This is a genomic window from Stenotrophomonas sp. PS02300, assembly GCF_029959395.1.
Taxonomy (GTDB): Bacteria; Pseudomonadota; Gammaproteobacteria; order Xanthomonadales; family Xanthomonadaceae; genus Stenotrophomonas; species Stenotrophomonas maltophilia_AD.
Genome location: NZ_JASCOP010000010.1, coordinates 1 through 57,671 on the forward strand (window position 1 = coordinate 1; position 57,671 = coordinate 57,671).

Genomic DNA, 57,671 nt, shown 5'->3' on the forward strand with positions numbered 1-57,671 from the left:
GGTGGCTCTCCCGGGCCCCCATCCACCCCCGGCCCGGCGCTCTGGCGCGCGCCCGGCGGTCGGAGACTGCGCTGGATCCTGATTGCCCGGAGAGAGGGGGGCGCGCAGGATCCTGCGCTACTACCCTCGCTTACGGAACATCGAAATGATCGCCAGGATCAGGAACACCACAAACAGGATCCAGGCAATGTTGCTGGCAGCGCCGGCGATGCCGGAGAAGCCGAGCACCGCCGCAATGATGGCGATGACAAAAAAGATTACGGCGTAGTGCAGCATGTCGATCCTCGCGTCGTGCGTGCCGGATTGGCGTGCTGCCATCTTCACCAACCCCCGGTGTTCAGGAAGTGATGGATTCCTCGCCGCGCGATGAAGCCTTCAGCCTCGTGAGTCCTTCGTCAATGCTGACCTGCGGTACATAGCCGAAGTCGCGCCGCGCCGGTTCCATGCTGTACCAGTGCGGCGTGCACAGCTGCTCGGCGAGGAAGCGGGTCATCGGCGGTTCGCCGCGCAGGCGCAGCAGCGGCCACAGCCGTTCGGCCACCGCGCCGATGCGGTAGGCGGTCTTGAAGCTGATCGACTTCTCCACCGGCGGCGCGCCGACGGCGGCCATCAGCTTGTTGAGCAGCTCGCGCATCGGCAGCGGTTCGCCGTTGGAAATGAAGTAGGCCTTGCCGGCGCACGCCGCGCCCGGGGCCAGGTGTTCGAAGGCCAGGAAGTGGGCCAGCGCGGCGTTGTCGATGTAGGTGGTATCGACCAGGTTGGTGCCATCGCCGACGAAGCGCAGGCGGCCGGCGCGCGCGCGTTCGGCCAGGCGCGGCACCAGCTGCTGGTCGCCCGGGCCCCAGATCAGGCGCGGGCGCAGTGCGACGGTGGCCAGGGTGGCGTCGTTGGCGGCCAGCACGTGCTGCTCGGCGAGGGTCTTGGTGGCCGCGTACGGGGCCTGGAAGTTCTCGCCATACGGCACTTCATCGGCACCCAGCCCTTCCACCGGGTGGGTGGCGCGGTGGGTGACGCTGGGCGTGGAGGTGTACACCAGCGTGCGCACGCCGTGGGTGCGGCAGGCGGCGATGACGTTGTCGGTGCCGACCACGTTGGCCAGGTGGTAGCTCTCGTAGCTGCCCCACGCGCCGGCCTTGGCGCCGTTGTGGAACACCGCATCCACCCCGGCCACCGCGTGGCGCACGGCGTCGGCGTCGGCGAGGTCGCCGCGGATCTGGCCCACGCCCAGCGCGGCCAGCGGCGGGTAATCGCCGCGGTTGAAACTGAGCACCTCATGGCCGCGCGCGACCAGGCCACGGCACAGCGCCTGGCCGAGGAAACCACCACCACCGGTGACAAGGATCTTCATGCGGGTTGTTCCATTCGGGTTGCGGCCCAGACCGCGAGCTTCTCGCGGCCGATCTTGGCGTTGTGGCGGATGTCGACCGGGAAGCCGGGGTGCAGCAGGAAGCGTTCGATGCGCAGCGTGCCGGCATGCGCGGCCGCTTCATCACGCAGCCGCCTCTGCAGCGCCGGCGAATCGGCGGTGCCCGGCTGCAGTTCATAGCAGAGCACCGGCAGCTGCCTGCCAGCGTGGCCCACGCCGACCAGCGCGGTGCGCGCGACGCCGTCCAGCGCGTTGAACACCGGCTCCACCTGCTCGGTGTACAGCGGGCCGTGCGCGGTTTCCAGGCGCTGGGTCTTGCGCCCGCAGAACCACAAGCGTCCGTCGGCATCGAAGTAGCCGACATCGCCCATGCGGTGCACCACGCGGGTGCTGCCGTCGGCGCGCGTTTCGCTGATCTTGGCGGCGGCGGTGGCCTGCGGGCGGTTGAAGTAGCTGTCGGTGGCGGTCGGGCCGGCCACGGTGATTTCACCCACCACGCCCTGGGCGACTTCGCGCGCCTGCGACCACTGCGGCAGCGGGGCGTCGTCGATGGCGATGATGCGCACTTCGTTGGGCGCCACCACGCGGCCCACGCAGGTACCGGCGCCGGCTTCGGTGGCCTGGCGGGTGCTTTCCAGCTCGCGGCCTTCGATGACCGCCACCGGCAGGCATTCGGTGGCGCCATAGGGGGTCCAGAACTGGGCATCGTCGGGCAGCAGGCGGCGGATGCGGGCCACCACGTCCGGCGGCACCGGCGCGCCGGCCGAGGTTACCCGGCGCACGCCGGGCAGCGGCTGGCCGTGGTCGGCCAGCACCCGCATCAGCGCGGGCGAGCCGAACAGCTGGGTCACGCCGAAGCGGGCGATGGCGTCGTGCAGCTTGCGGGGGTCAGCCTTGGCCGGGCGGGTCGGGTCCATGTCCGGAATGACCGAGGTCAGCCCCAGCGCCGGGTCGAACAACGCGAACGGCGGGAAGGTGGGCAGGTCGACCCCGCCGGCCTCCATGCCGAAGGCCGAGCGCAGCAGGTCCACCTGGCCGACGAAATGGCGGTGGCGGTAGACCACGCCCTTGGGCACGCCTGTGGAGCCGCTGGTGAACAGGATGGCGGCAACATCCTCGCCATCGGTGGCGGCCATCGGCTGCGGTTGGCGCGCGCCCTGTGCTTCGAGCTGGTCCAAGGTGGTGCCACCCCAGCCCCAGCGGCGGCCGACCGTGACCAGCCGGGTGGCGGACGGGCACCAGCGCAGCACCAGCCGCGCTACGTGGGCCAGGCCGATGCCGATGAAGGCGTCCGGCTGGGCCTCGTCCAGGCACTGCTTCAGCGCGCGCTTGTCGATGCCGGGGTCGACCAGCACCGGCACCGCGCCGTTCTTGAACAGCGCGAACATCAGCAGGAAGAACTCCGGGGAGGGCCGCACCATCACCACCGCGCGCACGCCGCGACCGATGCCGTAGGCGGCCAGGCCAGCGGCCATGGCGTCGCTGCGCGCGTCCAGGGTGCGGTAATCCAGGGTCACGTCATAGCGCGCCATGCCCCCGGGGCCGGGCCGGCCGGGGCAGCGGATGGCGATCTGGTCGGGGCGTTCGCGGGCCAGTTCGGGCAGGCGCGCGGCGATGTTGATCGGGCTGTTCATCCGTTCATTGTCGCTGCTGCAGAAAATTCTTGCGCGGCGGCCGCAGGCGTGGAAAATTCGCCCCCTTCGTCTATCCACGCAAGGCGTGGATCTACCCTCTTTCGGCCGGTACCCCCATGTCCCATCCCTGCATGACGTGCGGCGCCTGCTGCACCCAGTACCGCGTGGCCTTTCACTGGATGGAATCGGACGAGGTCACCCCCGGCGGCGTGCCGCACCAGCTGACCGAACCGCTCGACCCGCACCGCCTGTGCATGCGCGGCACCCATTCCAAGCCGGTGCGCTGCGTGGCGCTGGATGCGGAGATCGGGGTGTATTCACGCTGCAGCATCCACCCCAACCGGCCCAGCGTGTGCCGGGAGGTGGATGCGTCGTGGGAGTTCGGCAAGGCCAGCCCGCAGTGCGACAAGGCGCGGGCGATCCATGGGCTGCCGGCGCTGAGCCTTGAGAGCTGGGCCTGGCGGGATGGCGCGGACCACCCCGACGCGGCGTGACCGGTGCGCGTGACGACCAACGGTATGCCCGCCTGCGGCGGGCACCCTTCGGGCCGTCGACGAGCGACGTTGGCAACGGCGTTGCCGCTGCCTGCGTCACCTACCGCCGCACCCGAGGTAGGTACCGACCGTTGGTCGGTACTCCGTTAAATCGGGTTCTGGTCCAGGAAAGCTCGGATTTCAGGCACCAGCACTTCGTGCTTGTCTTCCAGCACGTAGTGCCCGGCATCCTCGAACGCGTGCACCTGCGCCTGCGGCAGCGCGGCCTGGAAGCCCTTCAGGAAGTGGTGGTCGAACACGAAGTCGCGCAGGCCCCAGCCGATGAAGGCCGGGCGGTCAGCGAACGACGGCAGCGCCTTGCCGGCGCGTTCCAGCAGCGACCAGGCCTTGTCGGCCGGGCTCAGCGGAATGTCCTGCATGAAGCGGATGGTGCTGATCCGGTTGGCGTAGCTGTTGTACGGCGACACGTAGGCACGGCGCACATCGGCCGGCATCTTCCGCTCCACGCCCAGCCACGAGGCACCGGACGAGAACGCGTTGAAGGTGCGGATGATCCACTCGCCGATCTTCCAGTGCCGGCCCAGCGCGATCTGCCACGGCATCTGCTTGGCCGCCGGCATCGGGAACGCGGCGGTGTTGAGCACCACTAGGCGCTTGACCTGCGCATGGTGCGACAGCGCCCAGCCAAAGCCGATCATGCCGCCCCAGTCGTGCACGGCCAGGGTGACCGGGCCGGTGATGCCCAGGTGCGCCAGCAGCGCGTCCAGGTCGTCCACGCGCGACTGCAGGGTGTATTCGTAGTGCGCGTCATCGGGCTTGTCCGACAGGCCCATGCCGATGTGGTCGGGCACGATGCAGCGGTAGCGGTCCGACAGCCCGGCCACCAGCGTGCGCCAGTAGTAGCTCCACGACGGGTTGCCGTGGACCATCACCACCACCTCGCCATCGCGCGGGCCCTCGTCGAGGTAGCCCATGGTCAGGCCGGGGCGGACTTCGAAGCGCTGGGGATGGGCGGGGTAACCGGGAAGCTTGGGCATTGATCTGGGTCGCGTGGGGGCTGCGTGTTGCCCGCGTGGATGTCCCGGGCGCTGGTGCGCATTGTCGGACACAACCGCCATGGGGGATAGGGGGAACGCTTTTCTACCTGCTGGGCGGCAGTACATAACGCTGCGTGGCATGGCTGTCGTCTGAAAGCAGCTTCAGGTACGCCGGGTGCAGGAACAGTTTCTCCTTGCCCATCCGTTGTTCCTCAAGCACACCAATTTCCACGAGATCCCGTAGGTAGCGCGCGGCGGTTTCGCGCTTGGCGATGCCGGCGTCCACCACATTCTGGATACGCGAGTAGGGCTGGCTGAAAAGCACGTCAACCAGTTCGCGGCTGTACGTCTTGGGTCGCTGCGCACGGATCCACTCGCACGCCTGCTCGTGCAATCCACGGATCGCGTCGATCTTGGCCCCGGTCCATTCCGCTGTATCAGCGACAGCGTTCAGCATGTAGGCAATCCAATCTGCCCACGCGCCATCCACGGTGACGCCCTGCAGCAGTCGGTAGTACTCGGCCTTGCGCTCGATGATGTATCGCGAGAGGTACAAAACCGGGCGATCCAGCAGATCCTGTTCCACCAGCATCAGTAGATTCAGCACGCGGCCGGTGCGCCCATTGCCGTCGGTGAATGGGTGGATCGCTTCGAACTGATAGTGCGCAACTGCCATTCTGATCAGCGGATCGATGTCTCGCTCTTCGTGGATGAACCGTTCCCAGTTGGTCAGCTTTTCGCGGAGCAGCGCCTCACCCACCGGAGGCGTGTAGATGACCTGCCCGGTCTGTTGATTGGCCAAGGCAGTGCCTGGCACCCGCCGGACCTGCATCTGTGCGTTCTTGATGCGGCTGCAGACAACTTCAGCCGTCGCCGTCGACAGCGGTCGATCGCGCAATGACTGATATCCCTCCTGCAAAGCGCTGCGGTAGCGCAATGCTTCTCGCGTTGCAGGATTGGCAGCAGCCTCGTGGTCAGCGAAGCGGAACAATTCGTCGGCCGTAGTGACGATGTTCTCGATCTCGGAACTTGCTTGCGCTTCCAGCAGTGGAATGGTGTTGATCAACACCGCCGGATTGGGCAGATGCCCCGTGGCCTGCCGCAGGGACGCCAACGCCTTGTGCGCCTGAATGCATGCCTTGAGCAGCGCCTTCGTTTCCAGCTCCCCAGCAGGCGGCAACAAAGGCAGATCGTTGTAAGGAGATTGGACGTCCATGGGAGCGTTCATGTCGATGTGATCGTCATGATGCCTCCTACATGTCGAAAAATGCATTCAATTAATACATGAATGCGCAGTTTTGAGGGCAACTACGACCCTTTTTGTCTCATCCGGACATCGATCCGGACCGCCAAACCGCGACATGGACCAGCCTCAGACATGTGAGGCTGGTCCGCGGTACCGCTTACCAGACCACTTCAGCCATCGAGCAGTTCAGGCCCGAACCGATGCCGAGCAGCGCGATGCGGTCGCCCTTCTTCAGGCGGCCCAGTTCCTTGAGCTTGCTCAGCACGATCGGCACCGAGGCCGGGCCGATGTTGCCGTGCTCACCGAAGATGGTCATCACCTTCTTCGGGTCGATGCCGAAGTTCTTGATGAAGGCAGCGGTGTGCGGCTGGCTGACCTGGTGGATGACGAACTGGTCCAGTTCCTCCACCGCCCAGCCCAGTGCTTCGCGGGCGGCCAGGAAGGTCTTCTGGGCCAGCTTGATGCCTTCGATCAGCAGCATGCGGGTGTCGGTGACCATGCGGTCCAGGTTGCCGCGGCACAGCTGGTTCCACTCGGTGGCCGAGCGGGTCACGCCACCGCGGTAACGCGGCGCGTCGGGCACCAGTTCGGTGCGCGCCATGACCATGGCGGCCGCGCCACAGCCCAGGGTCAGGGCGGCCATCTCGTTGCGGAAGTCGTCGGCGGTCACGCCCGGCAGGGCCATGCGCTCGAGGGTCTTCTCGTAGACGAGGTTGGCGGTTTCGCCATCGACGATCAGCGCATAGTCGATCTCGCCGCGTTCCAGCATGCGGGCGGCGATGTCCATGCCGTTGATGAAGGCCAGGCAGGCATTGGCGACGTCGAAGGTCATGCACTGGTCGCTGACGCCCAGGTTGCCCGAGACGATGCTGGCCGTGGACGGCTCCAGGTAGTCGCGGCTGACCGAGGTGTTGACCAGCAGGCCGATCTTGTCGGCGCCGATGCCGGCGTCGTCCAGCGCCTTGCGGGCAGCCAGGGTCGCGGCGTCGGAGGCGAGCATGTCCGCGTCCCACAGGCGGCGGGCGTGGATGCCGGCGATATCGCCCAGCACGTCGGTACGGATGCCCAGGCGATCCAGCGTCGGCTGCAGACGTTCGTTGATTTCCTTGGACGTCAGCGTGTGCGGCGCGTCGATGTGCGCCAGGCCGGCGATCGATACATTCTTGAAGAGCATCAGTTAGCGCCAAGGCTCAGGCAAAGGGGGCGCTATTGTAAGCCCCCTGCGCCTTCACCGCACCTTTACGAATTCACGTCCGGGCGTATGGTACCGGCCCGGACCTGACGGGTTCAGCGTGGCGGGCACTGGAAGGCAGCAAAGCGCTGGCTGCCATCGGCCGGCAGGCCCGACGCCTGGACCGCATTCGCGCCGGCACTGGGGGCCTCGTTGCGGGCCAGGGTTTCCAGTTCTTCCTGCACCCGCAACGGGTTGCGGTTGTAGAAGCCGACCTTGTCCTTCACGGTGACCACCACCTCGCCCTTGGTCACGCAGCCGGTGGGAACCGGGCCGGACGGCAGCACGCGGACGGTCTTGCCCACCGGTTCGATCGGCACCCAGGTGCAGGCAGTGGCGCTGAGGGTCAGAACGGAAAGCAGCAGAAGGCGCATGGCGGGGATGCTCGTGAAGGTCATTGGGGCGATTCTGCCTGAACAGGCTGAATCGCGGGTGCACAGGCAACCCGGGGGCGGGCCAGGGGCCCACCCCCTTGGCGGTTATTTCACCGGCTTGCCGTCGGCATCGATGATGGTCACCTCGCCCAGATTCAGCGCGCGCACCGGGGCCTCGGTCTGCTTCAGGTCGCCCACCACCACCCAGGTCAGGGTCTTCGGGTCCAGCGTGGCGGCCGCCTGCTGCACCTGGGCCGGGGTCATCGCTTCGATCTCGGCCTTGCGCTTGAACACGTAGTCGTCCGGGCGCTCGTAGCGGACGATGCCGCTGATGGTGCCCAGCACGGCGCTGGCGGTCTCGTAGGCGCCCGGCAGGCTCAGGTTCTGGATGTTGCGGATGCGGGTGACCTCGGCCGGGGTGATGGTTTCGGCACCGGAGGCGAAGTCGGCGATCTCCTTCTGCATCTCCTTCATCGCCTCGGCGGTCTTGTCGATCTGGACCGGGGCCACGGCCATCCACGGGCGCTGGCCCAGGGTGCTGCTGGCCATGGTGCGGGCACCGTAGGACCAGTGCTTCTCCTCGCGCAGGTTCATGTTCAGGCGCGAGGTGAAGTCGCCGCCGAGCACGCCATTGGCGATGTCGAAGCGGGTGGCACCCGCGTCCATGGTGGAGGGCACCACCTGGCCGGCGAACAGGTTGGCCTGCACCGCGCCGGGCTGGTCGATCAGGTACACGCGGGCCTTGGCCGGGCGCGCGACATCCACCGGCGGCTTGGCCTGCGGGGCCGGGGTGCTGCTCTTCCAGTCGCCGAGCTGGCGCTCCAGCAGCGGCACGATTTCCTTCAGGGTGGTGTCACCGACCACGATCAGGGTGCCCTGCTCCGGGCGCAGCCAGTCGCGGTGGAAGTCGACCAGGTCCTCGCGGGTCAGCGACTGGATGTCGGCTTCGTTGCCGCTGCCGGTGAACGGAATGGCGTACGGGTGGCCGGCCCCGTACAGCAGGGTGGGCAGCACGCGCATGGCCGAGGCGTTCGGGTTGACCTTCTCCTGCTGGATGCCGGCGATCCAGGTGGCCTTGACCCGGTCGATCTCGGCCTGGTCGAAGCGCGGCTGGCGCAGCATGTCCGCGTACAGGGCCAGCGACGGCGCCAGGTTTTCCTTCAGCGCCGACAGGTAGACGGCGGCGCTGTCCAGCGAGGCCGAGGCGCCCAGGCTGGCGCCCAGCGCGTCGGCGGCATCGGCGAACGGCAGTGCGCCCAGCTTGCCGGCGCCCTCGCCCATCAGGTCCATGGTGAAGTTGGCGGTGCCGGACTTGCGACCCTGGTCGGCGGTGAAACCACCGGGGAATTCATAGCTGAACTGCACCACCGGAATGTCATGGCGTTCGGCCAGGATCACCTGGGTGCCGTTCTTCAGGGTGGCGCGGTGCAGCTGCGGGAAATTCAGTTCCGGGAAGGTCTTGGTCTGCGGCACGCCGGTGCTGCGGTCCACCACGGTCGGGCCGGCGCTGAACTTGGGATCCACGCCCGGCACAGTGAAGGGCTTGGGGGTGGCCGACGGCAGCTCCGGCAACGCTACGCGCGCGCCCGGTTCCACCACCAGGGTGTGGTCGCCCACGCCCAGCCACTTGGCGCCGGCGGCGCGCACGTCGGCGGCGCTGGCGGCGTCGATGTTGGCCAGCGAACGGCGGAAGCAGCCCGGGTCGCCTTCGAACACGGCGCACTCGGCCAGCGCGTCGGCCTTGCCGCCGAACCCGCCGATGCGCTCGATGCCCCGGATGAAGCCGGCGCGGAACGCGGTCTTGCCACGGCTCAGCTCATCGGCGGTGGGGCCGTCCTTGACCAGGCGACGCACTTCCTCGTCGATGATCGCTTCAACCTTGGCCGGGTCCACGCCCTGCTTCACGGTCGCCATGATCACGAAGTTGGAACCCAGCTGCGAGGTGTAGGCACCGGCGCTGATGTTGTCCACCAGCTGGTCCTTGTGCAGCAGGCGCTGGTCCAGGCGCGAGGACTTGGCCCCGCCCAGCACCTGCGCGAACAGCTGCAGCTGGTCGATGTCGGTGGTGCCGGTCTGGGCGACGTTCCAGACGCGGTAGATGCGTGCCTGCGGCACCTTGTCGGTCATGGTTTCGCGGGTGGATTTCTCGCGCTTGGCCACGTTGACCGCCGGCTGGGCCATGCTCGGGCCGGCCGGGATGTCGCCGAAGTAACGGGCGACCTTTTCCTTGGCGGTGGCCACGTCGATGTCGCCGGCCAGCACCAGCACCGCGTTGTTGGGGCCGTACCAGGTGCGGAACCAGTTCTTGACGTCGTCCAGCGAGGCCGCGTTGAGGTCGTTCATCGACCCGATCACGCCGTGGTGGTACGGGTGGCCTTCGGGGTACATGGAGCGGGTGAGCTTGTCCCACACCTGCCCATAGGGCTGGTTCTCGCCTTGGCGCTTTTCGTTCTGCACCACGCCGCGCTGTTCGTCGAGCGCGGCCTGGTCGATCGCGCCGAGCAGGTGGCCCATGCGGTCCGATTCCATCCACAGCGCCATGTCCAGCGCGGTGGTGGGCACGTTCTCGAAGTAGTTGGTGCGGTCGGTGTTGGTGGTGCCGTTCTGGCCGGTCACGCCGACCTGCTTGAACGGTTCGAAGTATTCGCCGGCGTGGTTTTCGCTGCCCTGGAACATCAGGTGTTCGAACAGGTGCGCAAAGCCGGTGCGGCCGGCCGGTTCGTCCTTGCTGCCCACGTGGTACCAGATGTTCACCGCCACGATCGGCGCCTTGCGGTCGGTGTGCACCACCACGCGCAGGCCGTTGGGCAGGGTGAACTCTTCAAACGGAATGTCGACCTTGGCGACCTGGGCCGGCCTTGCCATCACCGGGGCCGGGGCGAAGCTGCCCAGGGCGGCGGAAAGCGCTACAGCCAGCAGCGCGGCACGCGGTCGAAGTTGGGAGGTCATTCCGTTTCCTTGGTCATGAAAGTGAAGGGGGATGCTAGCCCGGGACTACGGGTAAAGGCATCGGCCAACAGTCACTCCCTTTGTCAGGGAACTTTCCCGGCGCGTCGCTGACCGCCGCGGCGCCTTCTGCCGCCACCTGAACCCCTGTCCGGACAGTCGCGCAGCCCGGGATCGGACAGGTGTCCGGACAGCGGACACTTTTCGGACCGCATAAAACCCTTTCAAATCAACAACTAAAAGTTGGCACGGGGCCTGCTTATACCCAAGTGCGGAAAGGACACGATCAAACCAAAGCTGACTGATCGCTGAACACAACGCGGAATCTGAAAATTTCTCTTGCACTCCCAGATTCGGTGTACTACATTACTACCACACCACTGCTCACCAACACTAAACAGGCCCCGTCATGAACACCAAGACCATCGCATTTGCCATCGCCCTCGCTGCCGGCTCCGCGTTTGTTTCGAACGTGCATGCCGCTTCCGCCATCACCACCCTGCCGACCGTGCAGGTCCGCCCCTCCGCCGACCAGCTGGCCCAGGCCGAAGTCGAACGCACCAGCAGCATCCCGACCCTGGCGCTGGTGGAAGTCCGCCCGACCGCCGGCCAGATCGCCGAATACCGTGCCGAACTGGCCAACAGCCAGCGCGTCACCACCTTGGCCGCCGTTGAAGTCCGCCCGACCGCCGAACAGCGCGAAGCCTTGGCTGCCGAGCAGAACGACCGCAGCACCGATTACATGGGTGCCCTGGCCACGGCCGCCGGCACGATCGCCCGCGACGTGATCATCAACCTGCCGACCCTGCAGGTGCGCCCGTCGCCGAACGACCTGCAGGCCTTCGCGGTTGAAACCGCTTCGGTGCTGGTCCGTCCGTAACCCGGGTATCGACCCACGGTCGATACCTGTCGGAGGGTCGCGGCGTAACATGTACGCATGACCGCCACCCCTACGTTCCATGTTGTGTTGTTCCAGCCGGAGATTCCCCCGAATACCGGCAATGTGATCCGGCTCTGCGCCAATACCGGCGCGCGACTGCACCTGATCGAGCCGCTCGGTTTCGACCTGAGCGACAAGCAGCTCAAGCGCGCCGGCCTGGATTACCACGAATACGCTCGACTGCAGGTGCATCCGGACCTGGATACCGCCCTGCAGGCCATAGCCCCCAAGCGCCTGTTCGCCCTGAGTACCCGCGGCAGCGTGCGTTATGACACCCAGCAGTTCGAAGACGGCGATGCGTTCCTGTTCGGCCCGGAAACCCGTGGCCTGCCGCAGGACGTGCTGGATGCGTTGCCGCACGGCCGCCGCCTGCGCCTGCCGATGCAACCGGACAACCGCAGCCTGAACCTCTCGAACACGGTCGCCGTGGTGATGTACGAAGCGTGGCGGCAATCGGGTTTCGCGGGCGGGGCGTAACGCGTATCGACCAACGGTCGATACCTACCGAACGCGTATCGACCAACGGTCGATACCTACCGAACGCGTATCGACCAACGGTCGATACCTACCGGTAGCGCACGACCGTTGGTCGTGCGGCCCGTCAGAACGCGTTGATGCCGGTCAGTTCCCGGCCGATCACCAGCTGGTGCACGGTCTCGGTGCCCTCGTAGGTGATCACCGATTCCAGGTTCAACGCATGCCGGATCGCCACGTGTTCGGTGGTGATGCCGGCGCCGCCGAGCAGGTCGCGGCACTCACGCGCGATATCAATCGCCATGCGGCAGTTGTTCCACTTGGCCAGGCTGACCTGCTGCGGCTGCAGCTGGCCGGCATCCTTCAAGCGCCCCAACTGCAGTGACAGCAGCTGCGCGGTGGTGATGCGCCGGGCCATGTCGGCCAGCTTGATCTGCGCGCTCTGGGTGGCCGCCACCGGGCGCCCGAACAGCACGCGTTCCTTGGTGTAGTTCAGCGCCTCGTCCAGGCAGGCCACCGCCGCGCCGATCGGGCCCCAGCTGATGCCGTAGCGGGCCTGGTTGAGGCAGCCCAGCGGGCCCTTCAGACCCTGCACGTTGGGCAGCCGGTTGCGTTCGGGCACGCGCACGTTGTCGAAGAACAGCGCGCCGGTGAGCGAGGCGCGCAGGCTCATCTTGTGCTTGATTTCCTGGGTGGTGAACCCGGCCATGCCCTTTTCCAGCACGAAGCCCTGGATGCCGTCTTCGGTGTGTGCCCAGACGATGGCGATATCGGCCACCGGGCCGCTGGTGATCCACATCTTGCTGCCGTTGATCACCCAGTCGCCGCCGTCGCGCACCGCGCGGGTCTTCATCGCGGCCGGGTCCGAACCGCCGTGGGCTTCGGTCAGGCCGAAGCAGCCGATCACCCGGCCGGCCGCCATGTCCGGCAGCCAGCGCAGGCGCTGTTCTTCGCTGCCGTAGGCGAAGATAGGGTACATGCACAGCGAGCTCTGCACCGACACGAAACTGCGCAGGCCCGAATCGCCCCGCTCCAGTTCCTGGCAGATCAAGCCGTAGCTGACGGCGTTCAGGCCGCCGCCGCCGTACTGTTCGGGCAGGCTGGAGCCAAGCAGGCCGAGCGAGGCGATTTCCGGGATCAGTTCATCGGGGAAGCGGCCCTGGTCGAAGGCGTCGCCGATGATCGGCAGCACGCGCTCGTCGGTGAAGCGCGCCACCGTGGCCTGCACCGCGCGTTCCTCTTCGGTAAGCAGCGAGCGGACATCGAACAGATCGTACGGATTGAGGGCCATGGGCGGCGACGTCGCGGGGCAGTAGCAGGACCCCCATTGTGATGCCTGGCCCGGGACCGGCCAAGGCACGCCGCAGCACGCCGCTACAATGGCGACCTTCTGTCGCAGAGGCCTTCGCCCATGCAGATCCGCAGCGAGCGTCCCGCTGACGCCGGCGCCATCCATGCCCTGACCCGTGCCGCATTCGCGGAGGCGCCGCACAGCAGCCACACCGAGCAGTACATCGTGGATGCGCTGCGCGCTGCCGGTGCGTTGGCGGTGTCGCTGGTGGCCGAGGATGCCGATGGCATCGTGGGGCATGTGGCGGTGTCGCCGGTGCAGCTCAGTGATGGCAGCCCGGGCTGGTATGGGTTGGGGCCGATTTCGGTGGCGCCGGGGCGGCAGGGGCAGGGGATCGGCGGCGCGTTGATGCGGGCGGCTGTCGAGGCGCTGCGGGCACATGGCGCCAATGGCTGTGTGTTGTTGGGGGATCCGGGGTATTACGGCCGGTTCGGGTTCCGCGCCGAGCCGCGGCTGCGGTTGGCCGGCGTGCCTGCGGAGTATTTCCAGGCGCTGCTGCTGCAGGGCGGGTGGCCGGATGCGGAGGTGGAATACCACTCGGCGTTTGGGGCTGCGGGCTGACGGATGGGGTCCAGCCACGCAGGGCGTGGCTCTACGCGGTTTTTTGCGATCCGTACGGTGGGTTGATGCATCGCACCATAAGGTGGGCAACGTCGGCGATCTAGGCGGAAACGGCGTGTGCCGGTACCCTGATGCATTGATCCAGCAGTTGCGCAGTGACCCGTCGCGCGCGATTCCCAGGCAACCGCCGCCGGCTCCGGCCGGGACGGCACTACCCACGAGTTACGCACCCCCATGAGCGAAGAGACCACCGCCCTGCCCCCGCGTGAAGCCATGGAATTCGACGTGGTGATCGTCGGCGCCGGCCCTGCCGGCCTGGCCACCGCGATCCGCCTGCGCCAGCGCGCCATCGAGGCCGGCCGCGAGCTGTCGGTGTGCGTGCTGGAAAAGGGCTCCGAACCCGGCGCCCACATCCTGTCCGGCGCGATCATGGATACCCGCGCGCTGACCGAACTGTTCCCGGACTGGGCCGAACGCGGCGCGCCGCTGAAGCAGAAGGTCACCCGCGACGAATTCCTGTTCCTCAGCCCGGACGGCGCGCGCAGCACGCCGCATGCGCTGCTGCCGGAATGCTTCCACAACGAAGGCAACTACATCATCAGCCTGGGCGAGGTCACCCGCTGGCTGGCGCAGCAGGCCGAAGCGCTGGAAGTGGCGATCTTCCCCGGCTTTGCCGCCGCCGAAGTGTTGTACGACGAGAACGGCGCGGTGATGGGCGTGGCCACCGGCGACATGGGCATCCGCAAGGATGGCTCGCACGGCCCCAACTTCGAACGCGGCATGGAGCTGCATGCCAAGTACACGATCTTCGCCGAAGGCTCGCGCGGCCACCTGGGCCGCCAGCTGATCGCGCGCTACCAGCTCGATGCCGGCAAGGACCCGCAGGCCTACGGAATCGGCATCAAGGAGCTGTGGCAGATCGACCCGGCCAAGCATGAGCCGGGCCTGGTGGTGCACACCGCCGGCTGGCCGCTGGACAGCGATACCTACGGCGGTTCCTTCCTGTACCACGCCGACGGCGGCAAGGTCGCAGTGGGCTTCGTGGTCGGGTTGGATTACCGCAACCCGTGGATGAGCCCGTTCGAGGAGTTCCAGCGCTTCAAGACCCACCCGTCGATCCGCAAGCACCTGGAAGGCGGCAAGCGCATCGCTTATGGCGCGCGTGCGATCACCGCCGGTGGCCTGCTGTCGCTGCCCAAGACCGTGTTCCCCGGTGGTGCGCTGGTCGGCTGCGAGGCCGGCTACCTCAACGCCAGCCGGATCAAGGGCAGCCACGCGGCAATCAAGACCGGCATGCTGGCCGCCGATGCCGCCTTCGATGCGCTGGCAGCGGACCGCCAGCGCGATGAGCTCAGCGCCTACCCGGCCGCGTTCGACAGCAGCTGGCTGCACGATGAGCTGAAGCAGTCCAAGAATTTCAAGCAGTGGTTCAAGAAGGGCCGCAGCGTGGCCACGCTGATGACCGGTATCGAGCAGTGGCTGCTGCCGAAGCTGGGCATCCGCAACCCGCCGTGGACGCTGCGCCACAGCAAGGCCGACCACGAGTGCCTGGAACCGGCATCGCAGCACACCCGGATCGTGTACCCCAAGCCGGACAACGTGCTCACCTTCGACCGGCTCAGCTCGGTGTTCCTGAGCAGCACCAACCACGAAGAAGACCAGCCTTCGCACCTGACCCTGAAGGACGCGAGCGTGCCGGTGCGGGTCAACCTGGCCGAATACGCCGGGCCGGAAGCGCGCTACTGCCCGGCCGGGGTGTACGAATTCGTCGGCAGCGAAGGCCACGAACAGCTGCAGATCAACGCGCAGAACTGCGTGCACTGCAAGACCTGCGACATCAAGGACCCCACCCAGAACATCGTGTGGGTCACCCCGCAGGGTGGCGGCGGGCCGAACTACCCGGCGATGTAATGCCGTTGCCGCGCCGGTTGCTGGTGCTGGTGTGCTGCCTGCTGCTGGGCGCCTGCGCGCGTGCGCCGCAGACGCCCGAGCAGGCGCGGCAGCAGGAACGCCAGCGTGCGTTCGCGATCTGCGGCGGCTGCCACACGGTCAATGCGGGCGGCGTGCACCGCTTCGGTCCCAACCTGCACGGCGTGCTGGGGCGCCGCGCGGGCAGCGTGGCCAACTATCCCTACTCGCCTGCGATGCAGCGCGCGGACCTGGTCTGGACCGAGCAGACGCTGGATGCGTTCCTGCGTTCGCCGGCCGCGGTGGTGCCGGGGTCCAGGATGGTCAATGCGACCGCTGACCCAAAGCGAAGGGCGCTGGTGATTGAATACCTGAAGGAACAGCCACGTTGATCATTCATCCAGGCTGATCAGGTACTGCTGCAACGCGTCTTCGAACGCGCGGATGTCGTCGGCGCTGGCCGCCAGACCCTGTTCCGGAATCCGCTGCATCAGCGCGCGTGCCTGGGTGGCCAGTGCTTCGGCGCCCAGCGTGCCCAGCCCACCGACGATGCGATGCAGCACCTCCACCGCAGTGTTGCTGTCGCCCATGTCGCGCGCTTCCCAGCCGCGCTGCAGGTCGTCGGCGGTGGCCTGGCGCATGCTGTCGATCAACACCGTGGCCACGTGTTCGGAACCGAAGCGGCGCACGATCGCCGCCCGCGTGGGCGCGGCCGCAGGCACAGCTTCCACCGGCGGCGTGGCTTCGCGCGCAGCGTCATCCGCATCGTCCGAGGGCAGCCACCGCCGCAGTGCCTGGCGCAGCGTGGCCAGCGCCACCGGCTTGGCCAGCAGGTCATCCATGCCGGCCTCGCGGCAGCGCTGCACGTCTTCGGCCAGCGCGCTGGCGGTAAGCGCCAGCACCGGCATGCGCTGGCCGCTGCCACGTTCGCGCTCGCGGATGTGCCGGGTCAGGGTGTAGCCGTCCATCACCGGCATGCGGCAATCGGTGATGACCAGGTCGAAGTGCGTGGAAGCCAGCAACGCCAGCGCGGCTTCGCCATCCACCGCCAGCTCATGCTGCAGGCCCAGCTGCTGCAGCCGCCAGCGCATCAATGCCTGGTTGGTGGGGTGGTCTTCCACCACCAGCACCCGGCGCCGCGCCTGGCCCGGCGGCAGCGGGTCCACATCACCGCCGGGGCGCTGCTCGTCGCGCACGGTTTCCTCGCCGGGCACCAGCGGCAGGCTCAGCAGCACATCCACGCGCGTGCCTTCGCCCGGCACGCTGTGCATCTCCAGCCGCCCGCGCATCAACCCCACCAGGCGCTGGCAGATGCTCAGCCCCAATCCGGTGCCGCCGTAGTGGCGGGTGATCGCCACGTCGGCCTGGGCAAACGGTTTGAACAGCCGCTCGCGCTGCTCGGGGGAAATGCCGATGCCGGTGTCGGTCACCGTCAGCCGCAGCGCCTGCGCCATCTCATCATCGCGCTCCACGCTCAACGCGATGGTCACCGAGCCCTCGTTGGTGAATTTGATGGCGTTGCTGAGCAGGTTGAACACGATCTGGCGCAGCCGCATGCCATCGACCAGGTGCTGATGGGCGACTGCCGGGTCGACCTCCAGGCTGAGCGACAGGTTCTTGTTGGAGGCCTGTGGCGACAGCAGCTGCTGCACGTTGTCGAGCAGGCTGCGCAGCATCACCGGCTGCGGCTCCAGCGGCAGCGCGCCGGCTTCGATGCGGGAGTAGTCGAGGATGTCATCCAGGATCTGCCGCAGCATCTGCGCCGAATCCTCGATCACCGCGATGATGCGCCGCTGCTCACCATCCAGGTCGGTGTGCGACAGCGCTTCGACCATGCCCAGCACGCCACTCATCGGCGTGCGGATTTCGTGGCTCATGGTGGCCAGGAAGTTGGATTTTGCCGCGGTGGCGCGTTCGGCGTCGGACTTGGCGGCGGCCAGCGCATCGGCCTGCGCGCGCGCTTCGGTCACGTCCACCCAGTAACCGCTCCACAGCACCACGCCGTGTTCGGCGGCATACGGCAATGCGCGGGTGCGCACCCAGCGCACCACGCCGTGCGGGCTGGTGCGGAACTCCATGTCCAGCGCGGAGAAATCGCGCGCGGCGTCGTTCAACGCGCGGTTGACCGCCTCGCGGTCGCGCGGGTCGATCTGGTCGACCAGGCGCGTTTCATCGGCGACCACTTCGGCGGTGCTGACCCCGAACATCGATTGCAGGTCGCCGGTGATGTACGGGAAGGTGACCCGGCCATCGCTGTCACGGCGGGCCTGGTAGACGATCGCCGGCAGGTTGTCGGTCACTTCCACCAGCCGCTGTTCCAACCGGCGCCGCATGCCGACCTCGCGGCGCAGCCGCCAGTAGCCCCAGCCATGCACGATGATGCCGGTGAGCAGTACCAGCGACAGTGGCACCGCCCAGCGCGCAACCGAACGCCAGTCCAGCCCGGTGCGGTATTCGGCCAGCAACCAGTCGCCCCGGATGGCGGCGTGCTCGCGCGGGGTGAGGTTGGCCAGCACCCGGTCGAAGGTGGTGGCCAACGGCGCGTACTGGCGCTTGACCGCCAGCGACAGCTGGTCGCTGAAGCCCGCCGGCGCGGCCACGTGCAGCTTGGCCGGATACACCTCGCGCACCACGCGGTCGACCATGGCCAGGTTGCCCACGTACGCATCGGCGTCGCCGTTGGCCAATCGCGACAGCGCCTGCTCCACGCTGCGCGCCGGCACGATGCGCGCCTTGGGGGCGTACTGGAGGATGTAGCCGCGCAGGCGCTCGGGGTCGGAGAGCAGGATGCTGCGCCCGTCCAGGTCGCCCAGGCCCAGCACCGAACGGCTGTTGTTCGGGGTGACGATCACGTTGGGCACGCTGATGAAGGGCTGGCTGAAGACCCAGTCATCGCCCAAATAGTGGGCGTCGTTGGGCATGCCCATCACCACATCGACATCGCCGCGGCGCATCTGCTCGCGGACCTCGAACCAGTCGTGCGCCGGCACGCGGTTCAACTGCGCCCCGACCATGCGCAGCTGGCGCAGGTAGTCGCCGGCCACGCCGCTGGGTTCGCCGGCCGCATCGATGAACGACAGTGGCGACCCGTTCGGCGCATAGCCCATGCGCAACGGGGTGGCCAGGATGCGGCGTTCGGCCTCGCCCAGGATCAGCCGCGACTGTGCCGACCACTGCAGCGGCGGCAGCCAGCGCTTGTACAGCGCCTCGCGCTGCGCGGCGGTCACGGTGGACAGCGCGCTGTCGAGCGCTTCGGCCAGCGGCTGGCGGGCATTGGGAACGCCGAAGTGGAGGCGTTCGGGCGGCAGGTCGCTGGGCCGCAGCAGGGCGATACCGTCAATGCCCTGCTGGCGGATGAGGGTGCTGGCGACGTGCGCATTGCCGATGTACACATCGGCCTTGCCTTGGGCCACCATCGCCAGCGCAGCCCGGGTGTTGGGCGCGGTCACCTGGCGTGCGGCGGGGAAACGTGCCCGCACCTGGTTGCTGGTGAGGAATTCCTGCTCGGTGACCACGCGCAGCCCGGTCAGGTCCGGGTCGCTCGAGGTACGGGTATCGCCCACCCGGCCCACCAGGGCCAGCGGTGCATCGGCGTAGGAGCCGGTGTAGACCATGCAGCGGGTGCGGTCCGGGGTGAGGGTGATGTTCATCACCACGTCGACCTCGCCCCGGCATGCCGCATCCAGCACGTCTGCCCAATCGCGATACACCCGCACCTTCACACGCACGCCGAGCTGCCGGGTCAACAACATCAGGTAGTCATGGCCGAGTCCATCGGGGCGGCCGTTCTGCATGAATTCGAATGGTGGCCAGCCGCTGTCGTACAGCCCCAGTAAGATGGTAGGGTTCCGGTCGATCCATTCAGCCTGGCGCGGTGAGAGCGACGGTGCAGGCGCCGGAGCCGCGATGGCGGTGGCGCCCAGCGCGATCACCAGGCCCAGCACGACCAGCCAGCGGACAACCGAGGTACGCATGCTGTCAGTTCTCCCAGGAGTGATCCGCCCACCGCGACGTGCCCCGAAGGGCCGCTGCCTTACCGGCCATACTATTCCATGAGCTTGCGCATAATCATCGCCGACGACCACCCGGTGGTCCGTATCGGCACCCGATCCGTGATCGAAACCAGCGGCGTGGGCCGGGTGGTGGCCGAAGCCAGCAGCGTGGACGAGCTTCTGGCCGCATTGAAGGCCCATCCGTGCGATGTCCTGGTGACGGATTACTCCATGCCCGGCGGCGCGCAGCCTGACGGTTTTGCCATGATCGGACAGGTTCGCCGTCACTATCCCGACCTGCCGGTGCTCATGCTGAGCGTCTCCAACAACCTGGCGATCCTGCGCATGGTGGTCTCCACCGGCGTGCTCGGACTGGTCGACAAGACCTCGTCGATGGAGGAACTGCCGGTGGCCATCCAGACCGTGCACCGCGGCCAGCCGTACGTGAGCCGCACGCTGAAGAACCTCATCGACCGCCTGGGCACGCAGAGCCTGGGCGATGAACGCACGCGTGCGTTGTCGCCGCGCGAAGTGGAAGTGCTGCGGCTGCTCGCCAGTGGCCTGATCGTGAAGGAAATCGCCGCGAAGCTGCACAAGAGCGTGAGCACCATCAGCCGGCAGAAGGGCGATGCCATGCTCAAGCTTGGCTTGAAGAATGATGCGCAGCTTTACGACTGGCTGCGCGACAGCCCGCTGTGAACCTGCCCCACAGGCCATCGGCCTGCCGCTGAAGAAGTACGTTTCCATGATGAACACCGATCACCGCGTGCAGGGCCTGGACAACGACGCCGTCGTTGCAGACTGGCCGGCGATCAGCGGCACCGAACTGGCGTGGTTGCGCGGCCACTACCCTGCACTGGATGGGGAGTGCCGCGTGCTGTGGCACAGCCCGCGCCCCTTCTCCGCTGCAGCCCTGGTGGCGTGCGGTTCGCGGCGCTGCTTCGTCAAACGCCACCACGTGAGTGTGCGCACGGTCGAGGTGCTGACCGAAGAGCATCGCTTCATCGCGCACCTGGCCGCGGCCGCACTGCCGGTCGTGCAGGTGCTGCACGCGCACGACGGCGCCACCGCGATCGCGCACGGCGACTGGACCTACGAAGTGCACGCCGAAGGCGATGGGCACGATCTGTACCGCGACAGCCCGTCATGGACACCGTTGGACGATGTCGCCCAGGCGCGCACGGCCGGTGCGATGCTGGCCCGCCTGCACGCTGCGGCTGCCAGCTACCACGCGCCCCAGCGCAGCACCCACCTGCTGGTGGCGCGCGACGACCTGCTCCGCGCGCACGATCCGCTGGCGCTGCTGAAGCGCGAGCTTCCCGACCGCCCCGCGCTGGCCGGCTACCTGTCGCGACAACGCTGGGAACACGACCTGCAGCGCGCGGTGCTGCCCTGGCACGCGGCCGTGGTCGAGCGGCTGGCCGCCGAGCCGGTGCTGTGGGGGCACAACGACTGGCATGTCTCCAACCTGCTCTGGCACGGCCACGGCGCCACGGCGACGATCGGCACCGTCTTCGATTTCGGCCTGGCTTCGCCGACCAGCGCCCTGTTCGACCTGGCCACCGCGATCGAGCGCAATGCCATCGCCTGGCTGGATGCCGGCGGCGAGGGCCCGGTGGCGCATGCCGATATCGCGCTGGCGCTGCTGGCCGGCTACCGCCAGGTACGCCCGCTGGCGGCCGCCCAGGTACACCTGCTGGCCGACCTGCTGCCGGTGGTGCACCTGGACTTCGCCCTCTCGGAAGTGGAGTACTTCCAAGGGGTTACCGGCTCCCCGGCGAACGCCGACGTGGCCTACCACACGTTCCTGCTGGGCCATGCCGACTGGTTCGCCAGCCGCCCCGGCCGGGCCCTGCTGGACGCGCTGCACGCCGCTGCCTGAACCGGCGGGGTCGCAACGGCGGCCGATTGGTGTGAAAATGGCCACTGAAGCGGGGGTGCCTGGCGTTGCCAGGCTGAGAGAGTCCCTTGGAACCTGATCCGGTTTGCACCGGCGTAGGGAGCTTGAGCAGCGAGCGCACCCCCCATTGCGGGCCGGTGCGCCTGCGCGCCGTCGCTTCGTCTCCTCTGGCTGATGACGAATCGAATGAACCGCTGCTACCGCCTCACGCTGTTGACCGCCGCCCTCTGCGCCGCCCTGCCGCTGTACGCCAGTGACGCCGACACCGCCGCAGGCGAGCGCTCGCCCACCGACCTGGCCGGCATCCGCGTGCAGGCGCGCAAGCCCGCCGCGCCGCTGGCACCGTCGAGCAGCTTCGGCAGCGCCGACTGGAAGAACACCCCGGCCTCGGTCAACGTGCTCGACAGCGCCTTCCTGGACCGCCTGCAGGTGCGCACCCTGTCCGAGCTGGCCCGGCACGACGCCTCGCTGGGCGACAGCTACGCACCGGTGGGCTATTACCAGAACATCGCCATTCGGGGCTTCGCGCTGGACCCAGCCACCGGTTACCGCTTCAACGGGCTGTCCATCGCCGGCGAACAGCGGCTGGCGCTGGAGAACGTGCAGCAGGTGGAAATCCTCAAGGGTGAGGCCGGCCTCGCCGCTGGCGTGATGGCGCCGGGCGGGATCATCAACTACGTCGGCAAGCGTCCCGCCGATGTGCGCAACGTCACCCTGGCCACCGATTCGGAAGGCTCGCGCTATGCGGCGGTGGACCTGGGCGGCTGGCTGACCCCGCGCTTCGGGCTGCGCTTCAACGCCGCCTGGGATGACACCTCGTCCTACATCGAGCATGCCGACGGCCGCCGCAATTTCTATTCGCTGGCCGCCGACTGGCTGATCGGCGAACACGGCAAGCTGGAAGTGGATGCCAACTACCAGACCAGCGCGCAGCGCTCGGCGTCCGGTTACCAGCTGCTGGGCGGCAGCGAACTGCCGCGCGGCGTGGACCGCAGCCGCATGCTGGGCCACCAGCCGTGGCAGCAGCCGGTGGGTATCGACAGCACCAACCTCACCGCGCTGCACACCTACGACTTCAGCCCGGCCTGGCAGTCGCGCGTGTCGGTGGGCCACAGCCGCTCGGTGATCCAGGACAACGTCGCCTTTGCGTACGGCTGCTACTACGCTGCTGGCTGCGCCGATGGCAGCGTGCCGGGCAACTACTTCGCGCCCAACGGCGACTACGACATCTACGATTACCGCAGCCCCGACGACGTGCGCCGCAATGACGAGGCACGCGGCGAACTGCGCGGCCGCTTCACCACCGGCGCGGTGGAACACGAACTGTCGGTGGGGCTGAGCGCGTTCCACCGCACCGTGGACAAGCGCCAGAACGTCAACGAGTACGTGGGCACGGCCAACATCGGGGACGCGCAGGTGCCGGTGTTCGATCCCTCGCCGCTGCAGCCGGGCCCGTCCGCGCGGCGCCTGGACAGCTGGCAGCGCGCGGTGTTCGCGCTGGACCGCATGCACTTCGGCGATGACTGGCAGTGGCTGGCCGGCGGCCGCTATGTGCGCCTGGATGAGCGCGCCTACGACAAGCGCGGTACCCCGGAACGGCACAGCCGCCTGTCGCAGTTCCTGCCGCAGACCGCGCTGGTGTGGCAGGCCACGGAGCAGCTGAACGTGTACGCCAGCTACGTGGAAGGCCTGTCGCTGGGCCAGGAAGCGCCGTTCTGGACCTCCAACGGCAGCACCTTCCTGCCGGCCATGCAGTCGCGCCAGCGCGAGCTGGGCGTCAAGTACGCCGCCACCGACGGCCTGATGCTGGGCGCGGCGGTGTTCCGCACCACCCAGCCGTTCCAGTACGCCAAGCCCGACGCCAGCGATGCCGGCTTCACCTTCGTGCAGGAAGGCACCCAGGCCCACACCGGGCTGGAGCTGACCGCCAACGGGCAGGTCACCGAACGGCTCGGCCTGACCGCCAGCGCCAGCGTGCTGCAGGCACGCGCGCGCGATGCCGGCACCGCGTTCTACGACGGCCAGCAGCTGGTCAACGTGCCCAAGGTGCGTGCGGCCGTGCACGTGGACTATGCCCTGCCGTTCGTGTCCGGTCTGGCGGTGAGCGGCGGCTGGCGTTATGCCTCGTCCAATGCGGCGACGGTGGATGGCAGCGTCAAGGCGCCCTCGTATTCGGTGTTCGATGCCGGCCTGCGCTTCCAGCACGCGCTGCGCGAGCATCCGGTGACCTGGACGCTGTCGGTGGACAATGTGTTCGACCGCTTCTACTGGCGTGATACCGGCAGCAGCTACGGCGACTACTACCTGTTCGCCGGTGCACCGCGCCAGGCGCGGCTGTCGGTCACCTTCGGGCTGTGAGCGCGCTCATGCTCGAATGGAGCGCCGTCGCCGCCAGCCTGCTGGGCGTGTGGCTGATGGCCCAGCGCCGCGTGCTGGCGTGGCCGGTGGGGCTGCTGGCGGTGGGCCTGTATGCGGTGGTGTTCATCGAAGCGCGGCTGTACTCGGACACCCTGCTGCAGGTCGCCTTCGGTGGTTTCCTGCTGTACGGCTGGCTGAGCTGGCACCGGCATGCCGAGCAGGATGGCGCGATCGTGATCGTGCCGCTGCCACGCCGGCAGCTGCTGCGCGACCTGGCCGTGGGCATCGTGTTCGGCATCGCACTGGGCGCGGCCATGCACACCTGGACCGATGCCGCGCTGCCGTGGCTGGATGCCATGCTGGCCGCGCTGAGCCTGGTGGCGCAGTGGTGGCAGGCACGCCGGCACGTGGCCACCTGGTGGCTGTGGATCGTGGTGGACGTGGTCTACGTGGGCATGTACCTGGCCAAATCGCTGGACATCACCGCCGGGCTGTACCTGGTGTTCGTCGGCCTGGCCGTGATGGGCCTGCGTGCCTGGTCGGCGGCGGGCCATGCCGGGGCGGCGCTGAAACCGCGCTAGGCTTGCGCGGATGAACCAGACCCCCGAACTGCTGCGCCGGCTGCTGCGGGCCAGGGACCACATGGACCGCGCCCCGCACGAGGCGTGGCCGGTGGCGCGGCTGGCGCAGGTCAGCGCGGTGTCGGAGGCCTACTTCGCGCGGCAGTTCCGCCAGGCGTTCGGGCTGCCGCCGCACCGCTACCTGCTCACGCGGCGCATTGAGCGCGCGGTGGCGCTGTGCCGCGACACCGACCTGACGATCACCGAGATCGCGCTGCAGACCGGCTGGAACAGCCTGGGCACGTTCGGGCGGATCTTCCGCGACATCACCGGGCAGAGCCCGGGCGAGCTGCGCGCCAGCCTTGCCGCCGGCACCGCCGCGCAGGCCCCGGAATGCATCGCGCGCGCCGCCAGCCGGCCCGATCTCAAGACCTCAGTTTCGGAGAAGCGGCTGGGCGGCGGGACCGGTAAAAAGGACCCACCAACAACGGAGGTCCCATGAACCAGGGTATTGAAACGGTCGGCCTGTATGTGCGCGACCAGGAAGAAGCACTCGCGTTTTACGTCGGCAAGCTGGGCTTCGTGGTGCACACCGATGCCGGCAATGGCGATTACCGCTGGCTCACCGTGCAGCACCCGGACCAGCCCGGCTTCCAGCTGGGCCTGTTCCGGCCCGGCCCGCCGGTGCACGACGCGGCCACCGCCCAGGCGCTCAATGCGCTGGTGGCAAAGGGCGCGATGCCGCCGGTGGTGCTGACCGTGGCCGACTGCCAGGCCACCTATGAACGGCTGAGCGCGGCCGGCGTGGAATTCATGCAGGAACCGGTGGCGCGCTACGGCACGGTGGATGCCGGCTTCCGCGATCCGTCCGGCAACGGCTGGAAGCTGATCGAACGCGCCGCCACGGCCGGCGCGTAAGACGTCAGTCGAGCAGGAAGCGCATCGCCCCGGTGCCCAGCGCCGGGTCGGTGCTGCCCGGCCGGCCATCTTCGATGCGCCCGGCCAGGCGCTGCATCACGCCGGGCTGCTGGATCTCCAGGTCGTACCAGCCTGCCGTGGGAGCGGCGTTCCAGCGGATCTCCAGGGTTTGCCCCGGCACCAGCTGCAGCTCGCGTTCCGGCATGCGGCCCGCGTAGACGGCGGCGCGTACGCTGACCGCCTGCGCGGTGGCCGCGGTGTTGTGCAGCTGAAGCGTCAGCTGCCCGCCCTCCCCGCGCACGGACGCCTGCACCGGTGCAGCGGCAGCCGCCTCGCCACGGAACTGCCGATGGAAGCCGTTCGGGCCCAGCAGCCACAGGTCGTAGCCTTCCCCTGCGTGTATCGGCCAGTGATCGTGCAGCGGCGCACCGGGCGCTACGGTGTAGCGGCGCGGAACCGCCTCCAGCCGTAGCCGGTCGTAGACATGCAGTACCGCGGCGGCGCCTTCGCACCCCAGGGTCAGCTGCACCCTGGTGTTGTCCGCATCCAGCGCTATCTCCGCCTGCGGGCGGTAGGGCAACGCGCGCGCCGGGCGAACCCCCGGTTCCTGCTTCGCCGGTTCAAGGTCTGCCGGCAACGCCGGCACCGTGCGCCCGGGCAGGGCCGCTGCGCGCGCGGCGACGGCAGCGGTTGCCGGCAGCGACGCAACGAAGGGCCGCGTATCGGATGCGGTGAAATCGAAGGCACCGGTCAGGTCGCCGCACACCGCGCGGCGCCACGGCGACAGTTCGGGTGCGGCCACGCCGAAGCGGCGCTCGATCAGGCGGATCACCGAGGTGTGGTCGTACACCTGCGAATCGACCCAGCCGCCGCGGCTCCACGGCGAAATCACATACAGCGGCACGCGTGGGCCCAGCCCATAGGGGCGGCCACGCAGGTCGAGCGGGTCGGCCTTTTCGTTGCCTGGCGACGGCTGCTGGTGGTATTCGCCCTCGGTGGACACGGCGGAAGCGCCTGCCCAACCCCCTGCGGCGGCGGGATCACGCGACGGCGGCGCAGGCGGCGGCATGTGGTCGAAGAAGCCATCGTTCTCGTCGAACATCAGCAGCAGCGCGGTGCGGCTCCAGACCTCCGGGTCCGCCGTCAGCGCATCCAGCACGCGCGCGGTATAGGCCGCGCCCTGGGCGGGGCTGGACGGTCCGGGATGTTCGCTGCCGGCGGCATCGGCAATGATGAAACTCACCTGCGGCAGCTGCCCTTTCAGCACGTCCTCGCGCAGCTGCGCCAGGCCACGCGTGCTGACCCCGCGCTCGCGCAGCGCCGCGTCATGCCCGGGCGCGCCGCGCCACGCCTGGCGGAATGGCTCGAAGCCAGCCAGCGGGTTGTCGGTGAAGTTGTCGGCCATGTCCTGGTAGATCCGCCAGTCGATGCCGGCCCGTTGCAGGCGCTCGACGTAGGTGGTCCAGGTGTAGGAATCGGGGTTGCCGCCCAGTTCCGGGAAGTTGTCGTGCGAGTTGGCCACGGCCGGGCCGCCGCCGCGTGCGTGCGGATCGTTGTGGCCGGTCCACAGGAACAGCCGGTTCGGATTGGTGCCGGCCTGCATCGCGCAGTGGTAGGCATCGCACACGGTAAAGGCTTCGGCCAGCGCGAACTGGAACGGCATGTCATCGCGGCGGTAGTAGCCCATCGCATGGTCCTGCTTGGCCGCCGGCCAGTGCGCCATGCGCCCGTGGTCCCACGCACGCTGCGCATCGGGCCAGGTGTGCGGGGTGCCTTCCACGCGCATGTAACCGAAGTGCGCGGCGGTATCCAGCGGGAACGGGGCGATGCCGTGGGTGCCGGCTGCGTTCGGCTGCAACCAGATGTTGCGGCGTGGCTGCCTGGCGGCCAGCGGCGCGGCCGGCACCACGAAGCGGTCGCCGAAGCCGCGCACGCCGGGCAGCGTGCCGAAATAGTGGTCGAAGGAGCGGTTCTCCTGCATGAACACCACGATGTGCTGCACATCCTCGAGGCTGCGGCTGCGCGCATGCGGCGCGATCGCCGCCGCACGCGTGATGCTGGGCATCAGCGCGCCGATGCCTGCGGCCAGCCCCGCCTGCAGCAGCCGTCGCCGGTTGCTGTCGGGCAAGGGCGGGCGCGCCGGGCTCACAGGTCGACCCGGACCGAGAAGCCCACGGTGCGCGGCGCACCGATGAAGGCCGAATCGCTGCCGTCCACCCCGGCCAGGTAACGGCGGTCGGTGAGGTTGCTGACCACCAGGTTGGCGCCCACGCCCTTCAGCTTCGGCGACAGGCTCTGCAGGTCGAAGCCGATGTTGGCGTTGAACACCGTGGCCGAGGGCAGGCGGTTGTCGTTGGCCGCATCCAGGTAGCGCTCGCCGAGGTAACGCCCGGACAGGCCGAAGTTCCAGCTGTCGCCCTGCCAGTCGGCCGATACCAGCAGCACGTGCTTGGGCTGGCCGATCACCTGTGCACCATCGACGATGCCCAGTTCGGTGTCGCGCGCCACGTTGCCGCTGCCCAGGTACTTGGAACGGTTGTAGGTGTAGGCACCATTGATGCGCCAGCCGTTGTCCCAGCCATAGCCGAGCGCGGCTTCCAGGCCGGTGCTTTCCACGCCACCAAAGTTCTCGTAGACGCCATCGGTCTCGTCCAGGTAATCGATGCCGTCGGCCAGCCGCGCGGGCAGGTAGACGATGCGGTTGTCGAACTTGATGTTGTACAGGGTCAGCGAGCCGGTCAAGGGCCAACGGCTCACGCGCAGGCCGAGCTCGATGTTGTCGGCGGTTTCCGGTTCCACCCGCGAGAAGCGCTGCGCGTCGGTTTCACCGAGCACGCCGGAAGGAATGGCAGCGAAGTTCTGCGAGAAGCCGCCGAACAGTTCCAGCCCTTCCACCGGCAGCGTCCAGGTGCCACCGGCGGAGATCAGCGGGTCGGACTTCGAATCCGAGCGCACGTTCTCGGCACTGCCGATCACGCGGTTGCGCTTCTGGTCGACGAAGAACTGCTTGACGCCCACGCGTGCGCTGAACGGCCCGAAGCGTGCCACGTCCTCCACGTAGTACATCTGCTCGTCGGTCTTGTAGCGGTCTTCGAACTGCACCCAGTACGGCTGGTGGTCGAAGCTGATGTCGGTGCCGACGTTGAGCAGGCGGTGCCAGTCGCGGCGCACGCTGCGGTCGAACTGTTCCAGCCACACACCGGCACGCACGGTGTTGTCGACCGTGCCCAGGGTCTGCTTCCATTCCACGTCGGCCGTGAAGCCGGCGCGGTCGTTGTCGTAGTGGGAATGGCGGTAGGACTGCACGCCCTGCACGCCCGGTGCGTAACAGTTGGGGTCGTACTCGGCGCTGAACCCGGCGCGCGGCACGCAGCCGGCGCGCATCTGCGCGGCGCTGCCATCAGGGTTCACGAAGTAGAACTGGCCCAGCGCGCTGCCACCATACACGGTGCTGCCACCCAGGTATTCGGATTCCGGCGCGCCCGCGCCATCGTTGCGCGCCTGCACCAGATAGGGCGGCAGCCAGTCACCGCGCCCTTCCATCTTGTGCGCGTAGCCGGTGAGCGAGAGCTTGAACCCGTTGCCGCTGTCGAACGCACCGCGCAGGTAGCCAAAGGTGTTCTCGCGGAGCGCCCGCGAGCCGGAACGGAAGTTCTGGTCCAGATAGGGAATGCCGGTGAGCGTGCCGGTGAGGCCGTCGCGGTCCGGGTTGGTCGCGAATGCTTCCGGGGTGACGCTGGTGTACTCGGGTTCGTCGGCATCGTTGTATGAGGCGTAGCCGCTCAGCGTCCAGCGGTCGAGCTCGGTGATGAACTTGGCGGCCAGGTGATCGTTGCTGACATGGCCGCTGCCGTCGATCCAGTCGTTGACGCGAGCCGACGAGGCGCTGACCCACGCGCGGGTGTTGCCGCCGAGCACGCCGGTGTCATAGCGCACGTAGTACTTGCGCGCGTCGTTGTCGCCGCCACCGACCACCATGCGCAGGCGCGCGTCCTGCAGCGGGTCGCTGGTGAGGAAGTTCAGCGTGCCGCCCAGCGCTTCGTTGGAGCGCGAGGAGATATCCGCCGTGCCCTGGCTGACCTCGATGGTCTCCAGGTCCAACGTGTCGATGTAGCGGTTGGCCAACGAGCCGCCACCGTAGCCGGAGCCACCGTTGGGCAGGCCATCGATGGTGGTGCCGATCTGCTGCGTGTCGCGGTTGGTCACGAAGCCGCGCATGCTGATCTGGGTACCCCAGACCGAGGAGCCGGTGGCGTCCGCTTCGCTCACCACCACGCCGGGCAGTTCATTGAGCGCGTTGTTGACGCTACCCAGGATCTGCTGGCGCTGCAGGGTTTCCTGGCTCACGGTGGTCTTGGCGAAGCTGGTGGCCTGGCCGATGACCTGTACCTGGTCCAGCGTGCGCGCGTCATCAGCGGGTGCCGGTTCGGCGGCGATGGCCTGTACGGAAGCAGAAAGCAACAGGGCGAGAAGCGAGACGCGAGGACAGGAACCGGTCGGGTGCATTGGCATCAATGAAAGTGGCGACCGCCGGAGTATTGATATCGCCGGTGACCTGCGAATGACACCCTGTTTGCAAGTTCAGTCTACGGCGGCACCACACTGTACAACTACCAGGTGTAAGACTTCTCTGATACACGCTTCTGCAGTACGACGATAAGATTCTTCGGCTGATCACATTGAGGATGATCACCGCCGATCCTCAAGCGCGTTGGTAACGTTACGTCGTTTAGCTGTGCGTTCGGCACGCGGCACTGCCTTCAATTCAACAATGGAGTTTTTGTATGCGAAATCTGGATTTCAATGAAGTGAACAGCGTTTCGGGCGGCGAGCTGAACTACTCCGTCAACCTTGGCCCCTTCGGCGTAAGCGGCACGTTCGACGACCTTGGGCAGGCCGCCAAGGCATACGGTCGGTTTGCACCCTTGAGCGGCATTGCCTACCTTGGCGATCTGTACGACGCCTACAACCTGATGGCCAAGTGATCCACATGCCCCCGGCCCAGGTGGCGCCGGGGGCATGTGCCATCCACCTGTTCCATTAGCGATGTGAAATGAAGCGACCTGCTCCCACTCCTGAAAACCATCTGATTTTTTCGGCCATTACGTGGGTGGCAGTCAGCTTTGCCGGCATGGTTCTTTCAGACGCCGGCGTTTACGGTGCAAAGAGCATCGTAGAGGCCACGGCCCTCGTTGCACTTGTGCTTCTGTTCCCCGATGAGCCTCGGCGGGCGTGGTCAGCATGGCTTCTGGCCGCATGCGTTGCTCTCGCGCTGGCGTTCCTGGCGGGGTGGCTGCTCATCTACGCCCTTCCGAACGTTGCCGACTTCAAGTTCCCCGCCAGGGCCAACCTGAGAACAATCGACGTGGTCGCCGGCTTCGTGGCTACCGGGCTGATTGCTCCATTGTTCGAGGAGAAGCTGGCACGGCACCTCGCGCTGCGCGGCTGCGCTGGCGTCATCGGCCCCGCCGTCTCCCGCTACATCCACCCGGGCATTCCCGCTTCACTGATCATCTCAACGATCTTCGCGCTATCCCACCCAAGTGTGATGCTGCTTGCGTTCCCGTTTTCGATCGTGCTGTGCGTGCTTGCGTTGAGGTACGAATACAACTTCCTGCAGCGCGCCATCATCCACGGACTGTTCAACAGCGCTGTGATGGCTTGGTACCTTACCCAGGGATTTGGATTCCAAGGATAGGGGCGCGATCCGCTGCGCGCGCTGATCTGCCGATGTTGCCGTCAATGTCCCCCGTGCGTGGAGCGGTGGCGGAACTTCCGCGACATCCATTCGCCGAGGTCATCCATCACGGTGAATGCCGCCGGGATCACGATCAGGCTGAGCAGCGTGGAGGTGATCAGGCCGCCGATCACGGCAATCGCCATCGGTGCGCGGAAGCTGGAATCACCCGCGAAGCCCAGCGCGATCGGCATCATGCCGGCGCCCATTGCCAGGGTGGTCATGATGATCGGCTGTGCACGCTTGCGGCAGGCATCGATCAACGCATCGTGCTGGCTCATGCCCTGCTCGTCTTCGGCCATCACCGCGTAATCCACCAGCAGGATGGAGTTCTTGGTGGCGATGCCGATCAGCATCAGCAACCCGATCAACGCCGGTAGCGACAGCATGTTCTGGGTGATCAGCAGCGCACCGAAGGCACCGCCGGCACACAGCGGCACCGCCGCCAGGATGGTGACCGGCATCAGCGCGTGGTTGAACAGCAGCAACAGCACCATGTAGATGCAGATCAGGCCGGCGGCCATCGCCAGCATGAAGCCGATGAACAGCTCCACGAACACTTCGGCGTCGCCGGTGTTGAGGAAGGTCACGCCCGGGGGCAGCTGCTTGACGCTGGGCAACGCCTGCACTTCGGTCATCACATCGCCCAGCGGGCGGCCGTTGAGTTCGGCGGTGAGGGTCACGTTGCGCTGGCGCTGGTAGCGCGAGATCTGCGACGGGCCACTGCCCTGGCGGATCTCGGCCACGGCAGCCAACGGCACCGGGCCGTCGCGACCGGGCACGCGCAGCTGCCCGATCAGCGCCGGGTTGGCCAGCGTGGCTTCGGCGAAGCCGACGCGGATCGGTACCTGCCGATCGGGCAGGTTGAGCTTGGCCAGGCGCTGCTCGTAATCGCCGGCAGTGGCGATGCGCGCCGCTTCGGCGATGTCCTGGGTGGCCACGCCGAGGTCTGCGGCGCGTGCGGCGTTGGGCACGATCTGCAGTTCCGGGCGCAGCAGCGAGGCGGTGGAGGTCACGCTGCCCAGGCCCTGGATGCCGCGCAGGTCGCGCTCCAGTGCGGTGGACGCATCCTGCAGGCGCTGCGGGTCATCACCGGACAGCACCAGCTGCAGCAGGTTGCCCGGCTCGGAGCTGACATAGCTCACGCGCACGCCGGGAAGATCCGCCAGCCGCTGGCGGGCATCGCGTTCCAGCGCACGCTGGTCGCGGTCACGGTCGTCGGCCACGCCCCAGTCCAGCACCAGCGTGGCCTTGCGTGCTTCGCCGACGCCGGTGGCGCTGGGGTCGCCCAGGTCCAGCACGGCGCCCACGGCGGTGTAGACCTGCTTCAGCTCAGGCATGTCCTTGAGCAGCGCGCGCGCATGCTCGGCCACCGCCACGGTTTCCTGCAGGCGGGTGCCCGGCGGCAATTCCAGGTTGAGGTTGCTGCGGCCCAGGTCGGACTGCGGAATGAAGGTGGCCGGGATGAACGGCACCAGCGCCAGCGAGGCCACGAACAGGCCGGTGGCGATCCACAGGGTCCGGCCGCGGTAGCGCAGCGCGGCGTCCACCCAGCCCAGGTACCAGGTCATCAGTTTCGATTCGGGCTTCTCTTCGCCATGCAGCTTGAGCAGGTAGGCGGCCATCATCGGGGTGAGCAGGCGCGCCACCAGCAGCGAGAACAACACTGCCGTGGCGGCGGTCCAGCCGAATTCGCGGAAGAACTTGCCGGCGATGCCGGGCATGAATGCCACCGGCACGAACACCGCCGCCAGGGTCAGCGAGGTGGCGATCACCGCGTTGCCGATCTCACCGGCGGCTTCGCGCGCGGCTTCCAGTGGCGGCTTGCCCATGCGCAGGTGGCGCACGATGTTTTCGATTTCCACGATCGCGTCATCCACCAGGATGCCGACCACCACCGACAGTGCCAGCAGGGTGATGATGTTGAGCGTGAAGCCGAAGAAGTACATCACCGCGAAGGTGGGGATGATCGACAGCGGCAGCGCCAGCGCCGACACCCAGGTGGCGCGCCAGTCGCGCAGGAACAGCCACACCACCAGCAGCGCCAGCAGCGCGCCTTCCCAGAGCATCGTCATGGACGAGTCGTAGGAGCGGTGGGTTTCATCGATGGCGGTGGTGACCAGGCGGAAGTCGATGCCCGGGTGGCTGGCCTTCAACTGGTCCAGCGCGGTGTGGACACCGGCCTCGACCTTCACTTCGCTGGAGCCACGCGTGCGCGACATCGAGAACGCCACTACCTGCTTGCCGTCCAGCAAGGCGGCCTCGGTCGGGTCGGCGGCAGCATCGGTGACATTGGCCAGGGTGGACAGTCGCACGGCGCGGCCATCGGGCAACGCGATGGAGTAGTCGCGCAGTGCCTGCGCGTCACCCACGGTGCCGAGCGTGCGGATGGTCTGCTGCGCGCCTTCGATCTCGGCCTTGCCACCGGCACGTTCCACCTGGATGCGGGCCAGCTGCTGGGACACGTCACCGGCGGTGATGCCCATCGCGATCAAGGCGTTCGGGTCCAGGTCCACGCGCACCTGGCGCTGCACGCCGCCCACGCGGGTGACCCGGGCCACGCCGGGCACGCCGTACATCGCGCGCGATACATCGCGGTCGACGAACCAGCTGGCCTCGTCGGGCGTCATGTGCGGGGCGACCAGCGCGTAGGTCATCAGCGAGCCGCCGATGTCGACCTTGGAGATCACCGGCTCCTGGATGTCCTGCGGCAGGTCGGTGCGGATGCGGGTGACCGCATCGCGGGTATCGTCCAGCGCGGTGGCTAGGTCGGCCTCAAGCTGGAATTCGATGGTGGTGGTGCTGACGCCCTCGCTGACCGAGGAGATCACGCGCTTGACGTTGTTGACCGTGGCGACCGAGTCCTCGACCTTGCGGGTGACCTCGGCTTCCAGCTGGCTGGGCGAAGCGCCCGGCTGGGTCACGGTGACGGTGGTCATCGGGAATGCGATGTCGGGGAAGCGCGCCACGGGCAGCTGGTAGAAGCCCCACAGGCCGGCCACGCACAACACGAAGAAGATCAGCAGTGCCGGCAACGGGCGCTTGATCGCCCAGGCGGAAATATTCATTTGGCGCTCGCCTTGGCATCGGCCACCACGCGGACGCGGTCGCCTTCACCCAGGAAGCCGGCGCCATCCACCACCACGCGGTCGCCCACCTTCAGCCCTTCCAGGATCGCGGTGCGGCCCTGCACGGCCTGGCCGGTGCGCACGCGCAGGCGCGCGGCCTGCTGCTTGTCGTTCACGGTGAACACGTAGCTGTGGCCGTCGCGCTGCACGATGGCGGCGGTGGGAATGGTCAGCGCCAGGCCTTCGCCGGTGACGATGCGCCCTTCCACGTACACGCCCGGCTTGAGCGTGCCCGGTTCGGGCAGGTCGGCGAAGATCGTACCGGTGCGGGTCTGTGCGTCCACGCCCGGGGTGACCGCCCGGATGCGGCCGCTGACTACCGCGTCGGCGTAGGGCAGTTCCACGGTGTTGCCGACGGCCACGCCGGTGAGCTGGTCTTCGGGCAGTTCGGCGCGCCATTCCAGGCGGCCATCGCGGATCAGGCGCAGCAGTTCGGTACCGGCCGAGACCACCTGGCCGGGCTGCACCAGGCGCTTGGAGATCAGGCCGTCGGCCGGCGCGCGCAGGTCGGCGAAGTCACGGCGCAGCTTGGCCGCATCGCGGGCGGCACGGGCGGTGGCGGTCTGCGCTTCGGCGTTGATGCGCGAGGCGCGCAGCTCGTCCAGGCTGCTTTCGCTGATCAGCTGCTGGGCGGCCAGCTTGGCGCTTCGCTCGTAGTTCAGGCGCGCCAGTTCCTGCGAGGCCTGCGCCTGCTTCAGCGAGGCATCGGCCTGCGCCAGTTCGCTGTCCAGGGTGCGGTGGTCCAGCTGCAGCAGCACCTGGCCCTGCTTGACCCACTGGCCCACGTCTACCGGCAGTGCGGTCACGCGCTGGCCGCTGATTTCCACGCCGAGCTGCATTTCCTCGTACGCGGTGACCGGGCCGGACACCAGCACGGTGCGCGCCATGGGCTGCTGCTGGGCGGTGGCCAGCGAGACCGGCAACGCCGAGGCAGCGGCCGCGTCGGCGGCGGCCTTGTCGTCTTTATTGCCGCAGGCGGCCAGCAGCGTGGCCACCAGCAGGAGGGAGGTGCAGCGGAAAAGTGAGGCGCGCATCAGTGAGCTTCCGTGTCGGAACAGCGGGAACAGGGGAAAGGGGGTCAGGCGGCGCGCGCAAGGCGCAGTTCGATGCCGTCCAGCATCAGGCCGAGGCCTTGTTCGAAGCGCGTGTCGAAATCGACCTCGCTCCAGACCTCGCGGGCGTCCCAGCAGTGCGGGAAACGCGCTTCGGCCAGGGCCATGAAGGCCTCGCCCAGCGCCTCCATGCTGCCGTCACCGGGCCAGGACTGCTCTTCGATCACAAAGCCCATCGCGTAATACACCAGGTCCATCGAGGCGGTCGCGGCGAACCGCACCGACGCACCGGCGCCAACCAGCGCGGCGATGCTGGCCTCGCCCACCCGCAGCACGTTCTCGGTGGCCAGGAAGGTGCCGGCGTAGACCCGCGCACCGTCGCGGCGGGCCTTGAACGCAACCCGGAACTCGCGGGCAATCTGCAGCAGGGTCTGCCGCCACAGCTGGCCGTCGGGGATGTGGCGGGCCACGTCCACGATCATGGCGTCGGCCATGGCATCGACCAGCGCCTGCTTGCTCTTGAAGTGCCAGTACAGCGACGGCGCGCGGATGCCCAACGTGCAGGCCACCTTGCGCAGGGTCACGCCCTCCATGCCGGCCTCGTCGAGGATCTTGAAGGCGGCACCGACGATGTTGTCCCGGGCGATGGGCTGACGCACTGGGGGCTTCTACCTAACGGTGTTAGGGGGCGAATCTAACAGTGTTAGGTTGGCGGGCGCAAGCGCTGAATGCTGAAAGCGACGGGCTGGGGGTCGGTAGGGTCGGTCGCCAGACGACTGCCGACGTCAGTGATCAGGGCTGGGACGCATGACCGTGAAACGGGTAACGCAGCACCTCAGTTACCCGCGCAAACCGATAGAGCGCAATGTATCTTCTGGCTCACTCTGGCATCGGTGCCCATAAGGAGAAGAATTCCGTATGAAGATCACTGGCTTTCTTGTCATGGACGCCGATGGCGAGATCCTGGACGCCGACGCCCACGGCAATAACCTCGCATTCTGTTGCACGCAATGCGGACACCCGGTATTGGCCGTTGCGCTGGAGAATCAGCGCGGCAGCGATGAAGATCATCCGGCGCGGTGCAACGGATGTGGCGCTCGCTATTTCCTGGACATCCGCGAGTGGGCAGAGAAGCTTTATGTGCACATGATTGAGTGACTTCTCTGGCTGTTTCAACTTCTGCTTTTTTCTTCGACAGGGATCATGCGTCTGGCGCGCCGATTACTGCTATCGGCGGTCGTCTTGCGACCGACCCTACCGAGTCCCAGACTGCAGCTTCAGCTCTGTCTAACGCGTGGCATACTCCGCCAGCATCGCGTGCTGTCCTGTCGGGGTGGCCGCGACCCGCCACACTCCCATTGGCCTGCCGCATATGTCCTGGCTTCCGGTTCGTCCTGCTCCTGTGCACGTCACGAACCGGCACGCTGGCGCTGCGTGCTGGCGGCTGTTGTTCTGTCTGGTGCTTGCGATATCCGGGCTGCCTTCGGCCCATGCGCTGTCGCCCGACCGCGCGCTTTCGCAGCTTCGGCATGACCGCTGGACCGCCGACGACGGCGCGCCTGCGCAGATCTTCTCCCTTGCGCAGACGCCTGATGGGCTGCTCTGGCTGGGTTCGCGACAGGGCCTTTATCGCTTCGATGGCGTGCGCTTCGAGCGCATCACCACGGCCGGTGGGACGCCGCTGATCGACGACGATGTGCTGAGCCTGAAGGCCGAGGCCGACGGCTCGCTGTGGGTGGGCTACTTCAATGGCGGCATGAGCCGGGTTGGCGGTCCTGCACCGGGCCAGTACGAATACCAGCGCGATGACGTACCGCTCGGTTCGGTGATGGGGTTTGCGCGCGACGCACGCAAGCGGCTGTGGGCGATCACCCCGGTGGCCGTGGTCTGGCTGGACCCTGCTACCGATACCTGGACATCCGCACAGGACATGGGCATCGACCCCGGCTGGCGGCCGGAGCGCCTGTACGCCGACCGCCAGGGCGGCCTCTGGGTGGCGTATTCGGAAAACCAGGCCTTCGGCATCGTGCACCTGGCACCGGGTGCGACGCGCTTCCAGCCCTATCCCAAGCCGGTGCAGATCCCCTACTTCGATGAGGCCGCCGACGGCACGCTGTGGGCGGCCGACTACTGGGGTGTGCGCCCGCTGGCGCGCGCCGATGCCGATCCGCGCCACGCCCGTGCCACGGTGAGCTGGCTGGAGCCGGCGTTCAAGGGTGCCGGCCTGCGCTTTGATCGCGATGGCGGCATGTGGCTGAGCGCCTCCGGCGGCATCGCACGGGTGCGCGAGGCCACTACGTTGCGAGCGCCGGGGCCCGGGGTGGCACTGCCGTCGCCGGAGTACTTCGGGCCCGCCCAAGGGCTTACGTCGGAGGTGGTCTGGACGATCTTCGAAGACCGCGAAGGCAACATCTGGACCGCCACCGCCAACGGGCTGGACCGCTTCCGCGACAACGCGCTGGCGCCGATCGCGCTGCCCCGCCGCGACCAGTCCTTTGCGATGGCGGTGGGCAGCGATGGCCACCTGCTGGTCGGCAATGCGGACCGCGGGCCGATGTGGGTCAGCCCCGATCCCAGCCAGGCAAGCGGCGCCCGCATCGAAGAACTGGGTGGCCCGGACATGGAAGGGGTGACCTCGCTGCATCGCGATGGCAGCGGCACGCTGTGGGTGGGCGGTGCGCGCGGCACGCTGTCGCGGCTGGGCGCCACCGGACTGGAAAAGGTAGCGCTGCCGCCGGAACTGGAAGGCGACGGCCTGATCGGCATGATCAGCAGCGACCGCGCCGGTGGGCTGTGGGTGAGCCGGCTCAACGGCGGCCTGCTGCGCCTGTACAACGGCCGGTGGGAAATGCAGAACGCGAAGTACGGCATGCAGGCGGGCGTGACTCCGCGTGCGTTGGCCGAGGATGCGCAGGGCCGGATCTGGACCGATGCCGGGCAGACGATCGGCGTGTTCGAGAACGGGCGGCGCCGCGACCTGAGACAGGATGGCCCGGACATCGGGCGCATCGGCGTGTTGCGCGCCCACGCCAAGGAACTCTGGGCCGGCGCGGCGCGCGGCGTGTCGATGCGCACGACTGAGCACTTCCAGCGGCTGCTGGGCCGGGGTGGTGAACGCTTCGAGCACACCACCGGGATCCTGCTGCGGCCCAATGGCGAACTGTGGCTGGGCGGGCGCAGCGGTCTCACCCGCGTGCCGGCCGCCGAACTGGCGCGCTGGCGTGCCGACCCGGCGCATGCGGTGGCCTTCGAGCGCTTCGGCGTGCTCGATGGCCTGCGCGGCAGCACCGAAAAGACCGGCGGCGTGTCGTCGGTGCAGGGCGATGCGCAGGGGCGGATCTGGTTCGCGACCGATCGCGGCGTGCACTGGATCGACCCCGACCATGTGCCGCGCAATCCGGCCGCGGCGCCGCCCGCGCCGTCGCTGCTGGCCGTGCAGGTGGACGACACCGCGATGCCGTTGTCCGCGCACCTGCGCCTGCCCGCCGGCAGCCGTGACCTGCGCGTGGACTACACCGCGCCGGCGCTGCGCGTGCCCGAGCGCGTGCGCTTCCGTTACCGGCTGGACGGCGTAGACGATGCGTGGCGCGAGGCCGGCACTCGTCGCCAGGCGCTGTACAGCCGGCTGGCACCCGGCAGCTACCGGTTCCGGCTGATCGCCAGCGACGACACCGGCACCTGGTCACCGCAGGAGGCGTCTTTCCACGTGACCGTACTGCCCGCGTTCTGGCAGACCGGCTGGTTCGCGCTGGCGATGCTGGCGTTGGCAGGCGCGCTGGTGTGGCTGTTCGTACGCTGGCGGGTGGCGATCGCGCGGCTGCGCGTGCAGCGCCTGTACCGGGCGCGGGTGGGCGAACGCGAGCGGATCGCGCGCGACCTGCACGACACCCTGCTGCAGTCGGTACAGGCACTGATGCTGCGCATCGAATCTTCGCGCCGCCGGTTGGCATTGGGCGATGCCGCCGGCGCCGAAGCCGGGCTCGCGCATGCGCTGGAAGAGGCAGAGTCGGGCCTGGTCGAAGGGCGCGACCGCATCCGCGCTCTGCGCCGCGATGAGGCCGGCGTCGACGATCTGGAAACGGCGGTACGCGCGTTGCCGGCCCAGCTGGAACTTCCCGCCGAGATCGCCTTCGCGCTCGAGGTACGCGGCCGGCCACGCCGCTGGCGCCAGCCCGAACTGGCCGAGGTCTACCGGATCGTGCGCGAGGCGTTCGCCAACGCCAACCGCCATGCCCATGCCTCGCGCATCACCGTGCGCATCACCTATGCGCTGCTGCACACCCTCGTCGAGATCGAGGACGATGGCTGTGGCATCCAGGACGAGGTGGTTGTCCACGGCGGCAGCGAAGGACATTGGGGCCTGCCTGGCATGCGCGAGCGCGCGGCGCTGTGCGGCGGCACGCTGTCGGTGCAGGCACTGGCCACCGGCGGCACCCGGGTAGCGGTGCGCCTGCCACGCTGGCGGGGCTTCCGGCGCTGACGAAAGCGCTTGCGTTGGGCAGCGCCACGATGCACGGTGCACTCCTCACCGGGACCCCGCCATGACCCTCCGCATCCTGACCATCGATGACCATCCCCTGATCCGCCAGGGCATCGCATCCATGCTGGAGGTGGAACCGGGCCTGGAACTGGTCGGCGAGGCCGCCGACGCCCTGGGCGGCATCGAACAGTACCGGCGCCTGCTGCCGGACATCGCCCTGGTCGACCTGCAGATGCCCGGTGTGGATGGGATCGAACTGACCCGGCGCCTGCGCGCGGAGTTTCCGCAGGCCCGCGTGGTGATCCTGACCACCTACCGGGGCGATGCCAATGCGCGCGATGCACTGGCAGCGGGGGCCTGCGGCTACCTGCTGAAGAGCTCGCTGCGCCGTGAACTGGTGGATGCCCTGCACCGCGTGGCGCAGGGCAAGCGCTGCCTGTCGGCGGAGATCTCCGAGGAGATCGCGCAGCACATCGGCGAGGAACCGCTCACCGCGCGCGAGCAGTCCATCCTGGCCGCGCTGGCGCAGGGCTGGGAGAACAAGCGCATTGCCAATGACCTGGGCATCTCGTCGGAAACGGTGAAGTCACACCTGGCGCGCATCTTCGAGAAGATCGGTGCACGCACCCGTACTGAAGCGATCCATATCGCCCTGCGTCGTGGACTGGTGCGGCTGGACGACTAGCGCTTCATCATCGGCAACGGCCGCAGCGGATGGCGCAGCCCATGCCGCAGCGAGAACTGCACCAGGCGCAGGTGGAAGCCCAGGCGCGGGAACCGCTGTACGACGCGGGTGAAGTCATCCGGATGCAGGTCGAAGCGGAGCAGCCCCAGCGACACATCGATCCAGTCGGCGCGGCGGAACGCCTCGATGCGGCGGTCCTGGTCCGGCGGTACCCGCGAGATCCGGTGGTGCTCGCTGATCATCGCCACTACCACCGGCACCAGTTCCGGCCGGTCCTGCTCGAGCAGGTACTGCCGGGCCAGCGCTTCGGAAGGTGCCAGGTAATCAAAGGTGCCCGCAGTCCAGATCCCAAGGTCATGGAACGCCACGGCCACCGACAGCGCGTACAGGTCGTGCACCGTGCCCGGCAGCATGCACCAGTGGAAATTGGCGACGCGGTAGGTGTGGTTGCGGTAGGGATGAAAGTCCCGGCCGAGCACCTGCGCGTGGCGCTCCAGGATCTCATCCAGCACAGCCAGGCGGTCGAGCATGGCGTTCTCCGGGTGCACGGCGCGGTGCCGTGCTGGGGCGAAGCATAGCGCCGGAAGCCCGGCGTGGCCGGCGCTGCCCGGGGTATCCGTAACTCCCCCATGTGGGGGCATTGACGCGCGCCCGAACGCCCGATGCCCGCCATGCACCCGCATGTGAGCCTGTCTTCCTTCCCTCCGTGACGAGGAACCGCCATGAACACCGTTCCCCCCACCCGCCTGCATGACCTGACCGACGACGTTCGTGGCACCGGACCCTCGCGCAGCGAGGAATTCATCAGCGGGGGCGAGCGCGAGCTGTTCATCCGCAGCTGGCGCCCCGGCGGGCCGGTACGTGCAGTGCTGGCGATCGTGCCCGGCTTCAACTCACACAGCGGCCACTACCAGTGGGCCGCCGCGCAGTTCACCGCGATGGGTCTTGCGGTGTATGCGGTGGACCTGCGCGGGCGCGGTAAATCCAGCGGCGAGCGCTTCCATGTTGAGCACTTCGACGATTACCTGGCCGATGTGCAATCGCTGCTGGACGTGGCGCGTGCACGTGAGCCGGGCCTGCCGGTATTCCTGCTCGGGCACAGCGCCGGCGGTGTGATCGCCTCGGCGTATACGTTGGCGCACCAGGATGAGCTGGCCGGCCTGATCTGCGAAAGCTACGCCTTCCAGGTGCCCGCACCGGCGCCGGTGCTGGCGCTGGTGCGCTGGCTGAGTGGCCCATTCCCGAAGCTGCGCGTGCTCAAGCTGCCCAACAAGGAATTCTCACGGTTGCCCGAGGTGGTGGCCGCGTTGAATGCCGATCCGCTCATCGCCAACGAGAAGCAGACCGCGCTTACCGTGGCGCAGATGCTGGTGGGTATCGACCGTCTGCGCCGTGGCTTTCCCACGCTGCGCCTGCCGGTGCTGATCGCGCATGGCACCGCCGACAAGGTCACCGTGCCGGCCGGCAGCCAGGTGTTCAACGACAACGCCGGGTCTGCCGACAAGACCCTGCTGCTGTACAAGGACCACGCGCATGACCTGCTCAACGATGCGGGGCGTGACGGCGTGGTGCGCGACTTCAAGCAGTGGATCGAGCAGCGTCTCAAGTGAGTGCGATGCCCTTCACCAGCCGCGACGCGAGCCGCTCCTGCTTGAGCTGCGCCAGCCACCAATCCAGCGCGCGGCCCTGGTGATCACCGCGCCAGGCCACGTACAGCAGGTTGGGTTCGCGCGGATCGGCCATGCGCTTTTCCACCAGGTCGCCGCGTGCCAGCAGGCCGGCCACCCGCTCGCGCGGCAACCAGCCCACGCCCAGCCCCTGGCACTGCGCGCGGATCTTGGCATGCATGCTCGGCACCGCCAGCGACGGCTGGCCGCCGAGTACCCCGTAGCCGCGCACATCCACTTTCCGGGAGGTATCGGCCACCATCACCGCGCGATGCTGCAGCAGCAGTGAGGCATCCACCGGTTCGGCGGCCTTGGCCAGCGGGTGGTGCGGCGCCACCGCGAATACCCACTCCATCACCCCCAGTTCGAACCAGCGCAGGCCGGGGATGACCGGCGGTTCGTTGGTGGCGCCCACCACCAGGTCCGCACGCCCATCGCGAAGCGCGTCCCAGGTACCGGTGAGCACTTCATGGGTAATGCGCAAGGTCACGCCCGAACCGAGCGCGTCGAAGGCCTGGATGACCGGCAGCAGCGTGTCGAACTCCAGGATTTCGTCGGTGACGATCCACAGCCGGTCTTCCCAGCCACCGGCGACCTGTTTGACCCGGCGGGTGAGACGGGACACGTCCAGCATCAGCCGCGCCGCTTCCTGGGCCAGCAGGTGGCCGGCCGGGGTGAGCTGCAGGCGGTAGCGGCGGCGGTCGAACAGCAGGGCATCGAAGCGCGCCTCCAGCTGGCGGGCGGCGTGCGAGACCGTGGACGGCGCCTTGCCCAAGCGGGCCGCAGCACGCGACAGGCTGCCGCTCTCGCGGATGGCTTCCAGCAGGGCCAGTTCGTCGGCAGACAACATGTTCGATCCCTTCGAACGAGTTCGTCGCGATTGTGGCACGGAAACAGCAGAACGCCCGCGCAGTATTGGCTCACGGCATAACGCCACCATCGAAGGAGATCAGCATGAACCGTTTCAGCAACAAGACCGTCCTCGTCACCGGCGGCAGCAGCGGCATCGGCCTGGCCGCAGCCAAGGCCTTCGCCGCCGAAGGCGCCCGCGTGGTCATCACCGGCCGCGATGCCGCCGCCCTGGAGCAGGCTGCAGCGGCGGTGGGCAGCACGGCACTGGCGCTGGTGAACGATGCCGGCGACATCGCCGCCGCGCGCACCTTGGCCGAGACCCTGGCCGCCGCCGAGGTGCGCCTGGACGCCGTGTTCGTCAACGCCGGCGCGGCGAAGTTCGCCGCCTACCCGGACGTGGACGAAGCGCTGTGGGACCAGATCTTCAACACCAACATCAAGGGCCCCTACTTCCAGCTGCAGGCATTGCTGCCGCTGCTCAACCCGGGTGCGTCGGTGGTCATCAACGGCTCGATCAACGCCCGCATCGGCATGCCAAACACCTCGGTGTATGCGGCCAGCAAGGCGGCGGTGATCTCGCTGGCCAAGACGCTCTCGGCCGAACTGCTGCCGCGCGGCGTGCGCGTCAACGTGCTCAGCCCGGGTCCGGTGGCCACCCCGATCTACACCAAGCTCGGCTTGGACGCGGCCGCGCTGGATGCCACCGCCGCACAGATCCAGAGCCAGATTCCGCTGGGCCGCTTCGGCACCCCGGAAGAAATCGCCGCCACCGTGCTGCATCTGTCCTCGCCCGAATCGGCCTACATCGTCGGCACCGAAATCATCGCCGACGGTGGCATGAGCCAACTGTAACGCCGCACCCCTTTCCAGGAGATCGCCATGAAAATGCTTCCCCGTTCGTTCCGCCGCGCCGCCACCGCACTGGTGCTGATGCTGGCCGTGCATGCCACCGCGCAGGCGGCCGGCAGTGCGTCCATCCAGAGCCACACCGCCGACGTCAACGGCGTCACCCTGCATTACCTGCAGGCCGGCCAGGGCGATGAATCGCCGGTGGTGCTGCTGCACGGCTATGCCGAAACCAGCCACATGTGGCGCCCGTTGATGCCGCAGCTGGCCGACCGCCATGTGGTCATCGCGCCCGACCTGCGCGGTGCCGGGCAGTCCTCCAAGCCCGAGGGCGGCTATGACAAGAAGACGCTGGCGCAGGACATCCATGCGCTGGTGAAGTCGCTGGGCTATCCCAAGGTCAAGATCGTCGGCCATGACATCGGGCTGATGGTGGCTTACGCCTACGCCGCCCAGTACCCGGACGAAGTGGACAGCATCGTGTTGATGGATGCATTCCTGCCCGGCGTGGGCGACTGGACCCACGTGTGGCTGCTGCGCGATCTGTGGCACTTCCACTTCTACGGCGAAACCCCGTTGAAGCTGGTGGATGGCCGCGAGCGCACCTACTTCGAGCACTTCTGGAACGACTTCGCCGCCGACCGCACCCACTCGGTGCCCGAGGCCGATCGGCAGTTCTACGCGTCCGAATACGCACGCCCCGGCGGCATGCGTGCGGGCTTCGAGTATTTCAAGAACTTCGAGCAGGATGCCAAGGACTTTGCCGGCTTCGCCAAGACCCCGCTGCACATGCCGATGCTGGTGCTGTCCGGTGAAAAAGCCGGCGGCCAGTTCCTGATCGACCAGGCCAAGCTGGTGGACACCAACGTGGAAGGCGTGATCGTCAAAGGCTCCGGCCATTGGCTGATGGAAGAAGCGCCGCAGCAGACCATTCCGGCGTTGGTTGCCTTCCTGGACAAGCCAGCAACGTAATCAGTCCCTCTCGCCGCGCGCGCCCAACCACTCGCGCGGCGAGACGCCGTTGCGGCGGCGGAACGCGCGCGAGAAGGTCGGTGCGTCCGCGAAGCCCAGTTCCAGCGCCACCTGTTTCACTGGCCGGCCGGCACGCAGCAGCGAGGTGGCGACATTGAGTTTCCAGTCCAGCGAATACGCCGCCGGGGTGCTGCCGGTGGCGGTCTTGAACGCCGCCGCGAATGCGCTGCGCGACATCCCGGCGCGCTCGGCCATGCGCTCCAGCGTCCACTCCGCATCGGGTGCGGCATGCACGGCCATCAAGGCCTTGGCCAAGCGCGGATCGGACAGGCCGCGCATCATCCCCGGCGACACCTGCGCGGTATCGGGGTGATCGATGATCCAGCGCAGCACCTGGATCAGCACCACTTCGAAGAGCCGGTTGGCCAGCAGTCGAGAGCCGCAGCGCAGCTGGTCGGATTCGGCGAACAGCAGGTCCAACGCCCCCTGCAGGCCATCGATGGCGCCCAGGGGCAGCACGATCACGTCCGGCAACGACTGCACGATCGGGTTGCGGACACCCCCATCGAAATCGAGCGTGGCGCAGGTGAAGTCAGAACCGTCTACCGGCGGGTTGATGAACTCGTGGTGCACCGCGCGCGGAAACAGCAGCAGGGTGGGCTCGGCCAGGTGCGTGCGCGCGAGTTTGGCACCGTCGCGATACAGCAGCTCCATCTCGCCCCGGCGCAGCACATGCAGGAAGCCGCGGCCCGGCTGCGCGTCGAAGCGTTGGTGGCCGCAGAGCGGACCGGCATGGAAGAGGGTCGCCTGCACCCGGAAGTGGTCCAGCACCGGGCTGAGCCGGTCGATGGAAGGACTGGACGAATTGACATTTATCAGCGACATAAAGACACCAAACGTCCCGAACGGGTTCCTATTATGCCCATCAACCGGCCACCCCGCGCCGGCATTCCAAGGAATCCAGACCATGTCCCGTATCCCGTTGATCAACACCTCCGACACCTCCGGCGAGCGCCAGGCCCTGCTCGGCCAGATCCACGCCGCCTTCGGTGCCACGCCCAACATGTTCCGTGCCGTTGCCAACTCCACTGCCGCGCTGAAGAGCATGTGGGGGTCGTTCGGTGCACTGGGTGGTGGCGTCATTCCGGCCGCGCTCGGCGAGAAGATCGCCGTGGCCATCGCCAACCGCAACGCCTGCGAATACTGCCTGGCCGCACACACCGCGCTGGGCCGCAAGGCCGGTGCCAGCAGCCAGGAAATGAGCGCCGCGCAGGGCGGTGAATCCGATGACCCGACGACCGCTGCGGCGCTGCGCTTCGCGCTGCGCGTGGTCGAAGGCCGCGGCCAGATCGACGATGCCGACGTGGCCCAGCTGCGCGACGCAGGCTTCAGCGACGAAGCGATCGTCGAGATCCTGGCCCACGTGGCGTTGAACCTGTTCACCAACTACGTCAACGTGGCCTTCGCGGTGCCGGTCGATTTCCCCGGCGTGAAACTGCGTTGAACCTCGCTGTGCAGGCTGGCCGGGCTTCCGGCCAGCCCCCCGGAAGGAGACCGGCAATGACCTCGACCTACACCCCCATCAACTGCGAATTCCACGACGTACTGGAAGCAACCGCCACCACCCGGCGCCGCGTGGCCATCGTGTTCATTGGCGAAGACGGACAGCAGGAAACCGTGGAGGCACGCATCACCGACCTGCAGGCAAGCAACGGCGTGGAGCACATGCTGCTGGACGATGGCAGGCGCATTCGCCTGGATGCCATCGTGAGTGTTGATGGCATCGGGTTACGTGCACCCACAGGGTAATTCATCGTCCCGCGTGTCTCAGGCACCGGCGGCCCGTTCAACCTGCCGCAGGCCGATATCTGTTGGGCGCCTGAAGGCACCGGCCACGGCATCGATGTCTGCCGCGCTGACCCCATGATCTTCGAACACGCCCTTCCAAGGCCGCACGACGGCAATCATCTCCAGAATGACGGCGGCCGCCTCTGCGTGTCGCAGACCGAACCGGCCCGCACTGGTGAGCGCGTTATCCAGCGTGGCCAATCTTCCCCGTTCTCCGATGCCTATTGCCAGGAACCTGTCAGTTCCAACGACGGGGGCAGGAACCACATCGTAAAGCGGGCTCAGGCACCAGCGTCCCAAGCGTGTTCCATCCGCCAGAACGTCGTTGCGTGAGAAAAGGAAAGCGTGATTCCGCAGGTGATCATCGTTGTTGGTGACCAGTATGTTGAACACCATCCGCTTGAACAACTCGGTTCGGTCCCTCTGTACGTGCTCGGCCGGGCAACGGTTGCTGAGCACGTCCGCCAGCGCCGCATAGGATCCGTCCGCCGATGCCATCTCAGGCAACCCAAGCATGGACAAACCGGACACCATGTGGCGGCGCTCCATTCCGCCTTCGAGCGGTACACGATCGAAGCGTTCGATCATCATCGCGGTGCGGCCTTCTCCCAGCGGAACCAGCTGCAGATCGGGTACGTCCAGCCCTGCCAGCTTTGCCAGCTGCAGCGTCGCGTGTTCAATCATCGGAACGCTGAAGCGCCTGTCGGAGCGTGAAGGGAACTTGGCAACGTACTGGCGGTTGTCCCGTATGACGACAGCTTTGGGCCGCATGCCGCCAAGCGTGGGGCCTCCATCGAAATACGCGGCCAGTTGCGCAGGCACCTGCTCTCCGGCTTCGATCCTGTCCACCGCCTCAAGCAGATAAGGCAGGTCCACCTGATGCGGCAGTGCGTGCTGCGCGGGCTGGCTGTCCCGCTCGCGACGAATGTCCAATGCACCCACCCGGTCGCTGCCGGCGTTGTCCAGATAATCCACTTCTGGCAGCGTTCCCTGGCGGCGAAGCCGGTTCTCGATCACGCGCCGCCCCCATGCATCAGGACTGGCATCGCGGATGGCACCGAACAACTCAAGGCCGTTGGCGGGCCCCCGTTGGCGATCCGTACCTGCCGGAAGTGGCAACGAAATCGGGTCAACCTCGATTGCACCGCCGCGCTGGAGATAGATGTTTCCGTAGTTGAACGTTGAGGTATGCAGCTGGCTGTTCCGCGTGACCATCTCCAGCTGACCGGCGGGAACGGCTTCCGTCTGGCCCGGGAGGTGGATGAAGACGTAGCGACGGGCCATGGTCAGAAGTCCAGGTTCGCAGCCTGGGATCGACGCGCACGCTTGCGGTCCTTGTGATCCAACAGGGCTTGGGTGGTGGGGTCGGCAATTGCGGTTACGTGGCCGAGCAGACCCAGCTGCTCCATCATCGAAAGCACCGTACCCAACCCGGTATCCACACTGCCCTTTTCCACGCGCATCACGGTGGCAGGGCTGCTCCTAGCACGCACCGCAAGCTCAGCCTGCGTCATGCTGCGGGCCAAGCGTGCCCGGCGGATCAACGCACCCATGTGGGCCGCAGCGCGGAGCACGCCGGGCGTTGCCGAATCGGTCGGAGAAGTACGCATATCCGTCATATGTGCTAGCCAAGTGGCCATAAGATAGCACCAATGATCGATCGTATCGCCGTCACCCCGACTGGGATCCCGGCGGGTCGAAAATAGTCATATATGACTGGCAATCCCCTTTAATTTGTCATTTATGACGTATCGCCGTTCTCATACATCGCCTGTCAGCGCCCAACGAGGGTGTAGACGGGCAACCAAAGGTTAGTCGCCACCTGCAACGATAGGTCGAGCCATTTCTCTACCCCATTGGCGTAACTATGGTTGCTGAGCACTCATAGGTTCCCTCCTCAGACCGAGCAGAACCAACTCCATCAAGGAATGCGCGTTCAGGTCCGATCTAGGAGAAGACCTTTGCTTACCCCCGTTCAGCTTCGTCTTCTGGCGTTGAGTTGCTGGTGCCGGGCTGAGCTTTTATCCGGTCTTCCCACTCAAGGGGGCACCGATGCCATGCCCGGCAGGAGGGGCCGAAACCGTAGCAGTTGCGTCCTTGAAGCCCTTCGCTTGAAGATCGGCACGAAGGCTCTTCAAAGCTGTCGCCGGAACAGCCAGCCACAGCAGATCCCTTGCCCGGGTCACAGCCACATATCCAATTCGCCCGTCCTCAGTGCAACCCCCGTCTAGAAGCGCAGACACATGCGGCTTCGTTGCCATGTAGAGGACGGCATCCAGACTTTCGCCCTTGACCTGGTGCACGGTATTGATTTTTACCCGCAGGGGCTGATCGGCACCTAGGTCCGGCGGGGTCATTAGCGGCGAGTTGGGCAAACTTCTCTTCGAGAGCCGAGCACCGAGCGTGGAGGAGGTGTGATTGAGTCCGTGGGCCATGCTCAGATTGGTCATCAGGTCCCTTAAACGTTTCAACAGTGCCGGCTGCCAATCGCTAACAGCGCGCAGCGCTGCGCTGGGCAGGCCCGAGACCGGATCTCGCGTGAAAGCCCAAATGACACGACGAAGCGCTCGTTCCTCTGGGTACCTGGCTGCCTGAGTCAGGCGAGCAACGATGCCCTTGGGCGCGTTGTCGGTCAAACCCATGATGGCAGTTGCCACGAGTCTGAATGCTGTTGAGTAGTCAGAGTGGATATCGCGCACCATGGCTGCCTGGGCAAGCATCTTACTCGTTCCCACGCCAGGCGCACCCTCATGCCCAGCCAGCTCGTCGGCCCACTTGCGTGCACGGCAGAGCACGGCCGAGCGTCCAGGGTCCAACCCGGCGGAGACCAGTGTTGCCTGGAAGGCAGCCAAAACCTTCTTCGTATCGGCGGTCGTGTACGGAACGAAGTAGGCCCCATGGAGCGTAGACGGCGCGGTCCTATCCGGATCGTCTGTACGCGCTGAGATTGCGTTGGCAAGATCGAGCACGGCCGGTACGGACCGATAGTTGCGGGTCAGGGCGGCTGCAGAAACACCGGGTTTGCTGTGGTAGCTTGACAGGAACGAGCCGGTCGCGCCCATGAACTCGTAGATGCCTTGATTGGGATCGCCAATAAGGGAAATCTGAGAGCCTGCTTGGCTGAGCCTCTCAATGATCACCTGGTGCAGGATGCCGATATCCTGGGCTTCATCAATCAGGATGTGGGGATAGCGACGCGCGAGGACTCGCAAGATCTCGGGTTGGCTGCGGAGGGTAAGGTCGACCCAATAGCGTGCCAGCTCGTGCGTGTAGGCCCCTAGTTTTCCCAAGGCCGCGGCAGCCTTCGGACCATTATTGATCTTCGTCAGCATGCCGGAGTTCTGGTAAAAGAAGTCCGTTCCAGCCCCAGAAGGGCCAATGACAACGCGATGGATATGCCCTGGTGGCACTGGGTAGTTTTTGGTTCTCGGCGACTCCACCCAGAAGCAATAGTCCTTTCCTAGCAGGAATGACTCGCTCCCTGATAGCAAGAACGGGGTCGTGGTACACCCCATCGTCCGATGGGCGTGGGGTCGCAGAATGTTTGTCGCAATGAACCCGTCCAATGTGTCGATCTCAACACGCTGGTGGGAAGGGATCTTGAGCGATCCCATTGCGAGTGCCTGGTACTCGCGCCTGAAGGTCTCCACGGCGATGTTCGAGAAGGACAGGAGCGCAACCCGGCCCCGGTGATCACCGAGGCATTGACGTATGTGGGCCAGCCTGCGTACTGCCGTGAAGGTCTTCCCACTTCCCGCGCAAGCGATGACCGACATGGGTTGCAATGGAGCCGAGATGATCTGACGCTGTTCTACTGAAGGGGTATCCGTGCTCATTCGCCCTCAGCCTTCTTCGGGCCAGGCTGGCAAGCGTGTTCGACTGCAGACTTGATGTACTCCGGAACAGTGAAGTCTTCCTCTTTCGCCTTAGCGATCAGGTACGCCAAAGCTTGTGCAAAGCGCCCCTTCTGGACGTTTCCGTTCTTCCTCTCGAACATTCCGCTGAACAGTGCGCGAGCCTTCTCTGCATCTCCCGTAGCGGCGTCCACCTTCTTCTCCAGGTTCGCAGAGATCTTCGGGTGTAGCTCCTTAAGCGCCGCAAGCATGATCTTGCGATTGCTGGCGTACAAGGCCAAGTCATACTCAAGCGTCTTCAGCCCATGGAAGATCTTGAGATATGAATCCTCGAACTTGAGCATACTCAAGGTATTGGCGGACACCTGCACCTTGTCGCCAATCGAAGGGTAGACAGGAGCAGCCTTCTTCTTTCCACTGGAGGTCACATCTTCCGGCGCATGGTCGTCCGCTTCTGCGCTGCCATCGCCCTCTTCCTTTTCCTCTTCCTCTTGCTCTTCATCCTCTTCACTCGGACCCGTTGGGTCTGCATCCGTAAGCACGGAGACAGGAATCTTCAGAGCTTTCTCGCCGAACAGTGGAATGAATGAGTCGAAGTTGAGTCCTTCAACGCTAATGAGGCTGACACCATGCTTGCGTAGATCGTGGCCGCACCTCTCCGCGAGCACACTGACAAGCACCAACTCCGCAGCACCCTCAACTAGGATGGCCCGGCGTGCAAAGAAGAGCTCAGCCCGGGTTACGTCCAAATAGCGCTCAAGCTTCTCACGCTTTCCGACAGCAAACTTGATGTCTCGGGGAAAGAACGTCTCCACCTTGATTCCGGTGTCGACCAGGCAAGTCAAACTGTCGAGGTTGGCGATGCTGGCAAAGTTGGGGGAGTGGCTGGTAACGAACAGCTGGACAGGCTTCTCCTTGTCCACTGCCTTGATCTTTTCAAAGTAGCCCAGCAGAACAGCCTGCAATTGGGGATGCAGATGTGCCTCGGGCTCCTCAATGATCAGGCCTCGATAGCTGGCTTCTGGGTTCTTGGTCAGCTCGCTGAGAACGACCGCCATGAAGATAAGATTGTTGAATCCGAGCCCGTTCTGCTCAAGCTCGAACAGGTCCACGGTAAGGGAGAGACGCGAAGCCAGACGTTGGAAATCGCTGACGCTAACCCCGAGCCCGAGCAGCTGAGATAGCTGTGGCCCCAGCATCTCGGAGTGGCGGGTGGTTATGGCCTTATGGGTACTCACAATGGGCGCTTTCGTCTTGAGCTCATCATCCAGGAGCTTAAGTGCCTTATTGATCTCGATCTTGCCATCGTCATCAACGAGCAGCTGAAACAATCGGGACAGCTGGCTTGTGCGGCCGGGTCTTAGGGCATGAGATGCATCACGTAGGGGCTGTAGATAGACCCCACGAAGGTTTTCCATCATGTCCGCTGTCAGGCCGACATCATCATGGTCTCCGCACCAGCGCTTTGCTCTAAGTCGCCCCGTCTTGTCCGCCTCGGAGAAGCTGATGGTGATATGCGCCTCCATCTGCCCATCCTTAGCAGGCTTCAGGGCAGTCATGAAGTCAGCTTCATCATCGGGGCTCAAGCCTCGAAATATGTACTTGAACACGATGCTGCCGCTAGGCGATCCCGTCTTCGGCCGATGAATATCCTCCGAGTCCAGCCGCGGGTAAGGTTCGTCGTGCCCGGCAAGGAGCGACCTCAACGCATCGACAATGGCAGTCTTACCCGCGTTATTTGCACCAACCAGGACGTTCAGTCCGCTTTGGAAGTGCAGGACTGCGTTGTTGATCTTGCGGAAGTTCGAGATAGTCAGCTCGGCCAAATACACCCTAAGGTCTCCTTGTGCTCATGGCGGTGTAGCCGCCCTCCTGTCCATAGCTGCAGCACGATGACGGCCGGCTGACAGCACCTATCTACCTGCACCGATTCTACTCAATTCATGGGTATTGGACGGTCCCCTCGCCCTCATTCGCGCATCGCTTTAGGTTGCCCGGGACCTTGGCTGGACTGCGGATCGGCATGCTGGAGGGAAACGCTGACGATGGCTACATCGCGCTTGGAACAGGTATCGGCAATATTCGAAATGTGAAGACCGCCGCCGAGGTCGCCGAATGGCCAAGGAACGCCGGGGACTCCAATGCGCCCGGCGGACGCTATGGCGACCGTCGGTGCACAGAGCAGTCGCCGAGGTACCGGCTCACGGCAGGCAGCACACCGCAGGCGTGGATTGATCGCCTGTTACCGGGCGCAGACTACCCGGGGGATGTAGGCCGGGCAGTGACTGCGCACTCATCACCTTTTCCGGGATGGTCGCGACCTCGTTCCCTCGCACGCGACGGGATCGCCAGCAACTGAGAAGGCTCGAGAGCTCATCGCCCTTACAAGGACCACTGCCGTCCGGGCGCATTCCCTGGCAACATCCTCGGTCATAGGAAGTCTATTTAGCAGTTGGCGTGCCACCTCGCGTTCGCTGATCTGAATCGTCCAACCTTTTGTAGACACGTACTAGCCATAAGCTATGGCCTAGGCGGAGAGGTCTGAGCACGAATCGGAACACCCCTGGACTCAATCGAAGCGTCCGGCAGATCGCTGAATACGCCCGTCCGAGTAGGTGGCCAAGCGAGCGCCAAGGGAACAAGCCTGGCGGCCACTGTTCCCTTTCTAGCCCCTATGGGAATGGGGCGTCTTCCTTCCGGAGGACGCGACGGGATCACCAGCAACCGAGAAGGCTCGAGAGCGCATGGCCTTGGTAATAATCATCGCCGTCCGAGCGCATTCTCGAGCTGCCTCTGCCGTAATAGCGAATCTCTTCACGAGTTCGCTGGCGACGCCCCGCTCTCGTGCGCCGGCTGCGAGGCGGGTCATGGAGAGGTCCATGATCGCTTTTGTCACTCCCCGACCCGCCAAGAGATCCTGCCCAGGCCGCATCTGGAGATCCCTGTAGACCCGGAACGAGGGTGCACGGTGGATAGAACTATTTGACCTCGAAACCAACAGTACGCCGAGGAACTCCTGACTCGGAAACACGCGCGTATTAAACTTGCAAAGCGCTTGGAGCACGACTTCGAACTTTCTTGCGTGCGCTCCCCAGTCCTCAAGATCAAAGGCGATCTCACCGTCCACTTCATGGTTTGGAAACAGCGACGTCGATGAGGCCGGAACTGGATTGGTCAGAATTCCGATGATGTCTACAGATTTTATCGCAGATAAGTTGAGGAGTGTTCTGAACGTGGTAGTAGATCGCCTGAAGCGGATTGCGTCCCTCCAGAATCTGTTGTGAACTAGCTTCAGCCTGTCCAATGTCCCATCTTGGCGAAGCCCTTCAAAGAAGCGCTGATAGTTCTCTGGAGGAATGACCACATCGGGGTTGGTCGCCGTCCAGCCCACAACGTCCTCGATTGAGGCGTTAGCCCACGATTGAAGCGCGCTGGGCCTCTCGTGGGTGGCTGCGCGCGCTAGTCTGCCACCGCAGCAGGCGCATAAGGCCGCCTTGACCCTTCGCAACTGCTGGATGTTCCCGCAATCTGGGCAACGATCAACGATTCTGGCTGAGTGCAACGAGCAATGTGAGTAGTGAAGGAAATTCCAGATCAGCCTTTCGCTTAGACCATTACTCTCGCCTGCCTCGAGTAGGCATTCAGGACACCAGCGGCGATTTATACGGGTAAGGCCACCATCCCTCATCTGCAGAACCTTGATGAAAGGCGAGAGGGTGCAGCCCACCAGCCGTTGATTGGTCAACTGCTCTAGCGCGCGCGCGCGGTTCAGGCTCACCTGTCCTGGTCCCACGAAGCTGTTCCGCTGTAGCAGACCATTGACTGGCTGACCTGCAATCTTGTCAAGCACTCCTGCGAGATGTGTCTTGGTGAACCCGGTAATCTCGCACATCCTCTGGAAGTATCCCCCAAGGGATTCAGTCTGGGCAGTGCCTCCATCGATGGGCGCAAGTGGCGGAAGAGTGGTCCACCGGTACCCCGTGTTTGTCATGCTCGTCATGACTCTGGACCGCCAGTACCGACTCGTTTGAGGAAGTCAGCGATTCTCTTCGCGCCGTTCAAAGGCTTCTGATCAGCAAGCTTGTTGAATGCGTGCACACTGCTCCACACCGTTCCCAGGTCCCTTTCACTGGAGGAGCTTGCGTGCAGATGCGCTTCCGTAATGGTGCTTGCGCCCTCATTCTTTCGGCGAAGCTCAGCGCGATGTACAACATCGATAGTGGGTCCAAACACGCCGGCACCATTGGCATACATCAGATCGACGTTCTTAACGAGAACCTTAGGATCCTCCAGACGGAAGCTCTGACCCATACCCTTGAGAACTGCAACGAAGTCGCGCTCGTCCTGGGGATTGCTCAAGTTGTACGGACGGATATAAACGAACCGAGATCGATTCCAGACGTCGGGATGTCCCGCCCACAGGCTCTCTGCCGTATGGTTAGCCAGCATCACCATGACGCAACCGATCTCCTCTATCAGTCTCACCAGGTTCGACATATAGCCATAGCTGGATTGATGAAGATGCACCATGGTCAAAGTAGCCGCCTCTTCAAGGAAGATGTACTTCAGCTGACGCTGCTTCGCCACCGCTTCGAAGCTGTGCTGCAGTCTCGGTTGCGAATGCGTTGCCCTTACCTTCCTCCACAATTCACTATTCACCTCCACCTCGGCCTGGAGATGGTGCGCATCAGTGCTGATTGACCGATCCTTGGACTCGAGCCAGCCGAAATCCGGCGCCACCACGGCATGATGCAGGCGAAGCGTAAGGTCCTTGGAGTTGAACTTTCCCCGATCATTGGCCATTGCTCGCACCGATATCAAAGGTAGGGTACCGGCTGGCCAGCAACTCTGTTTCCCGGCCAGTGCAGGAAGAATAGCTTGCCGGATTTCGCTCTTACCCGATCCAGAAGGTGCTAGCGCCCAAACGAACGTACCTGAGCGCGCACTTTGGATGGCGTTCAGGAGCTCGGAATAGGCCGTCTTCATGCGGCTATGGTTCACAAAAGGGATTCCAGAGTTGCTGACCACTGTCGCTTCCTATGAATTTGAATGATTGGCTTGGTCTTGCCTTCAATGGAACAAGCTACGGCGCTTCAATGGAGTCAAAGTCATCCACCGCGCGTTTCTTGATCCCGCGCAGATCCAGTTCGTCAAGAGCATCATCTGATGGCGAATCGAGGCTACCCGAGTCCGCCTCACCCGGTTTGGGATGAGCCGCGGTGATGGGCTTCGCGTTCGCGGCTGCCGTACGCATCGCCTGAGCGTGCCTCGCGGTCTGCTTTGCTTCGCGGAGCGATGGCGCGTAGAGCTGGTCATACATACCCCTGAACGACCGCTCAATCAGGGTGGAATTAGCTAGAGGCCCGATCAAGTTGCAGAACGCCTTGAACAGTCCACGATTCGTCCTAACCCAAATGAAGCTCGGGTCCTCCGGGTCTGTTCGAAGCTGCTCAACATCGAATGACGTGTCGAGCTCCCTCAGTTCACTGGAGTGAAAGTACCGACCATTCACCTCGAACCCTCGTCCGGGTACATACTTGTTATTGCTGTGCGGGATCGCGGTTCTGAAGAGGAATTCTTCATCAACCACTGCGTGCAGGCCGGCACTAGGAAAGAGAAGATCTGCGTGGGCTGCACGTTCGGCCGGACTTGCGAAGCCTTGTACAGGAACGCTCGGGAAGTGCTCATAAAGCGTTTCCTTGGCCACCGTATGAACGGTTTCAAAGCAGTGCCTGGCAGTTTTGTAGCTCTTGAACTTCCCGTCCACGCCCCGACCCGCCTTGTCGGGATCGGTGCTGCCGACAAGCTCATGGCTGACTTGGGAATTGAACCTTTCAAAGTATCGCTCTACGTTCGAGTTGAACCTCGAACCTGCCGTTGGGCAGATATGGATTGAGAATTGATATCGCAAAGCCAGAGCTATGAGAAAGTGCGACTGATTCTCCGTTCCCCGATCGACAAAGATGCTGTTGAAGAGTCGTCCATGTCTGCGGACGTAGTTCCGTATCAGGATGGCCAAACCATCGCGCCGTGCTGGCCCGAAGACAACGGAATGCGCCATCGGCAAATCAGTCGCCTCATCTGTTCCTAGATAAATCAGAGGGGACTCTGCGCTTGCACTCATTCCATCGTCGCGCACCACCCTGACGTCAACTTTGGTACTGTCGACGTGCAGGACTGCATGTTTGGCTAAGGCTGTACCCGACCGGTCGCGCGCGTCCGAGCGCGGCCGTTGCTTTTGGTAGCCACGCATTCCCTGCGTTGCAAGGACCTTACGCAGCTCCAGGCGCGGATCAGCGAGCTTGCGTTCGAAGGCCTGGCGGCTCTGTGGCGACTCGCCGTCAGATTCACAGGCCTCCTTGAGCGCAGCGTATGCGTCCTTCTTCTGTGAATACTTGCCTGCGGCGTATGCGCGAATTGTCTCAGCCGTCCTCTTCTCTTGAACGGGGGTAAGCCGGCTCATTCGGTTGCCGCTTGCATGAAACCTGGTAAGGCACTGCTCGAGTTCGTTGTCACCTCTGCTTCGCGCCTCGGCCACATTCCGCGCTACCCCACGCAGGTGTTTGGGGACGGCTGTACCCTTCGCATGCGCGGATTGAATCAATGCGAGCCGCTTTTCGGCGTTGGTGGCGTCGACTAGCGTCGCCGTTGCGAACGCCGAGTTCAGTTGATTGCGAGATTGCCTGGCAACCTCAAAGAAGTTGCCTCCTATCTCAATAGCCTGAGCCTGACTCAAGGTCAAAAAGAAGTTGCTCGTGTCCGTAAGCGGAACATGCTCAACTGGACCGAAGGCCCAGCGGGTTCCAAGCAGAAGCGCCGCTTGGCTCACGTTGAATCCCTCGATAGTCTCGATCATCCAATCGAGGCTCTTGGGGCCGTCGGCGAGATGCGCATGGATGCGCCTGCCCAAGACTTGAGCCTCATTGGCAGGTACCATGCGCACCTCGTTATAGATGACCTGCAGGTTCCGGAGTGGCGTGTCGACGCGGGAGGGACTGAGCCACAGGACGTGCTCCATGCCGCGCTGCCTTGCCCAAGGACCATAGGCAAGGTTCTGAAGATTTCCATCGACATCGATCCATTCACCGGACTTTGCCGTAAGCAAGCTGTCACGAGCGGAGCCGGCCTTGCATTCGACCAGCTCAACGCCACGGGTGCGGACGACCAGAAAATCCAAGGTGCCGCTCCTTACATGATTGCCAAGTCTCACTCCCTTACAGGCGACCTGCGGGAAGTAGCCAAGCACATCCGGATCCAGCT

Annotated in this window: 45 protein-coding genes, 1 pseudogene and 1 riboswitch (1 of these 47 running past the window's edge); of the genes and pseudogenes, 22 read left to right on the forward strand and 24 right to left on the reverse strand. The window is 65.9% G+C overall.

Annotated elements, in window-relative coordinates; translation table 11 throughout:
• Positions 1-120: 120 nt before the first annotated feature.
• From QMX79_RS03765 to oleC, 3 genes are all read right to left on the reverse strand, one after another.
• Positions 121-276 (reverse strand): DUF1328 domain-containing protein, encoded by a 156-nt coding sequence (locus QMX79_RS03765; protein ID WP_068854496.1) that lies wholly within the window; start codon positions 274-276, stop codon positions 121-123.
• Between the two features lie 61 nt (positions 277-337).
• Positions 338-1,348, reverse strand: coding sequence for a 2-alkyl-3-oxoalkanoate reductase (gene oleD / locus QMX79_RS03770; RefSeq protein WP_282244520.1), 1,011 nt, complete (start codon positions 1,346-1,348; stop codon positions 338-340).
• Positions 1,345-3,000, reverse strand: a complete 1,656-nt coding sequence (oleC, locus tag QMX79_RS03775) for an olefin beta-lactone synthetase (RefSeq protein ID WP_282244522.1) — start codon at positions 2,998-3,000, stop codon at positions 1,345-1,347. Before oleC ends, oleD begins: the two co-directional genes overlap by 4 nt.
• 116 nt (positions 3,001-3,116) lie before the next feature.
• On the opposite strand from oleC, the gene QMX79_RS03780 reads away from it, so the two are divergent.
• Complete coding sequence (locus QMX79_RS03780) at positions 3,117-3,494, forward strand: YkgJ family cysteine cluster protein (protein ID WP_068848335.1); 378 nt, start codon at positions 3,117-3,119, stop codon at positions 3,492-3,494.
• 146 nt (positions 3,495-3,640) lie between these two features.
• Here the strand turns inward: QMX79_RS03780 and QMX79_RS03785 are convergent, their stop codons facing one another.
• The 5 genes from QMX79_RS03785 to QMX79_RS03805 form a co-directional block, all read right to left on the reverse strand.
• Positions 3,641-4,531: an alpha/beta fold hydrolase gene (locus tag QMX79_RS03785; RefSeq protein ID WP_282244528.1), complete on the reverse strand. Its 891-nt coding sequence runs from the start codon at positions 4,529-4,531 to the stop codon at positions 3,641-3,643.
• Positions 4,532-4,634: 103 nt separating this feature from the next.
• The gene (locus QMX79_RS03790; protein WP_282244598.1) at positions 4,635-5,678 is read right to left on the reverse strand and encodes a Fic family protein; all 1,044 of its coding nucleotides are present in this window, start codon (positions 5,676-5,678) and stop codon (positions 4,635-4,637) included.
• 256 nt (positions 5,679-5,934) lie between these two features.
• A complete protein-coding gene (locus QMX79_RS03795) occupies positions 5,935-6,951 on the reverse strand; it encodes a 3-oxoacyl-ACP synthase III (RefSeq protein WP_282244530.1) in 1,017 nt (338 codons plus the stop codon).
• 113 nt (positions 6,952-7,064) lie between these two features.
• Entirely contained in the window at positions 7,065-7,382 is a 318-nt protein-coding gene (locus tag QMX79_RS03800) for a DUF4156 domain-containing protein (RefSeq protein ID WP_093535545.1), read from the reverse strand.
• 105 nt (positions 7,383-7,487) lie between these two features.
• Positions 7,488-10,331, reverse strand: coding sequence for a pitrilysin family protein (locus QMX79_RS03805; RefSeq protein WP_282244537.1), 2,844 nt, complete (start codon positions 10,329-10,331; stop codon positions 7,488-7,490).
• Between the two features lie 406 nt (positions 10,332-10,737).
• On the opposite strand from QMX79_RS03805, the gene QMX79_RS03810 reads away from it, so the two are divergent.
• Together QMX79_RS03810 and trmL are read left to right on the forward strand one after the other, a co-directional pair.
• On the forward strand, positions 10,738-11,208 hold the full coding sequence (locus QMX79_RS03810) for a hypothetical protein (RefSeq protein ID WP_282244539.1): 471 nt from the start codon (positions 10,738-10,740) through the stop codon (positions 11,206-11,208).
• Between the two features lie 57 nt (positions 11,209-11,265).
• Complete coding sequence (trmL, locus tag QMX79_RS03815) at positions 11,266-11,745, forward strand: tRNA (uridine(34)/cytosine(34)/5-carboxymethylaminomethyluridine(34)-2'-O)-methyltransferase TrmL (protein WP_282244541.1); 480 nt, start codon at positions 11,266-11,268, stop codon at positions 11,743-11,745.
• Between the two features lie 124 nt (positions 11,746-11,869).
• Here the strand turns inward: trmL and QMX79_RS03820 are convergent, their stop codons facing one another.
• Positions 11,870-13,033 carry an acyl-CoA dehydrogenase family protein gene (locus QMX79_RS03820; RefSeq protein ID WP_282244542.1) on the reverse strand — a complete coding sequence of 388 codons (1,164 nt, stop codon included), beginning with the start codon at positions 13,031-13,033 and terminating at the stop codon, positions 11,870-11,872.
• Between the two features lie 120 nt (positions 13,034-13,153).
• On the opposite strand from QMX79_RS03820, the gene QMX79_RS03825 reads away from it, so the two are divergent.
• The 3 genes from QMX79_RS03825 (at position 13,154) to QMX79_RS03835 (ending at position 15,954) form a co-directional block, all read left to right on the forward strand.
• On the forward strand, positions 13,154-13,654 hold the full coding sequence (locus QMX79_RS03825) for an N-acetyltransferase (RefSeq protein ID WP_282244545.1): 501 nt from the start codon (positions 13,154-13,156) through the stop codon (positions 13,652-13,654).
• A 234-nt stretch (positions 13,655-13,888) separates the two neighbouring features.
• On the forward strand, positions 13,889-15,565 hold the full coding sequence (locus QMX79_RS03830) for an electron transfer flavoprotein-ubiquinone oxidoreductase (RefSeq protein ID WP_282244546.1): 1,677 nt from the start codon (positions 13,889-13,891) through the stop codon (positions 15,563-15,565).
• Positions 15,565-15,954: a c-type cytochrome gene (locus tag QMX79_RS03835; RefSeq protein ID WP_282244547.1), complete on the forward strand. Its 390-nt coding sequence runs from the start codon at positions 15,565-15,567 to the stop codon at positions 15,952-15,954. Before QMX79_RS03830 ends, QMX79_RS03835 begins: the two co-directional genes overlap by 1 nt.
• On the opposite strand, the gene QMX79_RS03840 is transcribed toward QMX79_RS03835, so the two are convergent.
• Positions 15,955-19,536, reverse strand: a complete 3,582-nt coding sequence (locus tag QMX79_RS03840) for a transporter substrate-binding domain-containing protein (RefSeq protein ID WP_282244548.1) — start codon at positions 19,534-19,536, stop codon at positions 15,955-15,957.
• Between the two features lie 78 nt (positions 19,537-19,614).
• Between QMX79_RS03840 and QMX79_RS03845 the strand changes: the two genes are divergently transcribed.
• The 6 genes from QMX79_RS03845 to QMX79_RS03870 all read left to right on the forward strand — a co-directional run bounded on the left by QMX79_RS03845 (position 19,615) and on the right by QMX79_RS03870 (position 25,290).
• The gene (locus QMX79_RS03845; RefSeq protein ID WP_282244549.1) at positions 19,615-20,253 is read left to right on the forward strand and encodes a response regulator transcription factor; all 639 of its coding nucleotides are present in this window, start codon (positions 19,615-19,617) and stop codon (positions 20,251-20,253) included.
• 46 nt (positions 20,254-20,299) lie between these two features.
• Positions 20,300-21,436 carry a phosphotransferase gene (locus QMX79_RS03850; protein WP_282244550.1) on the forward strand — a complete coding sequence of 379 codons (1,137 nt, stop codon included), beginning with the start codon at positions 20,300-20,302 and terminating at the stop codon, positions 21,434-21,436.
• A gap of 41 nt (positions 21,437-21,477) precedes the next feature.
• A riboswitch (TPP riboswitch) is annotated at positions 21,478-21,573 on the forward strand.
• A 67-nt stretch (positions 21,574-21,640) separates the two neighbouring features.
• Complete coding sequence (locus QMX79_RS03855; protein WP_282244551.1) at positions 21,641-23,812, forward strand: TonB-dependent siderophore receptor; 2,172 nt, start codon at positions 21,641-21,643, stop codon at positions 23,810-23,812.
• An 8-nt stretch (positions 23,813-23,820) separates the two neighbouring features.
• Positions 23,821-24,393, forward strand: coding sequence for a nicotinamide riboside transporter PnuC (gene pnuC, locus QMX79_RS03860; RefSeq protein WP_282244552.1), 573 nt, complete (start codon positions 23,821-23,823; stop codon positions 24,391-24,393).
• Positions 24,394-24,403: 10 nt separating this feature from the next.
• Positions 24,404-24,874: a helix-turn-helix transcriptional regulator gene (locus tag QMX79_RS03865; protein WP_282244553.1), complete on the forward strand. Its 471-nt coding sequence runs from the start codon at positions 24,404-24,406 to the stop codon at positions 24,872-24,874.
• Complete coding sequence (locus QMX79_RS03870) at positions 24,871-25,290, forward strand: VOC family protein (protein WP_282244554.1); 420 nt, start codon at positions 24,871-24,873, stop codon at positions 25,288-25,290. Before QMX79_RS03865 ends, QMX79_RS03870 begins: the two co-directional genes overlap by 4 nt.
• Positions 25,291-25,294: 4 nt before the next feature.
• Here QMX79_RS03870 and QMX79_RS03875 read toward each other — a convergent pair whose 3' ends face one another.
• Positions 25,295-27,418 carry a phospholipase C, phosphocholine-specific gene (locus tag QMX79_RS03875; RefSeq protein ID WP_282244555.1) on the reverse strand — a complete coding sequence of 708 codons (2,124 nt, stop codon included), beginning with the start codon at positions 27,416-27,418 and terminating at the stop codon, positions 25,295-25,297.
• A 17-nt stretch (positions 27,419-27,435) separates the two neighbouring features.
• Positions 27,436-29,691: pseudogene (locus QMX79_RS03880) on the reverse strand (TonB-dependent receptor); the annotation flags it as partial.
• 383 nt (positions 29,692-30,074) lie between these two features.
• Here QMX79_RS03880 and QMX79_RS03885 point away from each other — a divergent pair.
• Both QMX79_RS03885 and QMX79_RS03890 read left to right on the forward strand, forming a co-directional pair.
• Entirely contained in the window at positions 30,075-30,275 is a 201-nt protein-coding gene (locus QMX79_RS03885) for a hypothetical protein (RefSeq protein WP_282244559.1), read from the forward strand.
• A gap of 68 nt (positions 30,276-30,343) precedes the next feature.
• On the forward strand, positions 30,344-30,988 hold the full coding sequence (locus QMX79_RS03890) for a CPBP family intramembrane glutamic endopeptidase (RefSeq protein ID WP_282244561.1): 645 nt from the start codon (positions 30,344-30,346) through the stop codon (positions 30,986-30,988).
• A 41-nt stretch (positions 30,989-31,029) separates the two neighbouring features.
• On the opposite strand, the gene QMX79_RS03895 is transcribed toward QMX79_RS03890, so the two are convergent.
• Genes QMX79_RS03895 through QMX79_RS03905 form a run of 3 tightly spaced genes read right to left on the reverse strand, consistent with a single transcriptional unit; the run spans position 31,030 to position 35,866 of the window.
• On the reverse strand, positions 31,030-34,095 hold the full coding sequence (locus QMX79_RS03895) for an efflux RND transporter permease subunit (RefSeq protein ID WP_282244563.1): 3,066 nt from the start codon (positions 34,093-34,095) through the stop codon (positions 31,030-31,032).
• Positions 34,092-35,189 (reverse strand): efflux RND transporter periplasmic adaptor subunit, encoded by a 1,098-nt coding sequence (locus tag QMX79_RS03900; RefSeq protein WP_282244565.1) that lies wholly within the window; start codon positions 35,187-35,189, stop codon positions 34,092-34,094. The genes QMX79_RS03895 and QMX79_RS03900 overlap by 4 nt, the downstream gene beginning before the upstream one ends.
• Positions 35,190-35,233: 44 nt before the next feature.
• Positions 35,234-35,866, reverse strand: a complete 633-nt coding sequence (locus QMX79_RS03905; RefSeq protein WP_282244567.1) for a TetR/AcrR family transcriptional regulator C-terminal domain-containing protein — start codon at positions 35,864-35,866, stop codon at positions 35,234-35,236.
• Positions 35,867-36,125: 259 nt separating this feature from the next.
• Here QMX79_RS03905 and QMX79_RS03910 point away from each other — a divergent pair, with 259 nt between their 5' ends.
• The 3 genes from QMX79_RS03910 (at position 36,126) to QMX79_RS03920 (ending at position 40,372) form a co-directional block, all read left to right on the forward strand.
• Positions 36,126-36,365 (forward strand): hypothetical protein, encoded by a 240-nt coding sequence (locus tag QMX79_RS03910; protein ID WP_282244569.1) that lies wholly within the window; start codon positions 36,126-36,128, stop codon positions 36,363-36,365.
• 301 nt (positions 36,366-36,666) lie between these two features.
• On the forward strand, positions 36,667-39,687 hold the full coding sequence (locus QMX79_RS03915) for a sensor histidine kinase (RefSeq protein WP_282244571.1): 3,021 nt from the start codon (positions 36,667-36,669) through the stop codon (positions 39,685-39,687).
• A gap of 61 nt (positions 39,688-39,748) precedes the next feature.
• Entirely contained in the window at positions 39,749-40,372 is a 624-nt protein-coding gene (locus QMX79_RS03920) for a response regulator transcription factor (RefSeq protein WP_282244573.1), read from the forward strand.
• On the opposite strand, the gene QMX79_RS03925 is transcribed toward QMX79_RS03920, so the two are convergent.
• Positions 40,369-40,902: a hypothetical protein gene (locus QMX79_RS03925; protein ID WP_282244574.1), complete on the reverse strand. Its 534-nt coding sequence runs from the start codon at positions 40,900-40,902 to the stop codon at positions 40,369-40,371. The genes QMX79_RS03920 and QMX79_RS03925 overlap by 4 nt on opposite strands.
• Before the next feature lie 192 nt (positions 40,903-41,094).
• Here QMX79_RS03925 and QMX79_RS03930 point away from each other — a divergent pair, with 192 nt between their 5' ends.
• On the forward strand, positions 41,095-41,982 hold the full coding sequence (locus QMX79_RS03930; RefSeq protein ID WP_282244576.1) for an alpha/beta hydrolase: 888 nt from the start codon (positions 41,095-41,097) through the stop codon (positions 41,980-41,982).
• On the opposite strand, the gene QMX79_RS03935 is transcribed toward QMX79_RS03930, so the two are convergent.
• Positions 41,975-42,889, reverse strand: a complete 915-nt coding sequence (locus tag QMX79_RS03935; RefSeq protein ID WP_282244578.1) for a LysR family transcriptional regulator — start codon at positions 42,887-42,889, stop codon at positions 41,975-41,977. The two genes, QMX79_RS03930 and QMX79_RS03935, sit on opposite strands and share 8 nt — an antisense overlap.
• Before the next feature lie 104 nt (positions 42,890-42,993).
• Between QMX79_RS03935 and QMX79_RS03940 the strand changes: the two genes are divergently transcribed.
• Positions 42,994-43,743, forward strand: coding sequence for an SDR family oxidoreductase (locus QMX79_RS03940; protein WP_282244579.1), 750 nt, complete (start codon positions 42,994-42,996; stop codon positions 43,741-43,743).
• 27 nt (positions 43,744-43,770) lie between these two features.
• Positions 43,771-44,709, forward strand: a complete 939-nt coding sequence (locus tag QMX79_RS03945) for an alpha/beta hydrolase (RefSeq protein WP_282244580.1) — start codon at positions 43,771-43,773, stop codon at positions 44,707-44,709.
• On the opposite strand, the gene QMX79_RS03950 is transcribed toward QMX79_RS03945, so the two are convergent.
• Positions 44,710-45,594: an AraC family transcriptional regulator gene (locus tag QMX79_RS03950; RefSeq protein ID WP_282244583.1), complete on the reverse strand. Its 885-nt coding sequence runs from the start codon at positions 45,592-45,594 to the stop codon at positions 44,710-44,712.
• A gap of 82 nt (positions 45,595-45,676) precedes the next feature.
• On the opposite strand from QMX79_RS03950, the gene QMX79_RS03955 reads away from it, so the two are divergent.
• Together QMX79_RS03955 and QMX79_RS03960 are read left to right on the forward strand one after the other, a co-directional pair.
• Complete coding sequence (locus QMX79_RS03955; protein ID WP_282244585.1) at positions 45,677-46,213, forward strand: carboxymuconolactone decarboxylase family protein; 537 nt, start codon at positions 45,677-45,679, stop codon at positions 46,211-46,213.
• Positions 46,214-46,269: 56 nt separating this feature from the next.
• A complete protein-coding gene (locus QMX79_RS03960) occupies positions 46,270-46,518 on the forward strand; it encodes a hypothetical protein (RefSeq protein ID WP_282244587.1) in 249 nt (82 codons plus the stop codon).
• A gap of 18 nt (positions 46,519-46,536) precedes the next feature.
• Here QMX79_RS03960 and QMX79_RS03965 read toward each other — a convergent pair whose 3' ends face one another.
• From QMX79_RS03965 to QMX79_RS03990, 6 genes are all read right to left on the reverse strand, one after another.
• The gene (locus tag QMX79_RS03965) at positions 46,537-47,841 is read right to left on the reverse strand and encodes a HipA domain-containing protein (protein ID WP_282244589.1); all 1,305 of its coding nucleotides are present in this window, start codon (positions 47,839-47,841) and stop codon (positions 46,537-46,539) included.
• A gap of 2 nt (positions 47,842-47,843) precedes the next feature.
• Entirely contained in the window at positions 47,844-48,176 is a 333-nt protein-coding gene (locus tag QMX79_RS03970; protein WP_282244591.1) for a helix-turn-helix transcriptional regulator, read from the reverse strand.
• 402 nt (positions 48,177-48,578) lie between these two features.
• The gene (locus QMX79_RS03975; protein WP_282244593.1) at positions 48,579-50,393 is read right to left on the reverse strand and encodes an ATP-dependent helicase; all 1,815 of its coding nucleotides are present in this window, start codon (positions 50,391-50,393) and stop codon (positions 48,579-48,581) included.
• Positions 50,390-52,243, reverse strand: coding sequence for an AAA family ATPase (locus QMX79_RS03980; RefSeq protein ID WP_100442899.1), 1,854 nt, complete (start codon positions 52,241-52,243; stop codon positions 50,390-50,392). Before QMX79_RS03980 ends, QMX79_RS03975 begins: the two co-directional genes overlap by 4 nt.
• Before the next feature lie 2,164 nt (positions 52,244-54,407).
• Positions 54,408-55,397 (reverse strand): transposition helper protein, encoded by a 990-nt coding sequence (locus QMX79_RS03985; protein ID WP_238378118.1) that lies wholly within the window; start codon positions 55,395-55,397, stop codon positions 54,408-54,410.
• A 97-nt stretch (positions 55,398-55,494) separates the two neighbouring features.
• A protein-coding gene (locus QMX79_RS03990; RefSeq protein WP_100442896.1) for a transposase crosses the window boundary here: on the reverse strand, positions 55,495-57,671 show its 3' portion. The gene runs 217 nt beyond the window's last position; 2,177 of the gene's 2,394 nt are visible here — the last part of the coding sequence; the start codon falls outside the window, past its right edge — the gene reads right to left on this strand; its stop codon occupies positions 55,495-55,497.

Coding starts and splice junctions, on each gene's coding strand:
- QMX79_RS03945 (WP_282244580.1), top strand. CDS start 43,771: ATGAAAATGCTTCCCCGTTCGTTCCGCCGCGCCGCCACCGCACTGGTG.
- QMX79_RS03865 (WP_282244553.1), top strand. CDS start 24,404: ATGAACCAGACCCCCGAACTGCTGCGCCGGCTGCTGCGGGCCAGGGAC.
- QMX79_RS03825 (WP_282244545.1), top strand. CDS start 13,154: ATGCAGATCCGCAGCGAGCGTCCCGCTGACGCCGGCGCCATCCATGCC.
- QMX79_RS03895 (WP_282244563.1), bottom strand. CDS start 34,095: ATGAATATTTCCGCCTGGGCGATCAAGCGCCCGTTGCCGGCACTGCTG.
- QMX79_RS03840 (WP_282244548.1), bottom strand. CDS start 19,536: ATGCGTACCTCGGTTGTCCGCTGGCTGGTCGTGCTGGGCCTGGTGATC.
- QMX79_RS03870 (WP_282244554.1), top strand. CDS start 24,871: ATGAACCAGGGTATTGAAACGGTCGGCCTGTATGTGCGCGACCAGGAA.
- QMX79_RS03930 (WP_282244576.1), top strand. CDS start 41,095: ATGAACACCGTTCCCCCCACCCGCCTGCATGACCTGACCGACGACGTT.
- QMX79_RS03970 (WP_282244591.1), bottom strand. CDS start 48,176: ATGACGGATATGCGTACTTCTCCGACCGATTCGGCAACGCCCGGCGTG.
- QMX79_RS03925 (WP_282244574.1), bottom strand. CDS start 40,902: ATGCTCGACCGCCTGGCTGTGCTGGATGAGATCCTGGAGCGCCACGCG.
- QMX79_RS03975 (WP_282244593.1), bottom strand. CDS start 50,393: ATGAGCACGGATACCCCTTCAGTAGAACAGCGTCAGATCATCTCGGCT.
- QMX79_RS03830 (WP_282244546.1), top strand. CDS start 13,889: ATGAGCGAAGAGACCACCGCCCTGCCCCCGCGTGAAGCCATGGAATTC.
- QMX79_RS03855 (WP_282244551.1), top strand. CDS start 21,641: ATGAACCGCTGCTACCGCCTCACGCTGTTGACCGCCGCCCTCTGCGCC.
- QMX79_RS03785 (WP_282244528.1), bottom strand. CDS start 4,531: ATGCCCAAGCTTCCCGGTTACCCCGCCCATCCCCAGCGCTTCGAAGTC.
- QMX79_RS03985 (WP_238378118.1), bottom strand. CDS start 55,397: ATGAAGACGGCCTATTCCGAGCTCCTGAACGCCATCCAAAGTGCGCGC.
- oleD (WP_282244520.1), bottom strand. CDS start 1,348: ATGAAGATCCTTGTCACCGGTGGTGGTGGTTTCCTCGGCCAGGCGCTG.
- QMX79_RS03835 (WP_282244547.1), top strand. CDS start 15,565: ATGCCGTTGCCGCGCCGGTTGCTGGTGCTGGTGTGCTGCCTGCTGCTG.
- QMX79_RS03850 (WP_282244550.1), top strand. CDS start 20,300: ATGATGAACACCGATCACCGCGTGCAGGGCCTGGACAACGACGCCGTC.
- QMX79_RS03885 (WP_282244559.1), top strand. CDS start 30,075: ATGCGAAATCTGGATTTCAATGAAGTGAACAGCGTTTCGGGCGGCGAG.
- QMX79_RS03795 (WP_282244530.1), bottom strand. CDS start 6,951: ATGCTCTTCAAGAATGTATCGATCGCCGGCCTGGCGCACATCGACGCG.
- QMX79_RS03765 (WP_068854496.1), bottom strand. CDS start 276: ATGCTGCACTACGCCGTAATCTTTTTTGTCATCGCCATCATTGCGGCG.
- QMX79_RS03890 (WP_282244561.1), top strand. CDS start 30,344: ATGAAGCGACCTGCTCCCACTCCTGAAAACCATCTGATTTTTTCGGCC.
- QMX79_RS03935 (WP_282244578.1), bottom strand. CDS start 42,889: ATGTTGTCTGCCGACGAACTGGCCCTGCTGGAAGCCATCCGCGAGAGC.
- QMX79_RS03810 (WP_282244539.1), top strand. CDS start 10,738: ATGAACACCAAGACCATCGCATTTGCCATCGCCCTCGCTGCCGGCTCC.
- QMX79_RS03780 (WP_068848335.1), top strand. CDS start 3,117: ATGTCCCATCCCTGCATGACGTGCGGCGCCTGCTGCACCCAGTACCGC.
- pnuC (WP_282244552.1), top strand. CDS start 23,821: ATGCTCGAATGGAGCGCCGTCGCCGCCAGCCTGCTGGGCGTGTGGCTG.
- trmL (WP_282244541.1), top strand. CDS start 11,266: ATGACCGCCACCCCTACGTTCCATGTTGTGTTGTTCCAGCCGGAGATT.
- QMX79_RS03955 (WP_282244585.1), top strand. CDS start 45,677: ATGTCCCGTATCCCGTTGATCAACACCTCCGACACCTCCGGCGAGCGC.
- QMX79_RS03940 (WP_282244579.1), top strand. CDS start 42,994: ATGAACCGTTTCAGCAACAAGACCGTCCTCGTCACCGGCGGCAGCAGC.
- QMX79_RS03960 (WP_282244587.1), top strand. CDS start 46,270: ATGACCTCGACCTACACCCCCATCAACTGCGAATTCCACGACGTACTG.
- QMX79_RS03805 (WP_282244537.1), bottom strand. CDS start 10,331: ATGACCTCCCAACTTCGACCGCGTGCCGCGCTGCTGGCTGTAGCGCTT.
- QMX79_RS03910 (WP_282244569.1), top strand. CDS start 36,126: ATGAAGATCACTGGCTTTCTTGTCATGGACGCCGATGGCGAGATCCTG.
- QMX79_RS03820 (WP_282244542.1), bottom strand. CDS start 13,033: ATGGCCCTCAATCCGTACGATCTGTTCGATGTCCGCTCGCTGCTTACC.
- oleC (WP_282244522.1), bottom strand. CDS start 3,000: ATGAACAGCCCGATCAACATCGCCGCGCGCCTGCCCGAACTGGCCCGC.
- QMX79_RS03950 (WP_282244583.1), bottom strand. CDS start 45,594: ATGTCGCTGATAAATGTCAATTCGTCCAGTCCTTCCATCGACCGGCTC.
- QMX79_RS03900 (WP_282244565.1), bottom strand. CDS start 35,189: ATGCGCGCCTCACTTTTCCGCTGCACCTCCCTCCTGCTGGTGGCCACG.
- QMX79_RS03800 (WP_093535545.1), bottom strand. CDS start 7,382: ATGCGCCTTCTGCTGCTTTCCGTTCTGACCCTCAGCGCCACTGCCTGC.
- QMX79_RS03920 (WP_282244573.1), top strand. CDS start 39,749: ATGACCCTCCGCATCCTGACCATCGATGACCATCCCCTGATCCGCCAG.
- QMX79_RS03965 (WP_282244589.1), bottom strand. CDS start 47,841: ATGGCCCGTCGCTACGTCTTCATCCACCTCCCGGGCCAGACGGAAGCC.
- QMX79_RS03845 (WP_282244549.1), top strand. CDS start 19,615: ATGAGCTTGCGCATAATCATCGCCGACGACCACCCGGTGGTCCGTATC.